The sequence below is a fragment of the Pseudomonas helvetica genome (assembly GCF_039908645.1).
In the GTDB taxonomy this organism is placed as follows: domain Bacteria; phylum Pseudomonadota; class Gammaproteobacteria; order Pseudomonadales; family Pseudomonadaceae; genus Aquipseudomonas; species Aquipseudomonas helvetica.
Window position 1 is genome coordinate 4335090 of record NZ_CP150917.1, and the last position, 55624, is coordinate 4390713.

58 protein-coding genes (2 of these 58 only partly in view) are annotated in these 55624 nt (G+C 59.2%); 11 read left to right on the plus strand and 47 right to left on the minus strand.

Going from position 1 to position 55624, the window contains the following annotated elements; genetic code table 11:
* The 3 genes from AABM55_RS20115 to AABM55_RS20125 form a co-directional block, all read right to left on the minus strand.
* Positions 1 to 136: the 5' portion of a transporter substrate-binding domain-containing protein gene (locus AABM55_RS20115; protein ID WP_347927506.1), read on the minus strand. Its footprint begins 689 nt before the window's first position; 136 of the gene's 825 nt are visible here — the first part of the coding sequence; the start codon lies at positions 134 to 136; the stop codon falls past the left edge of the window.
* Between the two features lie 81 nt (positions 137 to 217).
* Entirely contained in the window at positions 218 to 1147 is a 930-nt protein-coding gene (locus AABM55_RS20120; protein WP_347927508.1) for an FAD-binding protein, read from the minus strand.
* 2 nt (positions 1148 to 1149) lie between these two features.
* Complete coding sequence (locus AABM55_RS20125) at positions 1150 to 1899, minus strand: electron transfer flavoprotein subunit beta/FixA family protein (protein WP_347927510.1); 750 nt, start codon at positions 1897 to 1899, stop codon at positions 1150 to 1152.
* 547 nt (positions 1900 to 2446) lie between these two features.
* Here AABM55_RS20125 and AABM55_RS20130 point away from each other — a divergent pair.
* Positions 2447 to 4111 (plus strand): electron transfer flavoprotein-ubiquinone oxidoreductase, encoded by a 1665-nt coding sequence (locus AABM55_RS20130; RefSeq protein ID WP_347927512.1) that lies wholly within the window; start codon positions 2447 to 2449, stop codon positions 4109 to 4111.
* 90 nt (positions 4112 to 4201) lie between these two features.
* On the opposite strand, the gene AABM55_RS20135 is transcribed toward AABM55_RS20130, so the two are convergent.
* A complete protein-coding gene (locus tag AABM55_RS20135; protein WP_103317630.1) occupies positions 4202 to 5092 on the minus strand; it encodes an AraC family transcriptional regulator in 891 nt (296 codons plus the stop codon).
* A gap of 179 nt (positions 5093 to 5271) precedes the next feature.
* Here AABM55_RS20135 and AABM55_RS20140 point away from each other — a divergent pair, with 179 nt between their 5' ends.
* Entirely contained in the window at positions 5272 to 6324 is a 1053-nt protein-coding gene (locus AABM55_RS20140) for an NAD(P)-dependent alcohol dehydrogenase (RefSeq protein ID WP_347927514.1), read from the plus strand.
* Positions 6325 to 6427: 103 nt separating this feature from the next.
* On the opposite strand, the gene AABM55_RS20145 is transcribed toward AABM55_RS20140, so the two are convergent.
* From AABM55_RS20145 to AABM55_RS20175, 7 genes are all read right to left on the minus strand, one after another.
* Positions 6428 to 7309, minus strand: coding sequence for a hypothetical protein (locus AABM55_RS20145; RefSeq protein ID WP_347927516.1), 882 nt, complete (start codon positions 7307 to 7309; stop codon positions 6428 to 6430).
* A 63-nt stretch (positions 7310 to 7372) separates the two neighbouring features.
* Positions 7373 to 8167, minus strand: coding sequence for an IclR family transcriptional regulator (locus tag AABM55_RS20150; RefSeq protein WP_347927518.1), 795 nt, complete (start codon positions 8165 to 8167; stop codon positions 7373 to 7375).
* A 60-nt stretch (positions 8168 to 8227) separates the two neighbouring features.
* Positions 8228 to 8857 carry a 2-dehydro-3-deoxy-6-phosphogalactonate aldolase gene (locus AABM55_RS20155; protein WP_347927520.1) on the minus strand — a complete coding sequence of 210 codons (630 nt, stop codon included), beginning with the start codon at positions 8855 to 8857 and terminating at the stop codon, positions 8228 to 8230.
* A gap of 9 nt (positions 8858 to 8866) precedes the next feature.
* Complete coding sequence (locus AABM55_RS20160; protein ID WP_347927522.1) at positions 8867 to 9862, minus strand: 2-dehydro-3-deoxygalactonokinase; 996 nt, start codon at positions 9860 to 9862, stop codon at positions 8867 to 8869.
* A gap of 297 nt (positions 9863 to 10159) precedes the next feature.
* Positions 10160 to 10672, minus strand: a complete 513-nt coding sequence (locus tag AABM55_RS20165; protein WP_347927523.1) for a hypothetical protein — start codon at positions 10670 to 10672, stop codon at positions 10160 to 10162.
* Positions 10669 to 11367, minus strand: coding sequence for a hypothetical protein (locus tag AABM55_RS20170; protein ID WP_347927525.1), 699 nt, complete (start codon positions 11365 to 11367; stop codon positions 10669 to 10671). Before AABM55_RS20170 ends, AABM55_RS20165 begins: the two co-directional genes overlap by 4 nt.
* 170 nt (positions 11368 to 11537) lie before the next feature.
* Positions 11538 to 12020, minus strand: coding sequence for a GNAT family N-acetyltransferase (locus AABM55_RS20175; protein WP_347927527.1), 483 nt, complete (start codon positions 12018 to 12020; stop codon positions 11538 to 11540).
* 107 nt (positions 12021 to 12127) lie between these two features.
* On the opposite strand from AABM55_RS20175, the gene AABM55_RS20180 reads away from it, so the two are divergent.
* Together AABM55_RS20180 and AABM55_RS20185 are read left to right on the plus strand one after the other, a co-directional pair.
* The gene (locus AABM55_RS20180; RefSeq protein WP_347927529.1) at positions 12128 to 12775 is read left to right on the plus strand and encodes an HD domain-containing protein; all 648 of its coding nucleotides are present in this window, start codon (positions 12128 to 12130) and stop codon (positions 12773 to 12775) included.
* A 138-nt stretch (positions 12776 to 12913) separates the two neighbouring features.
* On the plus strand, positions 12914 to 13786 hold the full coding sequence (locus tag AABM55_RS20185; RefSeq protein ID WP_347927531.1) for a triacylglycerol lipase: 873 nt from the start codon (positions 12914 to 12916) through the stop codon (positions 13784 to 13786).
* Positions 13787 to 13831: 45 nt separating this feature from the next.
* Here the strand turns inward: AABM55_RS20185 and AABM55_RS20190 are convergent, their stop codons facing one another.
* The 4 genes from AABM55_RS20190 to AABM55_RS20205 form a co-directional block, all read right to left on the minus strand.
* Entirely contained in the window at positions 13832 to 14392 is a 561-nt protein-coding gene (locus AABM55_RS20190; protein WP_054593335.1) for a DUF1285 domain-containing protein, read from the minus strand.
* 17 nt (positions 14393 to 14409) lie between these two features.
* Positions 14410 to 15015: a DUF4823 domain-containing protein gene (locus tag AABM55_RS20195; protein ID WP_103317646.1), complete on the minus strand. Its 606-nt coding sequence runs from the start codon at positions 15013 to 15015 to the stop codon at positions 14410 to 14412.
* A gap of 248 nt (positions 15016 to 15263) precedes the next feature.
* Positions 15264 to 16232, minus strand: coding sequence for a radical SAM protein (locus AABM55_RS20200; protein ID WP_347927533.1), 969 nt, complete (start codon positions 16230 to 16232; stop codon positions 15264 to 15266).
* 140 nt (positions 16233 to 16372) lie between these two features.
* A complete protein-coding gene (locus AABM55_RS20205) occupies positions 16373 to 17011 on the minus strand; it encodes a TetR/AcrR family transcriptional regulator (RefSeq protein ID WP_019689364.1) in 639 nt (212 codons plus the stop codon).
* Positions 17012 to 17090: 79 nt separating this feature from the next.
* Here AABM55_RS20205 and AABM55_RS20210 point away from each other — a divergent pair, with 79 nt between their 5' ends.
* Positions 17091 to 18224 (plus strand): aminotransferase class V-fold PLP-dependent enzyme, encoded by a 1134-nt coding sequence (locus AABM55_RS20210; protein WP_347927535.1) that lies wholly within the window; start codon positions 17091 to 17093, stop codon positions 18222 to 18224.
* A 238-nt stretch (positions 18225 to 18462) separates the two neighbouring features.
* Here the strand turns inward: AABM55_RS20210 and AABM55_RS20215 are convergent, their stop codons facing one another.
* The 13 genes from AABM55_RS20215 to AABM55_RS20275 all read right to left on the minus strand — a co-directional run bounded on the left by AABM55_RS20215 (position 18463) and on the right by AABM55_RS20275 (position 28646).
* On the minus strand, positions 18463 to 19251 hold the full coding sequence (locus AABM55_RS20215) for a TatD family hydrolase (RefSeq protein WP_347927537.1): 789 nt from the start codon (positions 19249 to 19251) through the stop codon (positions 18463 to 18465).
* Positions 19252 to 19263: 12 nt separating this feature from the next.
* Positions 19264 to 19620 carry a PilZ domain-containing protein gene (locus tag AABM55_RS20220; RefSeq protein ID WP_347927539.1) on the minus strand — a complete coding sequence of 119 codons (357 nt, stop codon included), beginning with the start codon at positions 19618 to 19620 and terminating at the stop codon, positions 19264 to 19266.
* A 42-nt stretch (positions 19621 to 19662) separates the two neighbouring features.
* Complete coding sequence (locus AABM55_RS20225) at positions 19663 to 20649, minus strand: DNA polymerase III subunit delta' (RefSeq protein ID WP_054593341.1); 987 nt, start codon at positions 20647 to 20649, stop codon at positions 19663 to 19665.
* On the minus strand, positions 20642 to 21274 hold the full coding sequence (tmk, locus tag AABM55_RS20230; RefSeq protein ID WP_347927541.1) for a dTMP kinase: 633 nt from the start codon (positions 21272 to 21274) through the stop codon (positions 20642 to 20644). Before tmk ends, AABM55_RS20225 begins: the two co-directional genes overlap by 8 nt.
* Positions 21275 to 21293: 19 nt before the next feature.
* On the minus strand, positions 21294 to 22478 hold the full coding sequence (mltG, locus tag AABM55_RS20235; RefSeq protein ID WP_347927543.1) for an endolytic transglycosylase MltG: 1185 nt from the start codon (positions 22476 to 22478) through the stop codon (positions 21294 to 21296).
* 3 nt (positions 22479 to 22481) lie between these two features.
* Positions 22482 to 23297 carry an aminodeoxychorismate lyase gene (pabC, locus tag AABM55_RS20240; RefSeq protein ID WP_347930069.1) on the minus strand — a complete coding sequence of 272 codons (816 nt, stop codon included), beginning with the start codon at positions 23295 to 23297 and terminating at the stop codon, positions 22482 to 22484.
* Positions 23297 to 24541 carry a beta-ketoacyl-ACP synthase II gene (gene fabF / locus AABM55_RS20245; protein WP_054593345.1) on the minus strand — a complete coding sequence of 415 codons (1245 nt, stop codon included), beginning with the start codon at positions 24539 to 24541 and terminating at the stop codon, positions 23297 to 23299. The genes pabC and fabF overlap by 1 nt, the downstream gene beginning before the upstream one ends.
* 110 nt (positions 24542 to 24651) lie before the next feature.
* Positions 24652 to 24888 carry an acyl carrier protein gene (gene acpP, locus AABM55_RS20250; RefSeq protein WP_003175607.1) on the minus strand — a complete coding sequence of 79 codons (237 nt, stop codon included), beginning with the start codon at positions 24886 to 24888 and terminating at the stop codon, positions 24652 to 24654.
* A gap of 197 nt (positions 24889 to 25085) precedes the next feature.
* Positions 25086 to 25826, minus strand: coding sequence for a 3-oxoacyl-ACP reductase FabG (gene fabG, locus AABM55_RS20255; RefSeq protein WP_054593346.1), 741 nt, complete (start codon positions 25824 to 25826; stop codon positions 25086 to 25088).
* A 17-nt stretch (positions 25827 to 25843) separates the two neighbouring features.
* On the minus strand, positions 25844 to 26782 hold the full coding sequence (gene fabD / locus AABM55_RS20260) for an ACP S-malonyltransferase (protein WP_054593347.1): 939 nt from the start codon (positions 26780 to 26782) through the stop codon (positions 25844 to 25846).
* A gap of 126 nt (positions 26783 to 26908) precedes the next feature.
* On the minus strand, positions 26909 to 27919 hold the full coding sequence (plsX, locus tag AABM55_RS20265) for a phosphate acyltransferase PlsX (protein WP_081013687.1): 1011 nt from the start codon (positions 27917 to 27919) through the stop codon (positions 26909 to 26911).
* A 3-nt stretch (positions 27920 to 27922) separates the two neighbouring features.
* On the minus strand, positions 27923 to 28105 hold the full coding sequence (gene rpmF, locus AABM55_RS20270) for a 50S ribosomal protein L32 (RefSeq protein ID WP_003179396.1): 183 nt from the start codon (positions 28103 to 28105) through the stop codon (positions 27923 to 27925).
* Positions 28106 to 28118: 13 nt separating this feature from the next.
* Positions 28119 to 28646 (minus strand): YceD family protein, encoded by a 528-nt coding sequence (locus AABM55_RS20275; protein ID WP_008152342.1) that lies wholly within the window; start codon positions 28644 to 28646, stop codon positions 28119 to 28121.
* Between the two features lie 105 nt (positions 28647 to 28751).
* Between AABM55_RS20275 and AABM55_RS20280 the strand changes: the two genes are divergently transcribed.
* Positions 28752 to 29330 (plus strand): nucleoside triphosphate pyrophosphatase, encoded by a 579-nt coding sequence (locus AABM55_RS20280; protein WP_347927547.1) that lies wholly within the window; start codon positions 28752 to 28754, stop codon positions 29328 to 29330.
* Between the two features lie 60 nt (positions 29331 to 29390).
* Here AABM55_RS20280 and AABM55_RS20285 read toward each other — a convergent pair whose 3' ends face one another.
* Genes AABM55_RS20285 through rluC form a run of 3 tightly spaced genes read right to left on the minus strand, consistent with a single transcriptional unit; the run spans position 29391 to position 32013 of the window.
* Positions 29391 to 30380, minus strand: coding sequence for a S49 family peptidase (locus AABM55_RS20285; protein WP_347927549.1), 990 nt, complete (start codon positions 30378 to 30380; stop codon positions 29391 to 29393).
* Between the two features lie 21 nt (positions 30381 to 30401).
* Positions 30402 to 31064 carry an HAD-IA family hydrolase gene (locus AABM55_RS20290; protein WP_054593351.1) on the minus strand — a complete coding sequence of 221 codons (663 nt, stop codon included), beginning with the start codon at positions 31062 to 31064 and terminating at the stop codon, positions 30402 to 30404.
* A complete protein-coding gene (rluC, locus tag AABM55_RS20295; protein ID WP_054593352.1) occupies positions 31054 to 32013 on the minus strand; it encodes a 23S rRNA pseudouridine(955/2504/2580) synthase RluC in 960 nt (319 codons plus the stop codon). The genes AABM55_RS20290 and rluC overlap by 11 nt, the downstream gene beginning before the upstream one ends.
* A 740-nt stretch (positions 32014 to 32753) precedes the next feature.
* Between rluC and rne the strand changes: the two genes are divergently transcribed.
* Complete coding sequence (rne, locus tag AABM55_RS20300; RefSeq protein ID WP_347927551.1) at positions 32754 to 35930, plus strand: ribonuclease E; 3177 nt, start codon at positions 32754 to 32756, stop codon at positions 35928 to 35930.
* A gap of 198 nt (positions 35931 to 36128) precedes the next feature.
* On the opposite strand, the gene AABM55_RS20305 is transcribed toward rne, so the two are convergent.
* From AABM55_RS20305 to AABM55_RS20355, 11 genes are all read right to left on the minus strand, one after another.
* Positions 36129 to 36734: a nucleotidyltransferase family protein gene (locus tag AABM55_RS20305; RefSeq protein WP_347927553.1), complete on the minus strand. Its 606-nt coding sequence runs from the start codon at positions 36732 to 36734 to the stop codon at positions 36129 to 36131.
* Entirely contained in the window at positions 36734 to 39049 is a 2316-nt protein-coding gene (locus AABM55_RS20310) for a xanthine dehydrogenase family protein molybdopterin-binding subunit (protein ID WP_347927554.1), read from the minus strand. The genes AABM55_RS20305 and AABM55_RS20310 overlap by 1 nt, the downstream gene beginning before the upstream one ends.
* Entirely contained in the window at positions 39046 to 39516 is a 471-nt protein-coding gene (locus tag AABM55_RS20315; protein WP_347927556.1) for a (2Fe-2S)-binding protein, read from the minus strand. Before AABM55_RS20315 ends, AABM55_RS20310 begins: the two co-directional genes overlap by 4 nt.
* Positions 39517 to 39652: 136 nt before the next feature.
* On the minus strand, positions 39653 to 40672 hold the full coding sequence (gene murB / locus AABM55_RS20320; protein WP_347927558.1) for a UDP-N-acetylmuramate dehydrogenase: 1020 nt from the start codon (positions 40670 to 40672) through the stop codon (positions 39653 to 39655).
* Positions 40669 to 41133, minus strand: coding sequence for a low molecular weight protein-tyrosine-phosphatase (locus AABM55_RS20325; protein WP_347927559.1), 465 nt, complete (start codon positions 41131 to 41133; stop codon positions 40669 to 40671). The genes murB and AABM55_RS20325 overlap by 4 nt, the downstream gene beginning before the upstream one ends.
* Positions 41133 to 41897, minus strand: coding sequence for a 3-deoxy-manno-octulosonate cytidylyltransferase (kdsB, locus tag AABM55_RS20330; protein ID WP_103317684.1), 765 nt, complete (start codon positions 41895 to 41897; stop codon positions 41133 to 41135). The genes AABM55_RS20325 and kdsB overlap by 1 nt, the downstream gene beginning before the upstream one ends.
* Positions 41894 to 42079, minus strand: a complete 186-nt coding sequence (locus AABM55_RS20335; RefSeq protein ID WP_019689343.1) for a Trm112 family protein — start codon at positions 42077 to 42079, stop codon at positions 41894 to 41896. The genes kdsB and AABM55_RS20335 overlap by 4 nt, the downstream gene beginning before the upstream one ends.
* Before the next feature lie 24 nt (positions 42080 to 42103).
* The gene (gene lpxK / locus AABM55_RS20340) at positions 42104 to 43114 is read right to left on the minus strand and encodes a tetraacyldisaccharide 4'-kinase (protein ID WP_019689342.1); all 1011 of its coding nucleotides are present in this window, start codon (positions 43112 to 43114) and stop codon (positions 42104 to 42106) included.
* Positions 43114 to 43542 (minus strand): biopolymer transporter ExbD, encoded by a 429-nt coding sequence (locus tag AABM55_RS20345; RefSeq protein WP_019689341.1) that lies wholly within the window; start codon positions 43540 to 43542, stop codon positions 43114 to 43116. The genes lpxK and AABM55_RS20345 overlap by 1 nt, the downstream gene beginning before the upstream one ends.
* Positions 43539 to 44174 carry a MotA/TolQ/ExbB proton channel family protein gene (locus AABM55_RS20350; RefSeq protein ID WP_019689340.1) on the minus strand — a complete coding sequence of 212 codons (636 nt, stop codon included), beginning with the start codon at positions 44172 to 44174 and terminating at the stop codon, positions 43539 to 43541. The genes AABM55_RS20345 and AABM55_RS20350 overlap by 4 nt, the downstream gene beginning before the upstream one ends.
* 110 nt (positions 44175 to 44284) lie before the next feature.
* Positions 44285 to 46519 carry a DNA internalization-related competence protein ComEC/Rec2 gene (locus AABM55_RS20355; RefSeq protein ID WP_347927562.1) on the minus strand — a complete coding sequence of 745 codons (2235 nt, stop codon included), beginning with the start codon at positions 46517 to 46519 and terminating at the stop codon, positions 44285 to 44287.
* A 135-nt stretch (positions 46520 to 46654) separates the two neighbouring features.
* Here AABM55_RS20355 and AABM55_RS20360 point away from each other — a divergent pair, with 135 nt between their 5' ends.
* Both AABM55_RS20360 and AABM55_RS20365 read left to right on the plus strand, forming a co-directional pair.
* Positions 46655 to 47170: a DUF2062 domain-containing protein gene (locus tag AABM55_RS20360; RefSeq protein ID WP_347927564.1), complete on the plus strand. Its 516-nt coding sequence runs from the start codon at positions 46655 to 46657 to the stop codon at positions 47168 to 47170.
* 392 nt (positions 47171 to 47562) lie between these two features.
* Positions 47563 to 47937, plus strand: a complete 375-nt coding sequence (locus tag AABM55_RS20365; RefSeq protein ID WP_347927566.1) for a DUF6124 family protein — start codon at positions 47563 to 47565, stop codon at positions 47935 to 47937.
* A 312-nt stretch (positions 47938 to 48249) separates the two neighbouring features.
* On the opposite strand, the gene AABM55_RS20370 is transcribed toward AABM55_RS20365, so the two are convergent.
* The 4 genes from AABM55_RS20370 to AABM55_RS20385 form a co-directional block, all read right to left on the minus strand.
* Positions 48250 to 49029, minus strand: coding sequence for an ABC transporter permease (locus tag AABM55_RS20370; protein ID WP_019689336.1), 780 nt, complete (start codon positions 49027 to 49029; stop codon positions 48250 to 48252).
* Positions 49026 to 49958 (minus strand): ABC transporter ATP-binding protein, encoded by a 933-nt coding sequence (locus AABM55_RS20375; protein WP_054593365.1) that lies wholly within the window; start codon positions 49956 to 49958, stop codon positions 49026 to 49028. The genes AABM55_RS20370 and AABM55_RS20375 overlap by 4 nt, the downstream gene beginning before the upstream one ends.
* A gap of 133 nt (positions 49959 to 50091) precedes the next feature.
* The gene (locus AABM55_RS20380; RefSeq protein WP_054593366.1) at positions 50092 to 50715 is read right to left on the minus strand and encodes a glutathione S-transferase family protein; all 624 of its coding nucleotides are present in this window, start codon (positions 50713 to 50715) and stop codon (positions 50092 to 50094) included.
* 45 nt (positions 50716 to 50760) lie between these two features.
* Positions 50761 to 51420 carry a transglutaminase family protein gene (locus tag AABM55_RS20385; RefSeq protein ID WP_347927569.1) on the minus strand — a complete coding sequence of 220 codons (660 nt, stop codon included), beginning with the start codon at positions 51418 to 51420 and terminating at the stop codon, positions 50761 to 50763.
* A 249-nt stretch (positions 51421 to 51669) separates the two neighbouring features.
* Here AABM55_RS20385 and AABM55_RS20390 point away from each other — a divergent pair, with 249 nt between their 5' ends.
* Both AABM55_RS20390 and AABM55_RS20395 read left to right on the plus strand, forming a co-directional pair.
* Positions 51670 to 54117, plus strand: a complete 2448-nt coding sequence (locus tag AABM55_RS20390) for an acyl-CoA dehydrogenase (RefSeq protein WP_347927571.1) — start codon at positions 51670 to 51672, stop codon at positions 54115 to 54117.
* Positions 54118 to 54212: 95 nt separating this feature from the next.
* A complete protein-coding gene (locus tag AABM55_RS20395) occupies positions 54213 to 54611 on the plus strand; it encodes a PA2817 family protein (protein WP_054593369.1) in 399 nt (132 codons plus the stop codon).
* 98 nt (positions 54612 to 54709) lie between these two features.
* On the opposite strand, the gene AABM55_RS20400 is transcribed toward AABM55_RS20395, so the two are convergent.
* A protein-coding gene (locus tag AABM55_RS20400; protein ID WP_347927573.1) for a LysR family transcriptional regulator crosses the window boundary here: on the minus strand, positions 54710 to 55624 show its 3' portion. It continues 84 nt past the right edge of the window; the window shows 915 of its 999 coding nt (coding positions 85–999); its start codon lies off the right edge, out of view; the stop codon is at positions 54710 to 54712.

Here is a 55624-nt window from a genome sequence, read left to right on the forward strand (position 1 = left end):
CTTGCCACAGATACGGTGGTGCATCCGGACTGCCGGTCACCACCAGCCGCTCGCATTTGCCCGCAGCGACTGACAGCGAGGGCAAAGCCAGCAGGCTCAGCAGCACCCACAAGGCGCTCCAGCGACGCAAATCCATGGCGTATTTCCCCACACTCAAATCGCAGACAATAAAAAACCCGGCCAAAAGGCCGGGCTCTTTATAAGTCAAGCTGCTGGATTAGACCAGCTTCTCAAACTCGGGGATAGCTTCGAACAAGTCCGCCACCAGGCCGTAATCGGCCACCTGGAAGATCGGCGCTTCTTCGTCCTTGTTGATCGCAACGATCACTTTGGAGTCTTTCATGCCGGCCAGGTGCTGGATCGCGCCGGAGATACCGACGGCGATGTACAGCTGTGGCGCAACGATCTTGCCGGTCTGACCGACCTGCATGTCGTTGGGTACGAAACCTGCGTCGACCGCCGCGCGGGAAGCGCCAACAGCAGCGCCCAGCTTGTCGGCCAGGGCGTACAGGTGCTTGAAGTTGTCGCCGTTCTGCATGCCGCGACCGCCGGAAACGACGATCTTGGCAGCGGTCAGTTCCGGACGATCGGACTTGGCCAGTTCTTCGCCAACGAAGCTGGAAGTGCCAGCGTCGTGAGCAGCCGCAACTGCTTCAACGGCAGCCGAACCACTTTCGGCGGCAACCGGATCGAAACCGGTAGCACGCACGGTGATGACTTTTACCGCAGCGTTGGACTGAACGGTCGCGATTGCGTTGCCGGCATAGATTGGGCGCTTGAAGGTGTCAGCGCTTTCAACCGAGATGATCTCGGAGATCTGGTCAACGTCCAGCTGAGCGGCAACGCGCGGCAGGATGTTTTTACCGTTGGAGGTGGCAGCAGCCAGGATGTGGCTGTAGCCCTTGCCCAACTCTGCTGCCAGCGGTGCAACGTTTTCTGGCAGTTGGTGTGCGTAGGCAGCGTTATCGGCGACCAGCACTTTGGCCACGCCAGCGATTTTCGCGGCAGCTTCAGCTACAGCGCCAACGCCCTGACCGGCAACCAGAACGTGGATGTCACCACCGATTTTGGCGGCAGCCGCCACGGTGTTCAGCGTGGCTGGGGCCACTACTTTGTTGTCGTGTTCGGCGATTACCAAGATAGTCATGATCAGATTACCTTCGCTTCGTTTTTCAGTTTCTCGACCAGTTCAGCCACCGACTTGACCTTGATGCCTGCGCTGCGTGCAGCCGGCGCTTCGACTTTCAGGGTTTTGTTGGTAGAGGCGGTGGAAACGCCCAAAGCGTCAGGAGTCAGCACTTCAAGCGGCTTCTTCTTGGCTTTCATGATGTTTGGCAGGGACGCATAGCGCGGCTCGTTCAAACGCAGGTCGGTGGTGACGATGGCTGGCAGTTTCAGCGAAACGGTCTGCGCGCCGCCGTCGATTTCGCGAGTCACGGCAACTTTGTCGCCAGTGACTTCGACTTTCGAAGCGAAAGTGCCCTGACCGTATCCGCTCAGTGCTGCGAGCATCTGGCCAGTCTGGTTGTTGTCGCTGTCGATGGCTTGTTTGCCAAGGATCACCAACGAAGGCTGTTCCTTGTCGACAACAGCCTTGAGCAGCTTGGCAACAGCCAGGGAAGTCAGGTCTTCGGTGGATTCGACGAGGATGGCGCGGTCGGCACCCAGAGCCAGCGCGGTGCGCAGTTGCTCTTGAGCGGTGGACGGGCCGATGGAGACGACGACGATTTCAGTCGCAACACCTTTCTCTTTCAGGCGTACGGCTTCTTCCACTGCGATTTCGCAGAAAGGGTTCATCGACATCTTGACGTTAGCGAGATCGACGCCGGAGTTGTCCGCTTTGACGCGAACCTTGACGTTATAGTCGACCACTCGTTTGACAGCTACAAGAACCTTCATGGATTCCTCGTTACTCTCCGGTGAAAAGAAAGTCGCCTAGGCGAACCTGGCGGTTGATGCTCATCGGGCACAAGGGCACCTCTAAAAACGCCGGCATTTGTACTGGGTGACCCAGCTCACGAAGCGTAATGACCGTTCGTCAGTGGTGACTAACGAGTCATTCTTTGTCGCGACGTGTAAACTTCGCGACAAACCCGTGCTGCGCGTCACCTTGTACCGCCTTCGCCCTGTCTTTAGAGGTGCTCTTGAAACCAACAGTCAGCCTACGGCGAGCGCAAAACCGCCCGTATCTTGACCGGAACACCTATTCCGGTCAATACGCCAAAATGGCCAGTCATAAGCCGCGCTTCTTTGATTTCTCTGGGCTGGAGCAAATTCAAACAAACGTTTGTATTGGACGCTAAGAGTGGTGTAGATATAATGCGCCGCCTAGAGAGAAAGGTGGCTCATCGATTGTCCTCTCCCAGCGTTGTGCAGGGATTCATGGATGCGACACCAAACCTCCAATTAGAAAAAAAACTGTTGAGCCTTGAGTAGGAGATAACCTGTGGAACGCGAATACATGGAATTCGACGTGGTCATCGTCGGTGCCGGCCCCGCTGGTCTTTCCGCCGCCTGCCGATTGAAGCAGAAGGCCGCCGAAGCCGGTAAGGAAATTAGCGTCTGCGTGGTCGAAAAAGGCTCCGAAGTCGGCGCTCACATTCTGTCTGGCGCGGTGTTCGAACCTCGGGCGCTGAACGAACTGTTCCCGGACTGGAAAGAACTCGGCGCGCCGCTGAACACTCCGGTCACTCGCGATGACATCTTCGTTCTGAAGAACGCCGATGGCGCGATCAAGATTCCAGACCTCTTTGTGCCCAAGACCATGCACAACGAAGGCAACTACATCATCTCCCTGGGCAACCTGTGCCGCTGGCTGGCTCAGCAGGCCGAGAACCTGGGCGTAGAGATCTACCCGGGCTTCGCCGCTCAGGAAGCACTGTTCGACGAAAACGGCGTGGTTCGCGGGATCATCACCGGCGACCTTGGCGTTGACCGTGAAGGTAATCCGAAAGAAGGCCTGTACACCCCAGGCATGGAGCTGCGTGGCAAGTACACGCTGTTCGCCGAAGGCTGCCGTGGCCACATCGGCAAGCAACTGATCAAGCGCTTCAACCTCGACACCGATGCCGACGCCCAGCACTACGGCATTGGCCTGAAAGAAATCTGGGAAATCGATCCGGCCAAGCATCAGCCAGGCCTGGTGGTGCACACCGCCGGTTGGCCGCTGGACATCATGGGCACCGAAAACACCGGCGGCTCGTTCCTCTATCACCTGGAAAACAACCAGGTTGTAGTCGGCCTGATCGTTGACCTGTCCTACAGCAACACTTACCTGTCGCCGTTCGACGAGTTCCAGCGCCTCAAGCATCACCCGGTGCTCAAGCAGTACCTGGAAGGCGGCAAGCGCATCAGCTACGGTGCGCGCGCGATCTGCAAAGGTGGCCTGAACTCGCTGCCGAAGATGGTCTTCAAGGGCGGCGCGCTGATCGGTTGCGACCTCGGCACCCTGAACTTCGCCAAGATCAAAGGCAGTCACACCGCCATGAAGTCCGGCATGCTCGCCGCTGACGCCGTGGCCGACGCCCTGTTCGCAGGCTCCGAAGGCGCTGATGAACTGAACAGCTACGTTGAATCGTTCAAAGCCAGCTGGCTTTACGAAGAACTGTTCGCCAGCCGCAACTTCGGCCCGGCGATGCACAAATTCGGCCCCATCATTGGCGCTGGCTTCAACTGGCTCGACCAGAACATCTTCGGCGGCAAACTGCCGTTCACCTTGCACGACACCAAGCCGGACTACGCTTGCCTCAAGCTCGCGGCCGACAGCAAGAAGATCGACTACCCGAAACCGGACGGCAAACTCAGCTTCGACAAGCTCAGCTCGGTGTTCATCTCCGGTACCAACCATGAAGAAGAACAGCCTTGCCACCTGAAACTGGCCGACGCGAGCATCCCGATCAGCAAGAACCTGCCGCTGTACGATGAGCCTGCTCAGCGCTACTGCCCGGCTGGCGTGTATGAAGTGATCACCAAGGAAGACGGCGAGAAGCGCTTCCAGATCAACGCCCAGAACTGCGTGCACTGCAAGACCTGCGACATCAAGGACCCTGCGCAGAACATCACCTGGGTAACGCCGGAAGGTTCTGGCGGCCCGACTTACCCGAACATGTAAGTCAAATTGCCAAACATCAAGGCTCCCGAAATGGGGGCCTTTTTGTTGCCCGGAGAAAACGACACCGCCCTCTGTAACTGCGCCTGAAATCTAAGCCACCCGTTCATCCCCCGGATTACGCTCGAAGTAGCGCTTATACTCGCGACTGAACTGCGACGTGCTCTGATAACCCACCCGATGCGCAACCTGCGCCACCCCCAGCCCTTCCGACAGCAACAACTGCTGCGCCTTGAGCAATCGCAAGCGCTTCAAATACTGCACCGGCGACAACAAGGTGCTGCGCTTGAAATGCTCGTGAAAGGTCGACGTACTCATGTTCGCGCAACTGGCCAGCGTCTCGACGTTCAGCGGCTCGGTGAAGTGCGCATGCAAATGACTCAAGGACGCCGCAATCCGGGCAAATTGTCCCTGTTGCTCGACCAACGCCCGTAGCACATCAGCCTGCGGACCGCGTAACGCCACGAACAACAACTCACGCAACCGTGCCTGCCCCATGACCTGACACTCCAGCGGATCGTGCAGGCAGTGCAACAAGCGCTCGACACAGCCACGCATGCCGTCATCGAGTACCGCCGAGGTCATGGATTCGGGGGTTTGCGCAGGCGTATTGCGCCCATGCACCAACCCCATGGCCAACACCAGTTCGCCCAAAAGCGCGCGGTCGATGGCAATCGAAACCCCGAGCAATGGCGCATCAGCCATGGCAAAGGTTTCGCATTCGAACGGCACCGGCAGTGCCTGAATCAGGTAATGCCCGGCACCGTATTCCAGCGTACGCGCGCCCAGATAGGCGACTTTGCTGCCTTGGGCAATGATCATCAGGCTCGGCTCATAGATCTGCGGGCCACGCGCCACATCGCAACTGGCTCTGAGTACGTGCACGCCGGGCAAGCGTGTCGGCACGAAACCATCACGGGTCGCCAACGGCTGAATCAGCCCAACCAGCGCAGCATTGGCATCGAGATGACGGGTTAACAACATGGCAAAAACTTCGCGAAAAAAGGATGAAAGCATCATCGCAGGTCTGAGCGCCAATGCGACCGCTCCACCGAGGATGCCGGAGGAATAGGCATAAGACGCGGAGGAATCGTCATGGCCGGTGAAGCGGGCGGCGCGGAAAATCCCCCACCTCACCCGTCACTGCTTTTGCGAGGTTCACCATGTACACCGCCATCGGTTACGCCGCCCAGTCGGCCACCACTCCCCTCGCCCCGATGACCTTCGAACGTCGCAGCCCGCGTGCCGACGATGTAGCGATCGAGATTCTCTACTGCGGCGTCTGCCACTCCGACATCCACCAGGCCCGCAACGAATGGGGCATTGCTGTTTACCCGCTGATGCCAGGCCACGAAATTGTCGGCAAAGTCACCGCCATTGGCACCAATGTCACCGCCCATAAGGTGGGTGATCTGGTCGGCGTCGGCTGCATGGTCGACTCGTGCCGCCACTGCGAAGCCTGCCATGCCGACCTCGAGCAATATTGCCTCGAAGGTCCGACCCTGACCTACGCGACCCCGGACCGGGTCGACGGCAGCAACACCATGGGCGGTTACTCGGATAGCATCGTGGTCAGCGAGCACTTCGTCGTACGTATCCCCGAGAAACTCGACCCGGCCAGCGCCGCACCGATCCTCTGTGCGGGCATCACCACCTACTCGCCGCTCAAACACTATGGCGTGAAAGCCGGCGACAAAGTCGGGATTCTCGGCATGGGCGGCCTCGGTCACATGGGCATCAAGTTTGCCAAGGCCATGGGTGCTGAAGTGACGCTGTTCACCCGTTCGGCGAGCAAGGCTGAAGAAGGTCGCCGCCAAGGCGCGGACCACGTGATCGTCTCCACCGATGCCGAGCAGATGAAGGCTGCTGCAGGACAGTTCGACTTTTTGCTCGACACCATTCCGGTGCAGCACGATCTCAACCCGTACCTCGATATGCTGCGCTTCGACGGCGTGCACATCCTGGTCGGCCTGATCGAGCCGATTGACCCGCCCGTCCACGCCGCCAAACTGGTACTGGGTCGTCGGGTCCTGGCCGGCTCGTTGATCGGTGGTATCGCAGAAACCCAGGAAGTGCTGGATTTCTGCGCCGAGCACAACATCACCTGCGACATCGAAATGCTCGACATCCGCCAGATCAACGAGGCTTACAGCCGCATGATCGCCGGTGACGTGAAATACCGCTTCGTCATCGACATGGCAACGCTTAAAGCCTGAGTCAGGCCCTGTCGCTTAGCGGAGCAATCCACCGGGCTGTGGGCTCTTCGACCCAAGAGTCCCGCCCGTTTTTTTTCATTTGAGCCTGCCAATCCACCCTGGATCAGAGCCCCTTGTCAGGGACATAGAGCTTTATTGTTTCAGGCTCATCGGCCCCCACTTGATGGGTGTAGCCCAAGGAGTCGGTCACACCCGCCTCCTGACGCCCATCCATGCGCACAATAATGTAGGGAGCGTCCGGTTTCGCCAAGCCGGTTTCCTGGTTAACAACGCGGTACTTGTCTTTATAGGGCGCAAACGAACTCAACAGCCCACTGTAAGGCAAACTGCTGCATACACCGCCATGGACAATGGTCTCACCGCCATACCAAACCCATTCGTTGATACAAACAGGCTCAAACAACAACCAGGAAAACGGACGATCTTCTGGCGGCAGAATCACATAGGCGGGTGAAAGGATCTGTTTATCCACCTCGGCAATGATGCGCGACGTCGGGATATACATGATCGTTGAATAGTACGGCTTGAAAAACCACGCAACACTCACGGTTTTACAGGGAATGTACTCCTGGGATTTCAGCAACGGGAGCAGTACTTCCTTCCTGATTTCACGTTGAGCACGGTGATGATCGCTATCCTCGGTAAATCTGACCGAGGTCCAGAACTCGTAACGACGATCACCCTCAACAAGATGGGCATCCTCCAGAAAACCTTGCATCGACAAGGTCATAGTGTGATTGTTTGAAAAGTTCCTATCACCGTCCAGTGAGCACGTAATCCACGCATTGACACCATCGTTGATACCGTTGGACTTGTAGATGTTCGCCACGTCCCGATCGGACCTGAAACGTAACTCATACTGACCATAGCCTTGGTGTTTGATCGAGGTAAACTCAACCCGCGCATCCGGTACGTGTAACTGCATGCACGACGAACACAAAACAACCATCAACACCCATAGCATCCGTACCATTTTCATTCCCAAGATAACGCTCCATTCCCCAAAAACCTGCTCAACCCACCGCACGTCTGATCAGACGTTAGCGGCTTATAACCTGGCCCCTAGCTCTGCCGACAGCCGAGCCGTGACTCCTTTGATCAAGGGAATAAGCTCGGCCATTTTCTCCAGCGGCATGTACGGAACCGTGCTGGCGATGCTGATGCCCGCGACGATCCGCCGACTGGCGTCGCGAACCGGTGCCGCCACACAGCGGATCGACGGTTCGTTGTCTTCCAGGTCGAAGGCATAACCACCCGCCACATATTCCAGCATGCGCTGCTGAAACTGCTCCCAGGATTGCTCCGGGTGCTGCGGCCAGAACTGACTCTTCCCACCCGCCGGCAAGCTGATCTGATACAACCGCTGCCACTCTTGCTGCGAGTCATCGAGCATCAGCGCCTTGCCGATCCCGGTGCGCGCCAGTGGCATGCGATGACCGACTCGCGAGCGCATTTCCGGGCCATTGCGCCCCGGAATCTTGTGCAAGTACAACACCTCGTCGCCTTCACGGATCGCCAGATGGATGGTGTCGCCGGTCAACGCCGACAACTCGTCCAGATAGGGCCCGGCAAGGGTCACCAGCGGCAGCTCTTCGCGGGCCTGAAAACCCAACTCGATCAACTTGGGCCCGAGCAGGTAACCCACTTGCGGCACCACGCGCAGGTATCGCTCGTCCACCAGGCAACTGGCCAAGCGGTGCGTGGTGCTGCGGGTAGTGCCTATCAGCCGGGCGATTTCCTTGAGATCACGAGCACCGCCAGCCACGGCATGCACCACAGCCAACCCGCGCAGCAACGTTTGCGTGCCGGTTGGCGCGGCATTTTTCGAGAGCTCTTCCTGCATAGTCCAGCCTTACCGTTAAGCGAGTGAACGGGCGGCATTATGGTTGCCCCCGTGCCGTCACTACAACTCGAAGTGCAGCGCGTTCCAGGCTGTGACATACACCCCGGCCCGAATGGCCACTTCCGCAGGCGTGAGGCCCGGCTTGAACAACCCGGAACCCAGGCCAAAGCCTTTGACCCCTGCCTCGACAAACGCCTGCATGTTGTCAGGAGTAATCCCGCCCACTGGCACCAGCATGGTCCCGGCCGGTAATACTGCGAGCCAGGCCTTCACTACCGCCGGTCCCATCTGCTCGGCCGGGAACATCTTCAACACATCCGCGCCTTCTGCGAGTGCTGCGAACGCTTCGGTCGGTGTCGCCACACCCGGCGCCAGATACAAGCCGGCCGCCTTTGCCGCACGCAAGACCTCGGCATCGCTGTGCGGCATGACAATCACCTGTCCACCGGCGGCTTTCACCTGCGCGACCTGCTCCGGAGTCAGCACCGTACCCGCGCCGATCAGGCAATCGGCGGGTAAGGTGCTGCGCAGAATGCGGATGCTTTCATAGGGTTCAGGAGAATTGAGCGGCACTTCGATAACCCGAAAACCGGACTGGTACAGAACCTCGCCGATGGCCGCCGCCTCTTGTGGGCGCAGGCCCCGAAGGATCGCGATCAGTCCGTTTGTTGCCAGTGCTTGCTTGAGCATGTCAGACCTCTAGTCGGGTTGAACGGGAGCGGTTTTACCGATCAGCCCGGCTGCGACCGCCAGTTGCCACAAACCGCGTTCGGTGGCTTGTTCGGCCAAGGTCACATGAGGAAAACCGCAGATAGCGAGCGCACGCTGATAGCGGGTGCAGAGTTGGGCATTGCCGATCAGAACGATCGAAGGAAGCTTTGCGCTGTGGTGGCGATGCACCGTTGCCAGCGCCGCCAGTTCATGGCCGATCAACAGACCAGACAGATAGTCAGGCTGCTGCTCGGCGCTGAGTTCACCGGTCAAGCCGAGACTGCGAGAACTGAACAGCGTCGACAAAGGGCCGATCTCACCATCCGCCGACGACGCCACCTGCACGCCGCGATCAAAGGCTGCGCAGTCGAAGGCTGCGCCGCGCTGTTGCGTGCGCCCGAGAATGCTGTGTTCGCTCAGCACAGCGAACAGTTCGCCAGTCATGAACGTGTCGAAATGAGTGATGCAGCCTTCGACCACTTCGACCCATTTCGAATGGCTGCCCGGCAGGCCGATCAACAGATTGTCCCCCGCCCCCGCAGGCAGGTTTTGCAGCACGCCAAGCACCTGGGTCTCCTCGCCGCGCATCACATTCGGCAGCCGCGAACGCTGGATGACACCGGGCACGATATGCACATCGACGCCGCGCAAGCTGCGGACGGTTTGCAGGGAAGTGCCGAGGTTGGCGACATTCGCCGGAGTATCGCAGTAAGCCGCTTCACGCCAGCCCTGCGCACTGCCGACCATGCCGCAGGCAATCACCGGAAGACCGGGCTGTGCATCGAGCCAATCACCGCAGGCCTCGTCGAATGCCAGTTCAAAACCGTCGGCACACAACTGGCCGGCGATCACCCGCGGCGCTTTCGGCAACTGCATGATCCCTGACGCCAGTGACCGCTGATCGAGGACGCCAGCATTCGGGCCGAGCCTGTACGCACGAAGGGACGTCGTCCCCCAATCGAGCGCGATCAATTGCGCCAGCATCGCTTCACCTGTTTTGTTTTTGGCAGTGAGTGAGCTGGACTATAAACCTTGCGGAAGAAAAATCTCAATATGTAAATTTAATTCCCACATATTGAGATGCAGTAAAAACCATTCTTGATCTTTCGCTCCGAACCCGATGCTTTCTGAGCAAAATTTCACCGCAGCAGATTCACCCATACCAAGCCGATCGGTATCCCCCTCACCTGATCCATTGATGCTCAAATTCGAACCGTTCGTCCTGACGTAGGGACGGTGCGCCCCTTTCACTTGCCAGTCTGACTGAAAGAACCAACACCTTTATTTCTTGTTAATTGCTTTCAATAAGTCTGCCGTAGGAACATGCATAACTGTTGAGAAGTAGGTCTTGTAGCGGGTGGTATGGACTCGAAACACGCAAGAAATATAATCTCGCTTGAGCAACAACGGTTTCAAGGTATCTCCCTCGAGATAGCTCTCTCTGCCCTTACCCTCTTCAGAGTCAGTGAAAATCATATTTGCCCTGTAGCTGGCCTGCTCTTTATCTTTAACCAACTCAACTAATCCAAAGCCTGAGAGCTTAATGTGATGCGCCTGCGCAAAGTCGAGATCATCATCCAGCGAACAAACAAGCCCTTCGCCAATTCGAGACTTAAACAATTCAAGAACAGGTTCACTCGAATGAAAATAAATCTGATAAATACCCGTATTACGAAGTTCCTCGACGCTTAAGTACTCCAGCGTCGCGACAGACCTTCCATGATCAAGCGAGCAAGAAGAGCACGCCAGGATCAAGCCCCACAAGCTCAACTTCCGCACCGAAAAATGGCTCACCGACCAAGCACCCCCAACAGATCAGAGGTAGGTACAGGCATTGGATTCGAAAAATAGGTTTTATATTTAGTCGTATGAACCCTGAAACTGCAAACGATGAACTCCCGTGTTTTCAAGACCTCACCCAACGCTTCACCTGTGAGAAGATTTTCTTCCCCCTCCGACTCTCCAGTCTCTCGAAACATCACTCTTGAGACGTAATGCCCACCAACAGGGTCTTTCACATACTCCACCGCCCCTCTTCCTGAACGCTTGATGTAATGCCCAATGGAAAAATCAACATCATCCTCCAGCGCGCACACCAACCCCTCACCGATTGCAGACTCAAACAGCCCTAAAAGGTCTGTATCCGCTGTAAAGCCAATCTGATAAGCCACGCTGCCAGGAGCATGTTCAACACCCGAATAATTTAACGTCGCTATTGCTCTTCCATGATTAAAAGAACACGAAGCACACAATGAGACGAATATATAAAAAACAAACTTGCGCACCGTTATTTCTCCCTGAAATAGCTCAATATCGACCCTGCGCACCACTAACTCGGCATCCAGACGCGACACTAACGCGCGAATGGCTTTGCTGCCAGCGCAGCTGACGGTGCAAAGAATTTCTACAGACTGCTGAAGGATGACGTCAGTGGAACCAAGGTTTTTCACCAGTCCATACAGACGCATTGACGCCCAAAATCCGCTCATCACCGTTCGCTCGCTGATGCGGCGAAGGCCTCACGGGGGACGGGGAAAAAAACAGTGCCAAAGGCATTGCAGGTGTCGTCCGTGAGCGCGCAAAGGGCGAACAGAATGCCGGACTAAAACGGCCTCCACAACTTATTCGCGAAGACCTTCAAACAGGTCCTCGCGACAAATCATCTGCCCTCGGCAAACTCCCGCAACACCTCCCCATCCATGCGATAACGCACCCACTCTTCCTGCGGCTGGGCGCCGAGGGATTTGTAGAAGTCGATGGCCGGGGTGTTCCATTCCAGCACGCTCCATTCAAAGCGGCCGCAGTCGTTGGCGCAGGCGATTTTTGCGAGGTGGCGCAGCAGTTGTTTGCCGGCGCCGCCACCGCGTTGCTCGGGGGTAATGTAGAGGTCTTCGAGGTACAGGCAGTTGCTGCCGAGCCAGGTCGAGTAGCTGAAGAAAAACACCGCGAAGCCAATCGGCAAGCCGTCGCGCAGACAGATCAGACCATGGGCGGTAGCGCCTTCGCTGAACAGGCTGCGCTCGATGTCGGCGACACTGGCGATGACTTCATGCCGGGCGCGTTCGTAGTCAGCGAGCTCGGTGATGAACGCGAGTATTTGTGGCGCATCACTGGGGGTGGCCGGGCGGATTTCGATCGACATGGACGTGCCTTGTGAACAGTTGAAACCGCCATACTATGTCGGCAATCAGCGCTCGTCACATGTCACTTCAAAACTTAATCTACGGGCGTCGCCACAAAAGGATTGTTATGAGCCTCGTTGCCTTCGCGCCACTGCAAAACCTCGCCTCAACCTTGCTGCCCCATGCGCTGGAGCCGTCCGAGGATGGCGCCCATGATCTGTCGCACTTGCAACGGGTGTGGCGCAACGCTCAGCAGATTCAAACCGAGGAAGGTGGAGACCTTGAGGTACTGCTGGCAGCGGTGTTACTGCACGACTGCGTGGCGGTGGAAAAGAACTCGCCGCTACGTTCTCGAGCATCGCAACTGGCCGCGAAAAAAGCCTCGGCAATCCTCAGCCAGTTGAATTGGCCCAAGCACAAAAGCGCAGCAGTCGCTCACGCCATCGAGGCCCATAGCTTTTCGGCGAGCATCACGCCGACGACCCTGGAAGCGCAAATCCTCCAGGACGCCGACCGCCTCGACTCCCTTGGCATGCTCGGTGTTGCCCGCACGTTTTACATCGCCGGGCGCATGGGCAGCACGCTGTATGATCCGCAGGATCCCACGGCGATATCCCGCGAGTACGACGACAAACGCTTTTGCCTCGACCACTTCCAGACCAAGCTGTTGCACCTCGCCAATGGCTTCCAGACACCAACCGGCAAGCATTTGGCTCAGCTGCGCCATGAACGCCTGAAGCGTTTTATGGACGAATTCATCGAAGAAATCGGCTGACCGTCCAGCACCGCCTGGGGTCATTGCTCCGACCAGAGCAATTTGTACCATCGTGCTTTGTAAACTACGGTTAGCCGCGACAGATCAAGCAGTCAATAGCATCTGTTCCACTTGAATCCGCTATCGACAGGTATAAGCATGAACATGGATGCGTCTACGCAATACCCGATTGTTTTGGTTCACGGCCTTTTCGGTTTCGATACGATTGCCGGTTATCCCTACTTCTTCGATATCAAGGAAGCCCTGGAACACGCTGGCGCTCGGGTGTTTACGGTCAATATTCCAGCCGTCAACGGCAATGAAGAACGCGGTGAAAAACTGCTCGAACAGGTCAACCGCATTTTGCAGGAAACAGGCGCCGCCAAGGTCAATCTGATCGGCCATAGCCAAGGTCCCCTGGCCGCACGCTACGTAGCAGCGCTGCACCCGGAAAAGGTCGCGTCGGTCACCTCTGTCAGCTGCCCCAATCACGGCTCCGAGATTGCCGACCAATTGCATAAGGCGCTGACACCCGGAGAGTTGCCCGAAGCGTTCGTACTGGCCTTGTTCAGCGCAGTCGGCACGTTCATTTCGCTGATCAGTGGCCACCCGCAAAACCCTCAGGACCCTCAAGCAGCATTCGAATCGCTGACCAGCGCAGGGTTGGCTGAATTCAATCGCAAGTACCCGCAAGGGGTGCCGGAAGTCTGGGGCGGTGAAGGCAACGAAATTGAAAACGGCGTGTATTACTACTCCTGGAGCGGGATCCTGCAGAACTTCCAAACCCCGCAAGTACTCGATCCAACCCACATCAACTGCATTGTGCTGTCAAAGTTATTTTATAAAGAGAAACACGCCAATGACGGACTGGTCGGACGATACAGCTCACACCTGGGGAAAGTGATTCGCTCGGATTACCCCATGGACCATTTTGACGCCGTCAATCAAATGGCCGGGATCACCAGCTGGAACGTGAGCCCGGTCAGTCTCTATCTGGAACATGCTGCCAGGCTCAAGAGCAAAGGCTTGTAAGCCCATCGGCCATGGCCCGGTTTAAACACTGGGCCGTTTTCCAGGTTACGGCTCAAGGCCGATAGGGAAAAACTCGCCGCCACTCCAGACACCCAACCAGCGTTGCCCGTCGATTTCGCGGGTCACGGCCAGTTCGACCAGTTGATAAAACACGTTGCGATGGATCAGCGCTTCAAGGTTGGTGCGTACATGCACGTAAGGCGCAGGCTCCTGGGTCACCGGATCGATCACTACCCGCAACGGATGCTCGGCACCCGCCTCGGCCTGCTCATCAACATTGGTGGTGAAGCGCAACAACTGGGCTTCGCCCTCGCCTTCGACCTCCAGCGTCACAGCAATGAAAGGCGCGTCATCAACCTTGATCCCGACCTTCTCGACCGGAGTAATCAGGAAGTAATCATCGCCGTCGCGGCGAATGATGGTGGAGAACAGTTTGACCATCGGCTTGCGCCCGATCGGCGTGCCCAGGTAATACCAGGTGCCGTCGCGGGCGATGCGCATGTCGATATCGCCGCAGAAGTCGGGGTTCCACAAATGGACCGGTGGCAAGCCTTTGGACTTGGGGATTTGCCCCAACAGATCATTAGCTTTTTGCGGACCATTCATGCTGCTCTCCTGGTGAGTTACTGATCGCTCATGCCCAGCAGGCTACGAGCGTATTGCGCAAGCGGCTGAGCGATCAAGTCTTCTGGCTTGTTGTCGTGGAACGTCAGTAAACCGCCACGACTCTTGATTCGTGCAGTATCGATCAAATACTGGGTGCTGGTCTCGATCAGCATGATCTGAATCACTCCACTGTCGATCCCCAGGCGATCCACGGCACCCTGATCGAGCAATTCATCCGAGTTGCCGATACGGTCGTCGGCCTTGGCAAATCGGGTGTAGAGCAGGTAATGCGCGCCAGCTGCACGCGCCTCGCCCATGGCGGTGTCGAGACCTTCGGGGGCGCGGGCACGGCGAACCATCGGGAAATATTCGATGAAGCCGTTGAAGGCTTCTTCAGCGACCACGTTCGGCCGCGGATAGGCACTGCCCGGCGGCGCAAAAGCACCTTGGGCGATGTAGATAAACGAGTCCGGCTGGATGCGCAGATTATTCACGCGATGGCTGTCGCTGTGATCAAGCAGACCAGAGTCGCTCATGTGGTAGCGAACCCCTTCGCCCATGTCGCTGACATTCATGCAGCCGCCAAGCGCCAAAAAGGCCAGCAGCAAAACCAGGCTACGCATCCTATCCTCCAGAGGCCGGTGACGGAAAACCGGCGAATGTCGGCAGGATGCAGCTTCCGCGCCAGTCCTTGAGGACTTGAACATTTCCAGATTGAGAATGAGCACCTGTGGCGAGGGAGCTTGCTCCCGCTCGGCGGCGCAGCCGTCGTAAAACAGGTAAATGCGGTATGCCCGACAGGTCGCGGGGATATGTTTTCAGGGCCGCTTCGCGACCCGGCGGGAGCAAGCTCCCTCGCCACAGAGATTTATCAGCCGCCGATAATCTTCATGATTGTTGCGCCACCAGAGAATGCCACTTCCTGCTTGTCGCCCAGAGCTTTCACCAGCAGACGCTGGAGCGCCGGCAATGCTTGATGACGGGGTTTGTCCAGCAAGTCACCGACATAGTGGCGGTTACTCGACGACAGGCAGCCATGCAGCCAGCCAGTGGAGGACAGCCGCAAGCGTGAGCACGTGCGGCAGAACGGCACGCTTTCATTGGCGATCACGCCGAAATAGCCGCGCCCCGGAATTTCGTAACGCACGGCTGTGGCATCCACCGGCGCGTCGGCCTGCAGGTACTCGTAACGCTCGCCGATCAGGCCCAGCAACTGCTTGAGGCTGACAAACTGCTGCAGGAATGCGTTCGAATCGCTGGCCAGATGGCCCATGCGCATCAGCTCGATGAAGCGCAATTCATAACCGCGCTCCAGGCAATAATCGAGCAACGGCATCACTTGATCGAGGTTCTGCCCGCGCAACGGCACCATGTTGACCTTGATCTTGATGCCCGCTGCGCGAGCCTGGTCCATGCCGTTGAGCACCGTCGCCAGATCGCCACCGCGCGCAATGCTGCGGAATGCATCGGCGTCCAGGGTATCGAGGGAAACGTTGATCCGCCGAATGCCGGCGTCCACCAGCAAGGGCAGTTTCTTCGCCAGCAACTGACCGTTGGTGGTCAGGCTGATGTCGGCAAGGCCCATCTGCCCGACAGCCGTCATGAAGGTTTCCAGCTTCGGGCTCACCAGCGGCTCGCCACCGGTGATGCGCAAGCGCTCGATGCCCGCGGCTTCGATCAGATAGGCAACACCACGCGCCATGGCCTCGGCCGACAGTTCATCCTGCGCAGCCACCAGTCGCTTGCCATTGGGCACGCAATAGGTACAGGCGTAGTTGCAGGCGGAGGTCAGACTGACCCGCAAATTGCGGAACTGCCTGCCTTGTCGGTCAACGATCATGGATCACTCCGGCGAAAGTAGATTCGGAAGCGCTAAAACTTGACTCACAAATCAAGTTTTAGCAATACCTAAGCCTGAGTATATTCCTGGGGCACTGCGCCATACAGAGAAAACATGGCGCAATAAGGCATCTGAATGGTTCAGCTGCTCGGTGTGTCGGTATCGCGCTTGCGCTTGTTGCCCATGCGCACGCCGATGTCCATCAGGAACTGGAAGAAACCTTCCTGATCTTCCAGCACGTTGCTCCAGAACGGCGAGTGATACAGCGCGACAGCGCCGTGCACCAGCGCCCAGGAAGCGCAGTAGTGGAAGTACGGCGGCACGTCTTCAAGCTTGCCTTCGCTGATGCGGCCCTTGATCAACAAGGTCAGGCGTTCGAAGTTGGAGGCGCGAATCTTGTGCAACTCCTCGACCATCTCCGGCACCTGATTGCCCTTGACCACCTTCTCTTCCAGGCGATCGAACAACCGGTAACGTTGCGGATCGCGCATGCGGAATTCGAAATAGGCCCGGGACAGGGCTTCCTTATCCTTATCGACATCGGCAGAGTGCAGCAGCTCGTTCAGGTCACGCTCGTAATCGAGCATCAGGCGCAGATAGATCTCCGCCTTGGACTTGAAGTGCTTGTAGATGGTGCCTTTGCCGATACCCACGGCATCAGCGATCATCTCGACGGTGACACTGTCTTCACCTTGTTCGAGGAACAGCTTGAGCGCGGTGTCGAGAATTTCTTGCTCGCGGCGACGAAACTCACGGACCTTACGAGGTTCTTTATGCATAAGAAAAGGTCTGTAGGGGTCAAAATACGAAGCCGCGTATTATGCCTAACTTGCGCCAAATTGCACGGATCATCCGACCATGACTATGTTTCTTGATGAATTTGTACAGGCTCCAGGCCTGCGTTATTTGAATCATGCAGCCGTTGCACCCTGGCCAAATCGCGCCGCCACGGCGGTGACACGCTTCGCTCAAGAGAACGTTTTACTGGGCGCACGGGACTATTCGGACTGGATGGACCTGGAACAACGCCTGCGTGAACGGCTGATGCGCCTGCTTAATGCACCGTCGACGGATGATGTGGCGCTGGTCAAAAATACTTCTGAAGCATTGTCTTTTGTCGCCTTCGGACTGCCATGGCAAAGCGGCGACCAGATCGTCATCAGCGATGAGGAATTCCCTTCCAATCGCATTGTCTGGGAAGCATTGGCGGCACAGGGCGTGGAAGTGGTGCAGGCCAGTCTCACCGGCGATGACCCGGAAGGCGCCCTGTTGGCAGCCTGCGGACCGCGCACCCGGTTGATGTCGGTGAGCGCGGTGCAATTCGCCAGCGGTCTGCGCCTCGACTTGCAACGCCTGGGTGCCGGCTGCAAACAACAGAACGTGCTGTTTTGCATCGACGCCATCCAGCAGCTGGGCGCCCTGCCCTTCGACGTCCAGAGCTATCAATGCGACTTCGCCATGGCCGACGGCCACAAATGGCTGCTCGGACCAGAAGGCCTGGGGGTGTTTTATGTGCGCAGCGAATTGCGTGAACAGCTGAAACTGCACGAGTTCGGCTGGCACATGCTCGAACATATGGGCGATTACACTCGCACCGGATGGGAACCGGCCAAGAGTGCACGACGCTTTGAATGCGGCAGCCCGAACATGCTCGGGGCGATGGCGCTGGAAGCCAGCCTGTCGTTATTGGAAGAAGTCGGCATGGAGCACGTCGCCGCACTGATCGCCGAGCGCGTGAAATGGCTGCAGGACGGCCTGAGCGCAATTCCCGGCGTCGTACTGCATAGCCCGCTGAATCCAGCCCGGCGCGGGGGGATTCTTTCGTTCAGTATCGATGGCATCGATACTCAGACCGTTTATGAGGCCCTGAAAGCCGAACAGGTGGTCTGTATCCCACGCGGCCCAGGCATTCGCTTTTCACCGCACTTCTACACCGAAAAGCGCGTGATTGACGAAACTGTCGCCATTGTCGCGTCGATCGCCAAGCAGTGAGAACCCAAGCGAAGCGCCTGTATTCCAAATCTGTTTAAGAAACAGCAGGGGCAAACTGGACTCGGCGCAATAGTGATCAATACTTGAACTGTCGGCGTGGCATCTCCCCCAAGTGTTGCGCCGATGAAGGTACCAAAGGACCGCGTACCTTTGTTTTACTCCTAATGGTCTTAACCCGGATTCACCCCCCAGAACCCGGGTTTTTTTTGCCTGCGATTTGAGCCAGCGGCTCAACCTGTCAAATCGACTTGACGTGCGCCATCGGAAACAGCCGCTTGAAGTTCTCCGTAGTCTGCGCGGCAAAGCGTTCGTAGGATTCGCCGCGCAACATGGCCAGAAACTCCGCCACATCCCGCACGTACTGCGGAAGGTTCGGCTTGCCGCGATGAGGGATCGGCGCCAGGTACGGCGAATCGGTTTCCACCAGCAGGCGGTCCGCCGGTACTTGCCGGGCCACATCGCGCAAGGCATCGGCATTGCGGAACGTCACGATCCCCGACAACGAAATATAAAAACCCAGATCCAGCGCAGCCTTGGCCATGTCCCAATCTTCGGTGAAGCAATGCAACACCCCCGCCTGCGGCAATGCTGCCTCACGCAATAACGCCAGCGTATCGGCGCGGGCGCCACGGGTGTGGACAATCACCGGTTTGCCGGTCTGCTGGGCCGCTTGCAGGTGCAAACGGAAGGACTCCTGCTGCAACTCGGCCGCTTCCGGCTCGTAGTGGTAATCCAGACCGGTTTCACCGATTGCCACCACCCGCGGGTGATTGAGTTCCTGCAGCAGCCAGTCCAGCGCCGGCGCGGCGCCCGGCTGAACATCCAGTGGATGCACGCCCACCGAACAATCGACATCGTCGTAACGCTCGGCGAGGGCCTTGACGTCCTTGGCGTTGTCGACACTGACGCCGATACACAGAAAGTGCCCTACCCCGCGCTGACGAGCAGCGGCAAGTGCAGCATCCAGCGAGCCGTCGTGTGCGGCGAGGTCGAGACGGTCAAGGTGACAATGGGAATCTACGAGCATAAAAGACGGCAACTACATCGTATGAGTGGGACGGTCGGACTTCAGGGCTCCGGCCAGGTAGGTTTCGATTCGGCTTCGAGCGGTGTCATCGCCTTCATTGAACTGCACGCCGACACCGGCAGCGCGATTCCCCTGAGCCCCTTTGGGGGTAATCCAGGTCACGGTACCGGCCACCGGAATTTTTTCCGGTTCATCCATCAAGTGCAGCAGCATGAATACCTCGTCGCCCAACTTGTAGCTTTTGTTGGTCGGGATAAACAGACCGCCGTTCTTGATGAACGGCATGTAGGCCGCATAAAGCACGGATTTGTCCTTGATGGTCAGGGACAGGATGCCGTTACGCGGGCCCAGGCTGACAAGTTCATTCATGCTGACCTCCATGGCTGATGATCAGAGTCTAGGCGCAGACGCTCACTTCGGGCCAGGCAAGGACACCCATTGCACCAACAGCGCTTCCAGCAACAATGCCGGATTGAGATTGGCCTTGCTCATCACTTTCTGCCGCTGGGCGAGAATCCAGTCCTGAATATTCAAGACTTTTTCCTGGGCGGTTTTCTGCGCCAGGTACTGAATCACTTTGCGCATGTCCGCCAGGCCGAGCCCGGCTTCGTCCTGAGTCAGCTGATAACGCAGAATCAGGCTCGACCAGTCGCAGAACCAGTCGAACAGCTGCAACATCGGAATGGATTTCCACTCTTCGGCCAGCTGCGTTGGCGACTGTTGCTGCTTGAGCAACTTCTTCACGCCCTCGACGACCAGCGCACGCTGCTCACGCACACCCTGCCCTTGCAGCTTGACCGCCGCCAGCGGCGAACCCGCGGCCAGGGTCAACAGTTCGACACGCTCCTCTTCCGTGCAATCGGGCAAGGCCTTGGCCAGCCATTGCAGGCTCATGGCTTCGCTTGGCAACGGACAGGCCTGTTGCACGCAACGACTCTTGATGGTCGGCAGCAGACGGCTGGTCTGGTGGCTGACCAGCAGCAACACGGTATCGCCCGAGGGTTCTTCGAGGCTTTTCAACAAGGCGTTGGCGGCGTTGATGTTCATCGACTCGGTGGGCTCGATCAGCACGACTTTGCGCCCGCCCATCTGCGCGGTCTGGACCACGAAGCTGACCAGATCACGCACCTGATCGACCTTGATTGCCTTGTCGGCTTCTTCAGGTTCCAGGATGTAGTTATCGGGGTGGCTACCGGCCTTGAGCAGCAGGCAGGATTTGCACTCGCCGCAGGCGCCTTCCGCGGTTGGACGCTGGCAGAGCAAACTGGCCATCAGCCGCTCGGCCAGCGCACGCTTGCCGATCCCGGCCGGGCCATGCAGCAAATAGGCGTGGGCGTGCTGGGCGCGTCCGGCCAGTTGCTGCCAAAGGCTGTCTTGCCACGGATAGGCTTCAGCCACGGGCCCGCTCCAACAGACGCGGCAGCAAGGCATCCAGCGACTGCTGAACCTGTGCCAACGGCTGCGAGGCGTCCACCAGCAGGTAACGCGCCGGATCAGCCTCGGCGCGCTTCAAGAACGCGCTGCGCACCGCCTCGAAAAACACTCGCCCCTCAAGCTCGAACCGGTCCAGCCGACCGCGAGCGCTGGCACGCGCCATGCCGATTTCAATCGGCAAGTCGAACACCAGCGTCAGGTCCGGGCGCAGATCGCCTTGAACGAAGGTTTCCAGGGTCGTGATACGCTCAAGCGACAATCCGCGACCACCGCCCTGATAGGCGTAAGTCGAATCGGTAAAGCGGTCGCACAACACCACCGCGCCTCGCGCCAGCGCCGGACGAATGACCTCGGACAGATGCTGCGCGCGCGCCGCGAACACCAGCAACAGCTCGGTATCGGGATTCATGACCTCATCGACCGGAGCCAGCAGCACGTCGCGGATTCGCTCGGCCAGCGGTGTGCCACCAGGCTCGCGAGTCAACACGACTTCGATACCCTCGGCGCGCAGACGCTCGGCCAGGTATTCACGATTGGTGCTCTTGCCCGCGCCTTCCGGGCCTTCCAGGGTAATAAACAAGCCAGTCACGGGCAGTCCTTAGTCAGAGTCATTGCGGGCTTTGCGGCTCTTCGGCACTCGGTGCCGGAGCGGCAGCTGGAGCCGGTTGCGATGACGGCAGTTGCGGTGTCGCCTCCGGAGCCGTGTCGGGCGACGCTGAAGGAGTCACTGTCTGCGCATCAGGCGCTACGGCCCCGTTGGCCGGCGCCGGGCTGGAACGGTAATCGGCACGCCGTTTGATCTGGAACTCGCGCACAGCACTGTTGTGGGCATCCAGGTCGTCGGAGAAAACATGACTGCCGTCACCGCGCGCCACGAAATATAAACTGGTGCCGGACACCGGATTCAGCGCCGCGTGAATCGCTTCACGACCGACCATGGCAATCGGCGTCGGCGGCAACCCAGCGATCATATAAGTATTGTAGGGCGTCGGTTCTTTCAGGTGGGCGCGGGTCAATTTGCCGTTGTAACGATCACCCAGGCCATAGATCACGGTCGGATCGGTTTGCAGCAACATGCCGATCTGCATGCGCCGCACGAACACTCCGGCAATCTGCCCTCGCTCTTGCGGCACACCGGTTTCCTTCTCGACCAGCGAAGCCATGATCAGCGCCTGATAGGGTTCGGTATAGGGTGCGTCAGGGGAGCGCTTGTTCCACTCTTTTGCGAGGACGTCGTCGAGGCGCTCGTACGCTTTTTCCAGCAACTCGGCATCGGTCATGCCCCGCACAAAACGATAGGTGTCCGGGAAAAACCGGCCCTCCGGAAAGACTCCGGCGTGACCGAGCTTGTCCATCACATCGCTGTCGCTCAGCCCCGCAAGGGTTTGTTGGAGTTTGTCATTTTTTGCCAGCGCCGCACGGACCTGATGGAAGTTCCAGCCCTCGACCAGCGTCAGGCTGTACTGAACCACTTCACCGCGCTGCCAAAGACCGATCAAGCCCTGTGCATTCATCCCCGGGAGCATGCGGTATTCACCGCTGTGCAGCGGCTGCGCAGCAAGGTTCAAGCGCCAGTACAGGCGCAGCCAAAAGGCGTCCTGAAGCACGCCATCGGTTTCGAGGCGATTGAAGGTCCCGGACGGTGTCGCGCCGTTCGGTACATCCAGTAACTCTTCCTGAGTAATCTTGAGTGGCTGCTCCAGCGCCGAGTTGATCTTCCAGGCCGAAGCGCCCAGCAGTAGCCCTGCCAGAACCAGTCCGGTTTCCAGCAGCAGCAAGAATTTACGTCTCACGAATCAAGCATCCAGTAGCGCGCGGGCAATGCCTTGCAGTTTACGGGTGAGCGGCCCAACCGGCCAGCTCAGTGCAACATAAGCGCGTACCGGCCAGATGCCGTACACGCTGTTGCAGACGAAAACTTCATCAGCCTGTTGCAGTTGATCAAGACTGATGTCAGTGACATGCATGACAATCCCCAGCCTTTCGGCCTGGGACAAGAGTTCGGCGCGCATCACTCCGGCGACGCCACAACGACTCAGATCAGCCGTCAACAACGCGCCATCAAGCACCAGGAACAGATTACTGAAAACACCCTCGATCACCCGTCCCTGAAGATCCAGCATCAAGCCTTCGGCGTGCTCGCCGTCCTGCCATTCGGAACGGGCAATGACTTGTTCGAGACGATTGAGGTGCTTGAGGCCGGCCAGTAGCGGCTGCTCGGAAAGTCGGGTAGCGCAGGGAAACAGCCGAATACCTTGCTGCGCGTGCACGGCAGGATAAGCCGCAGGAGGATTGCCTAGAAGAATACGCCGCGGCGACACCGATGGATCGGCTGCGTAACCGCGCTGGCTATCGCCACGGGTCAGCATCAGCTTGAGCACACCTTCGCCAAGGGCGGCGGCGTAGGTCAGCAGCTCGCTGCGAATCAATGCATGATCCGCGTTAATCGCCAAGCGCGAGCAGCCATCGGCCAGACGACTCAAATGTCGATCCAGCAACAATGGCTGCCCACCCTTGACAGCGATGGTCTCGAACAGACCATCGCCATACGCCAGGCCGCGGTCTTTTAGCGACAGTGCGTCAGCCGGCTGACCGTCGACCCAGCTTTCCATCATTCAGCGAACCGACGGAACACCAGCGAGCCATTGGTACCGCCAAAACCGAACGAGTTGGAGAGCACCACATCGATCTTCGTATCACGCGCCGCGTGTGGCACGAAGTCGAGGTCGCAACCTTCATCCGGTTCATCGAGGTTGATGGTCGGTGGCGCCACCTGGCCGTTGATTGCCAGCACACTGAAAATCGCTTCAACCGCGCCCGCCGCACCCAGCAGGTGACCGGTCATGGACTTGGTCGAGCTGACCGCCAGCTTGTAGGCGTGATCGCCAAACACCGACTTGATCGCGCAGACTTCGGCGAGGTCGCCGGCCGAGGTCGACGTACCATGGGCGTTGATGTACTGGACCTGGTCGACGTTCAGCTTGGCGTCACGCAGCGCGTTGACGATGCAACGTGCGGCGCCTGCGCCATCGGCCGGCGGCGAGGTCATGTGATACGCATCGCCGCTCATGCCAAAGCCGATCAGCTCGGCGTAAATGGTCGCACCACGCGCCTTGGCGTGCTCCAGCTCTTCAAGCACCAACGCACCGGCACCGTCGGACAACACGAAGCCATCACGGCCCTTGTCCCATGGACGGCTGGCGCGGGTCGGCTCGTCATTGCGGGTCGACAATGCACGAGCAGCACCAAAGCCACCCATGCCGAGACCGCAAGCGGCCATCTCGGCACCACCGGCAATCATCACGTCGGCTTCGCCGTAGGCAATATTGCGCGCCGCCATACCGATGCAGTGCGTACCGGTGGTACAGGCTGTCGAAATGGCGTAGTTAGGCCCCTGCGTACCCAGATGGATGGACAGGAAACCGGAAATCATATTGATGATCGAGCCCGGCACGAAAAACGGAGAAATCCGCCGTGGCCCCGAATCATGCAGCGTGCGGCTGGTTTCTTCGATATTGGTCAGACCACCAATACCCGAGCCCATGGCCACGCCGATGCGTTCACGATTGGCGTCGGTGACTTCCAGGCCAGCGTTACGCACTGCCTGAAACCCTGCTGCCAGACCGTATTGAATGAACAGGTCGAGTTTGCGAGCTTCCTTGACCGACAGGTATTCCTCGACATTGAAGCCCTTTACCGAGCCGCCAAAATGGGTGGAATAGGCAGAAAGGTCGGTGTGTTCGATCAGACCAATGCCACTGCGGCCAGCCAGAATACCCTGCCAGCTGCTCGGCACATCCGTGCCCAGTGGCGACAACATACCCATACCGGTGACTACGACGCGTCTACGCGACACAGCACTCTCCTTTTTTCAAATGACGACTTTGCATCAGGCCTAAAGGAAAAAACCGCACGCCGTGATGGCAGTGCGGTTTTTCCATGACAGCTAACAACGGCTACAAACTATTACGCCTGATGGCTAGTAACGTAGTCGATGGCAGCTTGTACAGTAGTGATCTTCTCAGCTTCTTCGTCAGGAATTTCGGTCTCGAATTCCTCTTCCAGAGCCATCACCAGCTCAACGGTGTCAAGGGAGTCGGCACCCAGGTCTTCAACGAAGGAAGCAGTGTTCACAACTTCTTCTTCTTTAACGCCCAGTTGCTCAGCAACGATTTTCTTGACGCGCTCTTCGATGGTGCTCATACCTTGTTTTCACTCCTAATGGACAAATTCAGGCAGCTGGCCAGTGGGTAAGTGTATAGAAAGGCTTTTCAGTTTTTCAACTGAAAGCTTCACTCCTCAAACCCTGACGACCCTCTGCCTATAAATAGATTGCAGCTTTATAACGGATTTTAGACAGCTCGTATGACATTTTTTTGAAGCAATCCGTCACATTTGAATTACATGTACATCCCGCCGTTCACCGGGATTGTAGCCCCAGTAACGTAAGCCGCACCGTCCGACGCAAGAAAAGCGACCACGGACGCGATCTCTTGAGCTTGCCCCAGACGGCCCAGCGGAATTTGCGCCTGCAAGGCTTCACGCTGCGCTTCTGGCAGTTCGCGGGTCATATCGGTATCGATGAACCCAGGGGCCACCGAGTTGACCGTAATCGAGCGCGAACCTACTTCACGCGCCAGAGCGCGGCTGAAACCTTCCAGACCTGCCTTGGCGGCTGCATAGTTTACTTGGCCTGCGTTGCCCATGGCACCCACAACCGAACCAATACTGATAATTCGTCCCCAACGCGCCTTGGTCATGCCACGCAAAACACCCTTGGACAGGCGAAACAGACTGTTCAGGTTGGTGTCGATAACGTCATGCCACTCGTCATCTTTCATGCGCATCATCAGGTTATCGCGGGTGATACCGGCATTATTCACCAGAATCGCCGGCGCACCGAATTGCTCCTGAATGCTCGCCAGCACGGCCGCTACGGACTCGTCGCTGGTGACATTGAGCTCAAGGCCAGTGCCTTGAATGCCGTTTTCTTTCAGGGTTGCCGCGATGCGCTCAGCGCCCGAAGCAGAAGTCGCAGTACCCACCACGATAGCGCCCTGACGACCCAGTTCCAGTGCGATAGCCTGGCCAATACCACGGCTCGCGCCGGTAACCAGTGCAACTTTACCTTGCAGACTCATGCAGGCTTCTCCTAAGTTCAGGCCAACGCTGCACGAGCAGCAGCGAAAGCATCCGGGGTGTTCAGGTTAGAGGTCGACACGCCTTCGGCGCAGCGCTTGTTCAGGCCAGCCAGGACTTTGCCCGGACCGCATTCAACCAGTTGAGTAGCGCCTTTGGCGGCCAGCGCCTGGACCGACTCAACCCAGCGAACCGGCTTGTAAAGCTGCTCGAGCAGATCGCGCGTAAGCGTTTCCAGATCCGGCGCCACATCAGCGCTGACGTTCTGCACCAACGGGATTTGCGGAGCCTGCCAGTTGATCGCAGCGATCGACTCGGCAAAGCGCTCGGCAGCCGGGCGCATCAGCTCACAGTGCGACGGTACGCTGACCGGCAGCGGCATGGCGCGCTTGGCACCACGCGCCTTGCAGCCTTCAATGGCGCGTTCGACAGCCGCCTTGGCACCGGCGATTACCACCTGGCCTGGCGAGTTGAAGTTGACCGCGCTGACGACTTCGCCTTGCGCCGCTTCGGCACAGGCAGCCAGCACATCAGCGTCGTCCAGACCGAGAATGGCAGCCATACCGCCCTGCCCGGCCGGCACCGCTTCTTGCATCAACTGACCGCGACGCTCTACCAACTTCACGGCGTCACCCAGACTCAGGCTACCGGCCGCGACCAGCGCGCTGTACTCACCCAGGCTATGACCGGCAACGTAAGCCGGACGCGCGCCGCCCTCAGCCAGCCACAGACGCCACAAGGCAATCGAAGCGGTGAGAATCGCCGGTTGGGTTTTGTCGGTTTGATTGAGCTGCTCTTCCGGCCCTTGCTGGGTCAGTGCCCACAGGTCGTAACCCAGGGCATCGGAAGCTTCTTTGAAAGTTTCGAGGATCAACGGATGTTGCGCGCCCAACTCGGCCAGCATGCCGAGGGACTGCGAACCCTGTCCTGGAAAGACGAATGCGAGGGAAGCAGACATGTAACAAGCCCCTAATGATCTTGTCGTCGGAGAATTGACGTCCTGTACTGCTGGACGCAAGAAACTGACAGTTGGATGGCTAATTGAACTGAGCGGTCACATTTAAGCATTGTCGAGCGAAAATGCCTAAAGCAACAAATCCTCGAGGCGACCGTGAAGCCGCTGCGGGAGGTTCTCCTGAATCTCGATCAAGGCGCGCTGAATGGCACTCTGGAAGCCCTGTACACCGGCCGAACCGTGACTTTTAACGACGATCCCCTGCAAACCGAGGAAGCTTGCGCCATTATGTCGCGCAGGCGCCAGATCAGCCTGTAGACGCTTCATCAGCGGCAACGCCAGAGCCCCGACCATTCTCGATGCCAGGTTTTGCTTGAACAACGCCTCGATCCGCCCGGCGATCATGGTCGCCAGCCCTTCGCTGGATTTGAGCAGGATATTGCCGACAAAACCGTCGCAAACCACCACGTCAGCCTCGCCACGGTACAAGCCATCACCTTCGACGAAGCCGATGTAATTCAGCCCGCGAGCGTTTTGCAGCAGCGTCGCCGCCAGCTTGACCTGTTGATTGCCCTTGATGTCTTCCGTGCCGATGTTCAGCAATGCGACCTTCGGCCGAGCAATGCCCAAGGTTTCAGCCGCCACCGAGCCCATCACCGCGAACTGGAACAGGTGCTCGGCACTGCAATCGACATTCGCCCCCAGATCGAGCAACTGGCAATAACCGCGCTGCGTCGGGATCGCCGCCACCATGGCCGGTCTATCGATACCCGGCAAGGTCTTGAGCACATAACGCGACAACGCCATCAGCGCACCGGTATTGCCGGCACTGACACAGGCCTGAACCTTGCCATCACGCAACAACTCAAGCGCAACCCGCATCGAGGAGTCCGGCTTGCCACGCAGGGCCTGGGAAGGCTTTTCATCCATGCCAATCACATCGCTGGCCGGCACAATCGTCAGGCGCGCGCGATCCACAGCCGACTGGCTGGCGATCAATTCTTCTAAAAGGGAGGGTTGACCGACGAGGGTCAGGTGCAGCGAGGGCGTAGCAGACAGACAAGCAAGGCTGGCCTGAACAATGCTGCGGGGACCGAAGTCCCCGCCCATTGCGTCAATCGCGATGACTTGAGCGGACAAGGATTACTCGTCAGCGCCCTTGTCGATCACTTTACGGCCACGGTATACGCCTTCTGGCGATACGTGGTGACGCAGGTGAACTTCACCAGTGGTCTTTTCTACGGACAGGGTGCTTGCCTCGAGAGCATCGTGCGAACGACGCATGTCACGGGCGGAGCGGGATTTTTTGTTCTGCTGAACAGCCATAATTGATTAACTCCTAAACGTTTGGGTCACGCTTTAACTGCGCCAATACACTGAACGGGTTGGACCGCGTTACCTCGTCCTCGCTCGGTTCGGGCTCATCGAGACCCGCCGGCTGCTGGCATTCTTCCGGATGATGAGCAGGCACAATGGGCAAGGCGAGCAGAAGCTCCTCCTCGATCAGTGACTGCAGATCCAAAGGATCTTCGCCCAGTTCCAGCACGTCATAACCTTTCGGCAACGACTGGGTATTCGCACCCTCCTTCACCACAGCATAACTGCATTCGCTGTGAATCGGCAGGGTGACCAGCTCAAGACAACGCTGGCAAACCATTTTGACTTCGGTGTCGATAAAACTGTGGATAACCACAGATTTACGTTCATCTCGTTCAAAAACGAATTTAGCCTGCACCGTACCGACAGTGTCGGAAAGCGGGTCGCAGAGTCTCTCCAAATCGGCCAGCAGCATTTCACCTTGAAGGGTGGTGCCACGATCAGCCAATTTGCGCGGGTCAACGTGAGGTGGAATCGGGTCATTCAACATAGGCGCAGCATTATAGGGATGCCCCCAGCCATGTCAAAGGAAATTCAGTCCTGTCCGTCACTTGGAAGCCCCGCTAGAATTTGCGACTGACTTTTGGAGAGCCGTATGCTGCCTTTATTACTTGCTTCAAGCTCGGTCTATCGCCGCGAATTGCTGACCCGCTTGCAACTGCCATTTACCTGCAGCTCACCGGATATCGACGAAAGCCATCAACCGGAAGAACCAGCCATCGAACTGGTAAAACGCCTGGCCCGCGAAAAAGCCCAGGCGCTGGCCGGCAGTCATCCCGCCCATTTGATTATCGGCTCGGACCAAGTCGCCGTGCTCGACGGACGGATTATTGGCAAACCCCACACGTTCGAGAAGGCTCGCGATCAATTATTGGCCGCCAGCGGCGCCAGCGTGACCTTCCTGACCGGCCTGGCGGTGCTCAACAGCCAGACCGGCCATTGCCAGCTCGACTGCATCCCCTTCACCGTACACATGCGCACACTGGATCAGGCACACATTGAACGCTACCTGCGCGCCGAACAGCCCTACGACTGCGCTGGCAGCTTCAAGGCCGAAGGATTGGGTGTGAGCCTGTTTCAAAGCACCGAAGGCCCCGACGCCACGAGCCTGGTCGGCCTGCCGCTGATTCGCCTGGTGGACATGCTGCTGGCTGAAGGCGTGCAGATTCCCTGAGGCTACGACCTTTCAAAAAAAACCGGCCTCGCAGGCCGGTTTTTTTATATTGCGCGACGATCAGCGCAATGCCGGCCCATGAAAGCCCATCCACATCGCCAACTGCTCAGCCACGCTGGCGCCGAGTTTTTTCGAGAAGCGGTCGAACGCCGACTCTTGAATCGTGAAGTCGACCAGCTCTTTCTCGCCGATTACGTCACGCGCCACCGAACTGGCACTGCCCAAACCATCGATCAAGCCCAATGGCAGCGCCTGCTCGCCCGACCAGACCAGTCCGGAGAACAACTCCGGATGCTCTTTGTCTTTCAAGCGGTCGCCGCGGCCCTTTTTGACACTGGCGATAAACTGCTGGTGAGTGGTATCCAGCACACCCTGCCAGAACTTGATCTCATCCGGCTTTTCCGGCTGGAACGGATCGAGGAACGACTTATGCTCGCCGGACGTATAGGTCCGACGCTCGACACCAAGTTTTTCCATGGTCCCGACAAACCCGTAACCGGCCGCCGTCACGCCAATCGAACCCACCAGGCTCGCCTTGTCGGCGTAGATCTGGTCCGCCGCACTGGCGATGTAGTACGCCCCCGAAGCCCCCAGATCGGAAATCACTGCATACACCTTGATCGCCGGATGCAGGGCACGCAGACGACCAATCTCATCGTAGACATAACCCGACTGCACCGGACTGCCGCCCGGACTGTTGATTCGCAGCACGATGCCCTTGACCTTCGGATCTTCGAACGCGGCGCGCAAACCGCCGACAATGTTGTCGGCACTGGCCGATTCCTTGTCGGCAATCATCCCGGTTATTTCGATCAACGCCGTGTAGCTCGACCCGCGAGTCGCGCTTTTTTCGATATCCATCAGCGGAGTAAAGAGGATCAACGCGATGAGCAGATAAACAAAGGTCAGCAGCTTGAAAAAAATCCCCCAACGCCGCGAGCGACGCTGCTCCTGCACTCCCGCAAGCAGGGTTTTCTCAAGCAGCTTCCAGCTCTTGTCTTCGCCATCTTCGGCACTGGCCTTGGCTGGCGCCTTCCATTCGTCGGTCATTCCATCCACCCCAACAAAAACTTAATTGGCCCGCTGACCCAGCCAGGCGTGCAATTGCGAAAAATGATCAATGGCCAGGCGCGGTTCGAACACGCGCAAGGCTTCCATCGATTGAGCACCATAGCTGACGGCAACCGAATCCATCCCGGCGTTGCGCGCCATCTGCAGATCGAACGACGAATCCCCCACCATCAACGCCTGCTCAGGGCGGACGTCGCAATGGGCGAGAATCTGTTCGAGCATCAGCGGATGCGGCTTGCTGGCGGTTTCATCGGCGGCGCGAGTGATATCGAAATAATCCTCCCAACCGTGGGACTTCAGCACACGATCCAGCCCGCGACGCGCTTTGCCGGTAGCCACCGCCAGGTGATAACCCTCGGCACGAAACGCCTCAAGCGACTCGACAACACCGTCAAACAACGGCGAAGGCACGGCCTCCGAGGCGATGTAGTGATCCGCATAGTGCTGACGGAATGCCACCAGCTCGTCATCGCCAATTTCCGGATACAGCGTGCGAATTGCTTCGGGCAGCCCCAGGCCGATGATGCCTTTGACAGCAAGATCATCACGTAACTGAAAACCGGATCGCTGCGACGCCACATGCATCGCCTCGACAATCCGACCAATGGAGTCGGCCAACGTGCCGTCCCAATCGAAAATCAGCAACTTGTAATCAGGGTGCACTCAGGCGCTCCACGGTCTTGGCCCACATTTCATCCACCGGCGCCTGAAGCTTGAGCTCACCACCATCAGGCAGCGACACAGTCAGCATATAGGCATGGAGAAACAGGCGCTTGCCGCCCAGATCGCGAATCTCTTTGCTGAAGTCGTCATCGCCGTACTTGGTGTCGCCAGCGATGCAGTGCCCGGCGTGCAAGGTGTGGACGCGAATCTGGTGAGTCCGGCCGGTGATCGGTTTGGCTTCGATCAGGGTGGCAAAGTCGCCAAAGCGACGCAGGACCTTGAACACGGTCACGGACTCCTTGCCCTCCTCCTCGTCGACCTCGACCATGCGTTCGCCGGAGCGCAGATTGCTCTTGCCCAGCGGCGCACGGACTTGCTTGATCGAGGCAGCCCAGTTACCGCGGACCAGCGCCATATAGCGCTTATCGACACCATCGCCGCGCAATGCCGTGTGCAAGTGACGCAGCATGCTGCGTTTTTTGGCGATCATCAGCAGGCCGGAGGTGTCACGATCGAGACGGTGAACCAGCTCAAGCTCCTTGCAATCCGGACGCAACTGACGAAAGGCTTCGATCACGCCGTAATTCAAGCCGCTGCCGCCGTGAACAGCGATGCCGCAAGGCTTGTTGATCACGATCAGCGCCTTGTCTTCGAAGACAATCGAGGCTTCGAGTCGCTGCAACAACCCTTGCGCCAATGGCACAGGCTCGTCGCGCTCCGGCACACGCACCGGCGGCACGCGCACGATGTCGCCCGCCTGCAGCTTGTATTCGGGCTTGATCCGACCTTTGTTCACACGCACTTCGCCTTTACGCAAAATGCGGTAAATCAAGGTCTTGGGCACGCCTTTGAGCCGAGCAAGAAGGAAGTTATCAATACGTTGGCCGGCATATTCCGGCGAGACCTCCAGCAGTTGTACGCTTGGGGTCGAGGGGGCAGTAGTCGTCATGCCGCGAATGATAACAATTTTTTATGGAATTGAAGCACTTAATCATTGCTGCTATAGTCGCGAACGCCGCCAAAAGCGGCCTGGACAGAGGACAAACGGCAAATTGCCGGCCCTGACCAACGCAATTCATCAGGACGCGAGGCCGTCCTACGGGGCTTTCGCAACGATTGGAAGGTTTGTGATTGTAACAAGCGCAGGTGACATGAGGCCTGAAGCGAGCGCAGCAACAGAGTAACCACTCGTCTGATGCGCCGATATTTACGGCCAGTTCACAAAGTGCAGTCAGTCCCGAACCAGCCCTTGAGCGAGTGCTTCGGAAACAACGCCTGTTACAAGCTGAGTACCAGCAAAACAGCTGACACCCAGTCTTGTGTAGCCATGAGCGTGAACTCCCCATTGGAGAACACGGTAAATGCCAACCCGCTGCGGATTCTGCGCGCGGCAGCACCCGAATTATCAGGGATACGTGTAGGGTGGAGATGCACAACCGTCGGACTGTGTAGCACTAGGCTTATATTTAGACGCTTCATCTCGTCCACAGTCGCCGGTTGATTCCTCCTCCTGACTGAGTGCTTAAGTAGCCACAGCAAGCAGGACGCGTACGTCGCGACTCCGGCCCAATTGGTCGAACCTCGCTAGACACTGGAGTGGCCAACCACTCCTGACGCACCTGACACCGACCGTGAGAAGTCGTGTGTGCCGAACGCCGTTTCCGGCAGCCCGGAAACCGACGGTACTACATGAAAAGAATGCTGATTAACGCAACTCAACCCGAAGAGTTGCGTGTTGCACTGGTAGATGGCCAGCGCCTCTACGACCTGGACATCGAGTCCGGTGCACGCGAGCAGAAGAAGGCCAACATCTATAAAGGCCGGATTACTCGCATCGAACCAAGCCTTGAGGCTGCCTTTGTCGATTTCGGCTCTGAGCGCCACGGCTTCCTGCCCCTCAAAGAAATCTCCCGCGAATACTTCAAGAAAGCCCCTGAAGGCCGCGTCAACATCAAGGACGTCCTGAGCGAAGGCCAGGAAGTCATCGTTCAGGTCGAAAAAGAAGAACGTGGCAACAAGGGCGCCGCCCTCACCACCTTCATCAGCCTGGCCGGTCGTTACCTGGTATTGATGCCGAACAACCCGCGTGCCGGCGGTATCTCCCGTCGCATCGAAGGTGAAGAGCGCAACGAACTGCGTGAAGCCCTGAACGGCCTGGTTGCCCCGGCTGACATGGGGCTGATCGTGCGCACTGCCGGCCTTGGCCGCAGCAGCGAAGAAATGCAGTGGGACCTCGATTACCTGCTGCAACTGTGGACCGCCATCAAAGAAGCCTCGCTGGATCGTTCCGCGCCATTCCTGATCTATCAGGAAAGCAACGTGATCATCCGTGCGATCCGCGACTATCTGCGCCAGGACATCGGCGAAGTGCTGATCGACAGCGTTGAAGCCCAGGACGAAGCCCTGACCTTCATCCGCCAGGTGATGCCGCAGTACGCCAGCAAGATCAAGCTGTACGAAGACAGCGTTCCGCTGTTCAACCGTTTCCAGATCGAAAGCCAGATCGAGACCGCTTTCCAGCGCGTCGTTGAACTGCCTTCCGGCGGCTCCATCGTTATCGATCCGACCGAAGCCCTGGTGTCCATCGACATCAACTCGGCGCGCGCCACCAAAGGCAGTGATATCGAAGAAACCGCCCTGCAGACCAACCTTGAAGCTGCCGAAGAAATCGCCCGTCAGTTGCGCCTGCGCGACATCGGCGGCCTGATCGTCATCGACTTCATCGACATGACCCCTGCCAAGAACCAGCGCGCCGTGGAAGAGAAAGTCCGCGAATGCCTGGAAGCCGACCGCGCTCGCGTGCAAGTCGGTCGCATCTCGCGCTTCGGCCTGCTGGAAATGTCCCGTCAGCGCCTGCGCCCATCGCTGGGCGAAAGCAGCGGCATCGTCTGCCCTCGCTGCAACGGCACCGGCATCATCCGTGACGTTGAATCGCTGTCGCTGGCGATCCTGCGCCTGATCGAAGAAGAAGCCCTGAAAGACCGCACTGCCGAAGTTCGCGCACAAGTGCCGATCCCGGTCGCTGCGTTCCTGCTGAACGAAAAACGCAACTCGATCACCAAGATCGAACTGCGCACCCGTGCCCGCATCGTCATCCTGCCGAACGATCACCTCGAAACGCCGCACTTCGAAGTTCAGCGTCTGCGCGATGACAGCCCGGAAGCCCACATCAACCAGTCCAGCTACGAAATCGCTGCTGCCGCTGCTGAAGTGGAAGAAGTTCAACCGGCCGCCGCCACCCGCACCCTGGTTCGCCAGGAAGCCGCCGTGAAAACCGCTCCAGCCCGCGCCAACGCTCCGGTTCCGACCGAAGTCGTTGCCGCTCCGGTCGCAGCGCCAGAGCCAAGCCTGTTCAAAGGCCTGGTGAAATCGCTGGTGAGCCTGTTCGCCACCAAGGAAGAGCCTGCTGCTCCGGTTGTGGTTGAAAAACCAGCCGCCGAGCGTCCGGCACGCAACGAAGAGCGTCGTAACGGTCGTCAGCAGAGCCGCAACCGTAACGGTCGCCGCGATGAAGAACGCAAGCCACGCGAAGAGCGCGCCCCTCGTGAAGAACGCGCACCGCGCGAGCCTCGTGAAGAGCGTCAACCACGCGAAGCCCGCGAAGAGACTCCAGCAGTCGCTCGCGAAGAACGCGCACCGCGTCCACCGCGTGAAGAGCGCGCACCACGCGCCCCTCGTGAAGACCGCAAACCACGTGGCGAGCGTGAAGAGCGCCCGGTTCGTGAACTGCGTGAACCTCTGGATGCCGCGCCAGCCGCTGCCGCCGCTGTAACGGCTGTTGCTGAAGAGCGTCCGGCTCGTCAGCCACGTGAAGAGCGCGCTCCACGCCCACCGCGTGAAGAACGTCAACCACGTGCCGAACAAGCCGCTGCCGCCGTTGCTGAAGAAGAGCTGCCAACCAGCGAAGAGCAACTGCAGGAAGATGGCCAGGACAACGCCGAAGGCGATCGTCCACGCCGCCGTTCCCGTGGTCAGCGTCGTCGCAGCAACCGTCGCGAGCGTCAACGCGATGCCAACGGCAACGTGATCGAAGGCTCGGAAGAGTCCGAAACCAGCGAAGAGCCAACAAGCGCCGAACTGGCTGCCGGCCTGGCCGTTACCGCCGCTGTTGCCAGCACTGTGATCAGCGCTCCTGCTGAAGCTCAGGCTCATCAGCAAGCTGAACGCGCGACTACTGCCGTGACTGAAGAAGCTGTTCAGAAAGTGGCTCAGGTTGAAGCGCCAGTCGTGGAAGCCACCACCCCGGTCGAAGTGCCAGTCGCTCCTGCCGTTGAAGTAGCTCCAGTTCGTGAAGCACAGCCTGAAGTTCACGCGGCTGTTGAACCAGCCGTAGTTGTCGAACAGCCAGTAGTCGTTGCAGAGCCTGTGGTTGAAGCCCCGGTCGCTGAAAAAGCGCCTGAGGTTCGCGAAGAGCAAACTGCGTTCAACTGGGTTGCAGAAACCGCAGCTGTCGAAGCTCCAGCGCCAGTCGCTGAAGCCCCGGCTGTTGTTGCCGAGCCTGCTCCAGTGGTTGAAGCTCCGGTTGTCGCCGAAGTGGCTGCACCGGTTGTCGAAGCCGCCCCGGTCAGCGCCCTGACGCCAAGCGGCCGCGCGCCAAACGACCCACGTGAAGTGCGTCGCCGCAAGCGTGAAGCCGAGCGCCTGCAGAAGGAAGCCGAACTGGCTGCCGCTGCTGCACCGGTTGCTGCTGTCGAGCCTGCTCCGGTTGTTGCTGAAGTCGTCGAGGCAGCCCCTGCCCCGGCCGCCGAAGTGACTGCCGAGCCTGCTGCCCCAACCATCGACGAAAACCTGCGTTCCGTCGAAGAAGTGGTAGAGCACAAACCTGAGGCCCTGGAAAAAGAACACGAGCCTAAACCGCTCGCCTGATTCCATCAGCCACTAAAAAGCCCCGCCTGGTAACCCAGGCGGGGCTTTTTTATGCCTGCGGTGAAGCAGGCCTACCGCGTTATCGTTCATCGAGGGCAAGCCTTGCTCCTACAGTTTTATGTCGACCTGTGATGATGCGAAGGACACATGACTTGTAGGAGCAAGGCTTACCCTCGATGGCAATCTGTCAGGCGACACCTACTGAAAGATCAACGCCTCAGGCACATCCACATCCCACAACACGCCCGGATCCTCCACCGTCACCTCAACCACTTTCACCGAGGCAAACAGCGGCTTGGCCCCACGGTCGCCGGACAACGCCATCAACGCGGCACCCAACGAACGCCCAAATCCTACCGGATGCCCAAACTCGCCACCCTGCACCGGCACACTGATCGTATCGAGTGCAATCCCCTCGACAATCCGCTCAATACTCGACGGCAAGATAAACGGCATATCGCCCAACACCACCAGCCAGCCATCCAGCGCCGGGCACGCAGCGACCGCCGCCGCAATGCTGTCGCCCATGCCCGCCGACGCCAGCAACAGCACCTGGCAACCATAAGCCCGGGCCAGCCGTGCAACCTCTGGACGATCCGGCGTCGTCACCAACAACCGGGTGTCCACGCCCTTCGGCAGATTGCGCAGCACCTGCTCGATCACCGGTCGCACAATGCCGTCGCGCCCTTCGCACATCGCCAGCAACTTGTCCTGGTCGGCACCCGCCACTTGTCGATAACGACTGCCCTGCCCCGCCGCAAGAATGATCGCGCCCAGCTTCATACCCTGTTCAACGCTGCGCATCAGGCTTTGGTCTGCTGCCAGCCTTGCAACTGGTAGCGAACTGGCAAGCTGCGAATACGCTTGCCGGTGGCGGCGAAGATCGCATTGCACAGCGCCGGAGCGATGGGCGGCACGCCCGGTTCACCGACACCGCCCAGCGGCACATTGCCGGGTGGCGTGACCAAATGCACCGCCACCTCTTTCGGCGCCAGGGACATGCGCGCCACTTCGTACATATGGAAGTTGTCCTGCTGGACCTTGCCGTCCTTGAAGCTGATTTCGCCCAGCACCGCGTTACCCAGGCCCATCACGCAGGCGCCTTCGAACTGCGAGCGAATCCGTTCCGGGTTGATCTGCGGACCACAATCGACCGCGATGTCGGCCTTGTGCACGATCAGCGTACCGTCATCCTTGACTTCAACCTCGATGACCGCCGCCACATAGGTGACGAAGCTGTAATGCACCGCCAGGCCCAAACCACGACCCTTGGGCAATTTGCGCCCCCAGCCGGCACCCCTGGCCGCCGCTTCCAGAACGCCACGCAGGCGCGCCGTATCGATCGGATAACGCTCAGGGGATTCGCCGTAGTTCCACTCTTCGCTCAGGGTTCGCGGATCGATCTGACGGTCCGGCCCCAAGAGCTTGATCTGGTACTTCAGCGGGTCTTGTCCGGCCTTGTGTGCCAACTCATCGACAAAGCTCTGAATCGCGAAACCGTGAGGAATGTTCGACACCGAGCGATACCAACCAACCCGGGTATGCGCCACCGCGTCAGGGTTTTCCAGGCGCACATTGGGAATCGCGTAGGCCATGTTGGTAAAGCCCATGCCCAACTCGAAGGCCGCCTCGTGATTCATGCCTGGCGCGAACAACGCGGTGATGCTGGGCGCCACGGTGCGGTGCAACCAGCCGGACGGCATACCGTCCTTGTTCAGGCTGGCCTTGAGGTATTCCGCCGAGACGGTATGGAAGTACGAACAGTGGATGTCGTCTTCACGGGTCCATTGCACCCGCACAGCCTTGCCGGGAAACTCCTTGGCCAGGATTGCCGCTTCAAGAATGAAGTCCGGCTTGGACTTGCGACCGAAACCACCGCCCAACAAGGTGACATTGACTGTGACCTTGTCGAATGGGATACCCAAACGCTCGGCGATGCGCTCGCGGGTCACTTGCGGCGCCTGACTTGGCGCCCAGGCTTCGCAATGGCCGTCCTTGAAACGTGCAACGGCAACCATCGGCTCCATTGGCGACTGTGCCAGATGCGGCAAGTAGTAGGCCGCTTCCAGACTGCTGTCGGCGCTGTTCATGGCCTCGTCGATATTGCCGGTGCTGCGCACCACTTTGCCCGGTTTCAGGGCTGCGGCTTCCAGCTCCTTGCGATAGGCAATCGAGTCGTAACCGGCATTGGCACCGTCATCCCACTCGATCTTCAACGCCTCACGACCCTTGATCGCCGCCCAGGTATTGCTGGCAATCACCGCCACCCCGCCCAACGGCTGGAATTCCGAGGGCAATGGGCGGCTTTCAATCTGGATGACCTTGACCACGCCCGGGACCTTCAGCGCCGCACTGGCATCGAAGGACTTGACCTTGCCGCCATAAACCGCCGGCCGCGCCACGGTGGCGAAGAGCATGCCGTCAAAGTGCACGTCGGCACCGTAGACCGCACGACCATTGACGATGTCCGCACCATCGATAGCCTTAGTCCCTTCCTTACCGATATAACGGAATTCCGACGACTGCTTGAGCCGCAGGCTTTCACGAGCCGGCACTGACAGCGCACCCGCAGCGGCGGCGAGCGCACCGTAGCCGAGTTCACGCCCGGTGGGCTGGTGGATAACTTTGTGCAATTGCGCGCGGCATTCGCCAACCGGGACTTTCCACTGATCGGCTGCGGCTTGTTCCAGCATGGTTCGCGCAGCAGCACCGCAACGGCGCATCGGCTCATACCAATGGCGCATGCTGCGCGAACCGTCGGTGTCCTGGTTGCCGAAGCGCACCTCATCGCCCGGCGCTTGCCGGACTTTGACCATTGCCCAATCGGCGTCCAGTTCATCGGCGACCACCATGCTCAAGCTGGTGCGCACGCCCTGGCCCATTTCCGAGCGGTTGCAGACCACCGTCACGCTGCCGTCGGCGGCAATGCTCACGTAGACCTTGGGATCATCGATCCAGCCGTTGGGCATACCGGCGGCACCGAATTTCTTCTCTTCGGCGAACGCGTCCTGCCAGCCCCAACTGGCAGCGAGCACCAGCGCACCGGTCGCACTCACGCCTTTGAGAAAACCGCGACGACTGAGGTTGCTCAGGGCGAAATCATTCGGTAGCTGGCTCATGCCTTGCGCTCCTGCAGATGAGTGGAGGCCTGGCGGATCGCGGTCTTGATGCGGTTGTACGTGCCGCAGCGGCAGATATTGCCGACCATCGCCTGTTCGATCTGTTCATCGCTGGGATTGGGGTTGGTCTTGAGCAACGCCGTGGCCGACATGATCTGCCCGCCCTGGCAAAATCCGCACTGGGCGACTGCCGTGTCGAGCCAGGCTTGCTGGACGACCTGGCCAACCGGATCGCTGTGCAAGTTGTCGATGGTGCTGACGTCCTGCCCGATCACCGAACCGATAGGCGTGATGCAACTGCGCGCCGGGGCGCCGTCGATATGAATCGTGCAGGCGCCACACAGGCCCATGCCGCAACCGAATTTGGTGCCGTTGTAACCGGCCACATCGCGGATTGCCCAGAGCAGCGGCATGTCCTCGGTGACGTCGAGTTGATGATCTTGACCATTGAGCTTCAGGGTAATCATGGGCACGCCCGCATATAGGTAGAGTTATGGAGCAAATGATTGCATCGTTAGCAGGCTAAGTTAACTCAGCATTAACAAAAAAGCCCTGCAACCAAGGAAGGTGTGCAGGGCTCTGGATTCAGCGATCAAGCGTAGCTCAATACTGATTCGGCTCCATCTCCAGCTCGACATTGAAGCGCTCGGCGATGTCTCTCTGGATCCGCTGTGCCAGGTTAAGCAACTCAAGCCCGGTGGCCGTGCCGTAGTTGACCAGCACCAGCGACTGCAAGCGATGCACGCCGGCGTCGCCGTCACGAAAGCCTTTCCAGCCCGCCTGCTCGATCAACCAGCCAGCCGCCAGTTTCACCCGGCCATCCGCTTGTGGATAACCAACCAGGCCCGGATGCTCGAGGCGAATTTGTGCCGCCAGCGCTGCCGATACCAACGGGTTCTTGAAGAAGCTGCCGGCATTGCCGAGCACCGCCGGGTCAGGGAGTTTCTCATTGCGAATGCTGCAAATCGCCTGGCTGACATCGGTCGCAGTGGGATGATCGATGCCTTGCTCGGTCAGGCGCTGACGAACCGGGCCGTATTCCAGATGCAGATGCTCGACGCGGTTCAGGGCAAAACGCACCCGCAGGATCAGCCAGCGACCGACTTGCTGCTTGAACAGGCTGTCACGGTAGGCAAAGTTGCACTCGGCCAGCGTGAAATCGCGCAGCTCGCCGGTCTGGCGGTCCAGCGCGGTCAGACCGGCGAACACATCCTTGATCTCGACCCCATAGGCCCCGATGTTCTGCATCGGCGCGGCACCGACGGTGCCGGGGATCAGGCTGAGGTTCTCAAGGCCCGACAGGCCCTGCGCCAGTGTCCATTGCACAAACGGGTGCCAGCTTTCACCGGCCTCGGCTTCGATCACCACCTGACTGCCGTCGTCGCTCAACACCCGAATACCACGGGTGGCCATGCGCAGCACCAGCGCGGCAATGTCTGCGGTCAACAACAGGTTGCTGCCACCGCCAATCACCAGCAGCGGCACAGCGTGCGCCGCCGAATACGCCAGCGCCTCGCGCACATCGGCATCACTGTGGGCTTCGGCGAACCATTGCGCGCGCACGTCCACGCCAAAGCTGTTATACGGCTTCAGCGAAACCTGCGATTGCAGGTGCAAAGTCATAAGCGTCCCTTCAATTCAATCACCAGCAAATCGCTGGCGCGCTCGATCAGGTCCAGCACCTGCTCGAAGCCTTGATCGCCGTCGTAATAAGGATCCGGTACCTCATCCACGCTCGACTCATAGCGGCGCAGGAACAAATCCAGCTCCGCCCTGCCCTTGGCCGGTTGCAACGCCTTGAGGTTGCGCAGGTTGCTGTGGTCCATGGCGAGGATCAGGTCATAGCTGGAAAAGTCGGCGCGCGTGACCTGTTGAGCACGTTGCGCAGACAAGTCATAACCACGGCGCAACGCGGCGGCCTGGCTGCGCTTGTCCGGCGCCTTGCCGACGTGCCAGTCGCCGGTGCCCGCAGAAGCCACTTCGACCTGATCGGCCAGACCCGCTTCACGCAGTTTGTGTCGCAGCACACCTTCAGCCGTGGGTGAACGGCAGATGTTGCCCAGGCAGACGAACAGAACCCGCATCAGGCCTCCAGCAGGCGACGAACGCGCTCGAGGTCTTCAGCCGTGTCGACACCCGGTGGCGGCGCAATCAGTGCATCGGCAACGTGAATCCGCACACCGTGCCAGAGCGCTCGCAGCTGCTCCAGACTCTCGGTGTTTTCCAGCCAGCATGGGCCCCAGCTGACGAAGTCATGCAGGAAACCGGCGCGATAGGCATAGATCCCGATGTGCCGACGGTAAGGAACGCCAGCCGGCAATTGCTCGCGGCTCTTGGCGAAGTCGTCACGCGCCCACGGCAAGGTCGCGCGGCTGAACGTCAGCGCCAGGCCATTCAGATCGCTGACGACCTTGACCACGTTGGGGTTGAACAGGGTTTCAACGTCTTCGATCGGCTCGGCCAGAGTCGCCATGCGCGCTTCGGTATGGGCCGCCAGGTTGGCCGCAACCTGATCGATCACACTCGGTGGAATCAACGGCTCGTCGCCCTGCACGTTGACCACGATAGCGTCCGGCGCCAGGCCCAGTTGGGCAGCGACTTCAGCCAGACGATCGGTGCCGGAGTTGTGGTCCTCGCGAGTCATCACCACTTCAGCGCCAAAGGCCTTGCAGGCCTCGACAATGCGCGCATCGTCCGTGGCAACCACCACCCGTTGCGCACTGCTTTTGCTCGCCTGTTCCCAGACGTGCTGGATCATCGGCTTGCCGGCAATCATTTGCAGAGGCTTGCCCGGCAGACGGGTGGAAGCAAAACGCGACGGAATCACAACGGTGAAGGCAGTGCTCATTTATCCAGACGCTCTTCTGCCGTCAGGGTGCGCGCTTCGCTTTCGAGCATCACCGGAATGCCATCACGAATCGGATAGGCCAGACCGGCGCCTTTGCTGATCAGCTCGGTTTTATCGGCGCTGAGCTTGAGCGGACCTTTGCAGATCGGGCAAGCGAGGATGTCGAGCAATTTGGTGTCCATGAGCATTCCCTGGATAAAAGCGTTTTAAGGCAAAAGCCGTGCGGGCAACAGCCGCATCAACTGCGTGTCGAACCAGGCCACGAAGGCCGGCGATGGCGCAGCATCGACCGTCAGATACCACCAGTCAGCGGCCGCGAAGGTTCGGCATTTCACCGCATCCTTCTCGGTCATCACCAACGGTAGCGACGGTGTGAAATTCAAGGCCGCCGCGCTGTATTCGGCGTGGTCGGCAAAAGCATGTGGAACAGGCTGCCAGTGTAGCGTTTCAAGGGTATTGAAGAAACGTTGCGGATTACCGATTCCGGCCACCGCGTGCAAGGCCTGGCCAGCAGGGAAATGCTCAAGCGAGCGCCGTTCGCCCGTCAGCAGGTTGACCAGCGCGGTCGGTCGCAGCTGGAAGGCAAAGCCGTCGTCGCGATCTGCCGTGGCACCGTTGTAGAGCAGCGCATCGACGCTTTGCAGGCGTTCGACCGGCTCACGCAGAGGGCCAGCCGGCAGGCAGCGCTTATTGCCCAGTCCGCGTGCGGCATCGATCAGCACCAGCTCAAGATCGCGTGCCAGACGGTAATGTTGCATGCCATCGTCAGACAGAATCAGATCCAGCGGCTCAGCGGCCAGCAGTGCCTGCACGGCGCGACTGCGATCTGGGTCAATCATCAATGGCACGCCGGTGCGCTGGACGATCAACAACGGTTCGTCGCCTGCGATGGCCGCGCTCTGCCCGGCGTCGACCCGCCAGGGCAATTGCGGCGGTTTGGCGCCATAACCGCGACTGACCACACCAACCCGCAAGCCGCTGCGCTGGCAGTGTTCGATCATCCACAGGATCAACGGCGTCTTGCCGGTACCGCCCACCGTAATGTTGCCAACCACGATCAGCGGCACCGGTGGCTGGTAGATCTCGCCCTGGCCGGCCAGAAACCGTTCGCGCTTGGCCGTGACCACGCGCCGGTACAGCCACTCCAGTGGCTGCAACAGTTTCAGCGCCGGATGACCGGCGTACCAGGCGGCGAGCAAGCGATCGGACATGGCCATCAGGGTGCCGGCGCCGCCTCAACGGTGGTCATGCGCAAGTGGGTGAAACCCAGCTTGCCCGCGGCATCCATCGCCGTGACGACGGCCTGATGCTGGGTTTTGCCATCGGCGCTGATCGACAGCGGCGAATTGGTGTCGCCATTCGACTCCTTCTTCAAGGCGTCGATCAGGCTGGCCAGATCGTTCTTCGGCAACAATTGGTTGTTGACCGAAAACACGCCGTCGGCGCTGATGGCGATGTCCAGTTGCTTGGCCTGCTGGTCTTCGGCAGGTGACCCGCTGACAGCTTCCGGCAGGTCGACGCGCAGCTGGGTTTCCCGGGTAAAAGTGGTGGTCACGACGAAGAACAGCAGCAGGACAAACACCACGTCGATCAGCGACACGAGGTTGATGTCCACGTTCTCCCGTTGCTTACGGCGGAATTTCACGCTTTGCCCTCAGCCAGATCGACGTCACGGTCGCCCTGCACCACTTCAACCAGCTTGATGGCTTCCTGCTCCATGCCCACGACGAGTTCATCGATGCGCCGTTGCAGGAACCGGTGGAAGAACACCGACGGGATACCGACGATCAGGCCTGAAGCCGTGGTGATCAAGGCTTTGGAAATACCGCCGGCCAGCACCGCTGCGTTGGTGGTCATGCCGGTGCTCATGAACGAACTGAAGATATCGATCATGCCCAACACCGTGCCGAGCAGGCCGAGCAACGGCGCCATGGCGGCGATGGTGCCCAGCGCGTTGATGTAGCGTTCCAGCTCGTGGATCACCCGGGCGGCGGCCTCTTCGATGCACTCTTTCATGATCTCGCGACCATGCTTGGAGTTGGCCAGGCCCGCGGCGAGGATCTCGCCCAACGGTGAGTTGGCGCGCAGTTCCTTGAGTTTTTCCTTGTTGAGTTGCTTGTCCTTGATCCAGACCCAGACCTGCCCGAGCAAATGCTCCGGGGTCACACGGCTGGCCCGCAAGGTCCAGAGACGCTCGGCAACGATCGCCATTGCCGCGATGGAACTCAGAATGATCGGCAGCATCATCCAGCCGCCGGATTTGACCAATTCCCACACAGTGACAGTCCCCTCGAAAAAGTCCGCCACTTTAACATACAGACTCGACAGAGAGACCCGACACGCCACAGACCGTGTGTCGCATGGCGCGCCGCGCTGATGACCGGTGGTTATTGGCTGACCAACGGCGGTGCACGCCAGAAACGTGGTTGCTGGCGCAGTGACTCGGGCGCCTCGAACGCCCCCAGACGCAAACGCAAGGCGCCCTGCTCGGCGCTGTCATAAACCTGCATACCCAGCTTGCGATAACGCGCCAGCACTTGCGGATGCGGATGACCGAACGAATTGTCGTGCCCACGAGAAATCAACACAGCCTTGGGTGCCAACGCGGTGAGAAAGGCCATCGACGATGAGCTGCGACTGCCGTGATGCGGCGCTTGTAGCCAGTCGGTCGCGACCGCCAGCGGACTTTCCAGCAACGCCTGCTCGGCCCAGGCGTCGATGTCGCCAGTCAACAACAGACGCTCGCCGTTGGCTTCGATCTGCAGGACGCAGGACTTCTGGTTGCTCTCACTCGCCCCGGACCATTGCCAGAGCGTAAAACCCACACCGTCCCACTCCCAGCGCTGACCGCTCTCGCAGGCCTGCGCGTACAACTCGGCCGGCAGGGCTTCGGGATCACCGCTGAGCACCTGCGCCACCGGCAATCCGCGTGCGACCGAGCGCGCGCCACCGGCGTGATCGGCATCGGCATGACTGATCAACATCACCTCCAGCTTGCGCACACCGAGCTTGCGCAACGACGGCAACACCACCCGCTCGCCCAGATCGAAATCACCGAAACGCGGACCAGCATCGTAGAGCAACGTGTGATGACGCGTGCGGACCACAATGGCCAAGCCCTGGCCGACGTCCAGTTGCCAGATTTCAGCCATGCCGTCAGGTACGGATCTGAGTGGCGGGAGCACCATCAACAGCAGCATCGGCCAGCCCAACAACCGCATGGGCAGGCCTTTGGGTAACAACAGCAGAAAAGCGCCCGAAGCACTTATCCCCCAGACCCAAAGGGGAATCACCGGGGCAACCCATGCCGGTATCCGCCCGGCCACCAATGCCAGACCGTTGAACAGCACGTCAAGCAAGCCGCCGGCCAGCCACAACAGCCCCTCGCCGATATAAGGCAGCGGCAACAGCAACGTCCCGAGCAAAGCCGGGGGCAACACCACCAGGCTGATCCACGGCACGGCCAGCAGATTGGTCAACGGGCCACTGAGACTGATGGGCAAACCGAGTATCAGCAGCAACGGACACAAGCCAATCGCGATCAGCCATTGCGCCCGCGTCCAGGTTTGCCACCAGCGCCAGGCGCCCAAACGGCCGCCGAAGGTAAAAATCAGCACCGCCACCGCTGCAAATGACAACCAGAACCCCGCCTGCAAACTGGCCAACGGCTCAAGCAACAACACCGTATTCAACGCCAGCAGCAAAGGCCACCAGGCCCCCAGATGACGAAACCGCAGGCGCCATAACAGCACCAGACCGATCATCACGCAGGCCCGGCGCACCGGCACCTCGAAACCGGCGAGCAACCCGTAACCGAGCGCCGCCGCGAATGCCATGCCGCAGGCCCACGGCAGCCAAGGCAATCTCTGCGGCCACAATCCATAACGCGCCAATCCGGCAATCAGCAGATAAACCATTCCGGCCAGCAAACCGATGTGCTGCCCGGAGATCACCAGCAAATGCACGGTGCCGGTGTCTTGCAACGCGCGCCAGTCTTCGCTGCTCAACCCAGAGCCGTCGCCCAGCACCAGCGCCGCCAACGCCCCCTCTCGCCCTTGTGCATCGACCGCCAGCAAACGCTGGCGAACAGCATCACGCCAAGCCCCTTGTGCAGGCCGGAGCAACTGCCCGTCCTTGACGCTTCCCGTCGCGCCGATGCGTTGTGCCAACAGCCAAGCGTCGTAATCAAAGCCCTGCGGATTGAGCAGGCCTGTGGGGCGCTTCAATTTCACCGCCAGTCGCCAGCGCTCGCCGCTGTTGACCGTCGGACCGTCGTACCAGGCCAATCGCATTAAACCCGGCAAGCGTGTGCGCCGCGATTCGCTATCGGCCAACTCGAAACGCACCACGCCTTGCGCGTTCTGCGGCAAGCCGACGACTCGTCCTTCGACCCAGCGGGTTTGCCCGTCGAGGTCCGGCGCCAAACGATCCGCCAAGGCCCAGTGCGCACTGGCACACGCCCAGCTGAAACCGAACAGAAAAAACGCCAGTGGGTACGTGCGAAATGGCAACAGCATCAATGCCAGTACGGGCAGCAACAGCAGTAACCAGACCGGTGGCAACACCGGTAAAAAACGCAAGGCCAACAGACCCAACGCGAGCGCCAACATCCCTGTGCGCATTAGCCTGTCCTTGAGAGTCCCCTCTCTTGGATTAGCCGAGTTACCACAGTCCGCATTTATTAATTGTCACAAAGTCTGAACGGGCGCTCCGTAGAATCCGGGCATACTTGCCGCTTGAACCGACCGAGAAGCCTTATGCCCCGGCGCTTATTCAAACGTTACATGCCAGACCCGACCAGCATCCGGGAACACAAATCCTTACGCTTTCTCGGCACGCTGCTGCACGACCCGAACCTCTGGCACCTCAATCGGCATTCGGTTGCGCGCGCCATGGCCATTGGCGTGTTCGCCGCATTTCTACCGATTCCGTTGCAAATGCTGGTGGCGGCAATGCTCGCCATTTGGCTGCGCGGCAATATTCCGATCGCCGTGAGTCTGGTCTGGCTGACCAACCCGATCACCATGCCCGTGGTGTTTTACTGCACCTATCAGACCGGCGCCTGGCTGATGGATGTCCCCGCCCGCAGCCTGCCGGATGAGCTGACCTGGGAATGGATCAGCGGTGAGCTGTCGACTCTTTGGCAACCGTTTCTACTGGGCTCGGTGGTGACTGGCCTGGTGCTCGGCGCGTTGGCCTACTGCCTGACCATGACCTACTGGCGCTGGTGGGTCGGTCGGCAATGGACGCGGCGCAGGCAGAGTCGGATGTAGAACGCAATAACGGCACCTTTGAGGTGCCGTTATTGATTCCGTTACGCGCGTTTATATTTGCCGACTCAGCCCCCGTCGGAGGCTACAGCACCTTGCGTAGCGACCTACACCTACGCCAGAATCCGCCGGCTTGTGCGCTTTGGTCCTCGCTTCTATTGTTCTCCTGTCGCTGCCCATCAGCGATCGGGTTTAGCAGCTCGGAGGTTTCACGTAGGTGCACTGCACTTCAGAAATTCAGGTATTCCATCCCTGAACTCTATGGTGGCTGTGCGCAGGGCACCCTCGGGTGCGCCGGTTTTTCGTGATTCCTCCCGGTCTGCTAACCTGCGTACAGCCGCCACCCTTTCGTTTAGCAGCGAATCGGTGGTAGCTCCAAAGAGGAAATTACAACAATGTTCAAACCAACTCCAAATCCGCCCGAAACCGATCCGGTTTCTCCCTACGCCTCCCTCGATTCAAAAGAACTCCACTCCGCCGCGCACCGTGCGCTCGATCATTACCTGGTGCTACCCGAGACCAAGCAGTTGTTAGCCGACCGACGCCCCGGCTGCATTTTTGTCATCGCCCCCGACATCGACAGCGAAACCCTGCTGGCCCACGCCTGCGAGACCCTCGCCTCGGTCAATGTCATGGCCAGCGATCTGGCGTTTGAACTTGAAGGCCCCAAACGCAATACCGCACTGGCGATTCAACAGATGATTTCTCTGGCCGAGTTGGCGGTGAATCGGGCGCTGGATCACCTCGATCCACCGGACTCACCGCAGTAGCACGCCAACACGCTGATCGTTCCCGCGTGGGAACGATCATCAATAAACAAAGGCCTCCACTTGGGAGCAACGCTGGAGGCCTGAGAAGTATCTGTGGCGAGGGAGCTTGCTCCCGCTGGACTGCGCAGCAGGCCCAATTCAGGGCCGCTTCGCGCCCCAGCGGGAGCAAGCTCCCTCGCCACAACTGCGGATGTGCCTGAAACATCGGCTTAAGTGAACAGCATTATCCACTTGGGAGGCCGTTTTTTGTGTAGTACCCATCTTTTGCAGTGCTGGCAAGCTCGCTCCCACAAGGATCGAGTTTGCCGCAGGTTAGGTGCGCATCCCGCGTCCGCTGACCAGCAACCGCGCGCAACCGATGTACAGCACCACGGTTGCCACCAGCATGAAGGTAATGGCGATGCTGATCTTGATGTCCGAAACGCCGAGGATGCCGTAACGGAAAGCGTTGACCATGTGCAGCACCGGGTTGGCCAGCGACACGGTCTGCCAGAACGGTGGCAGCAGGCTGATCGAATAAAACACCCCGCCCAGGTAGGTCAACGGCGTCAGCACGAACGTCGGGATAATCGAAATATCGTCGAAGTTGCGTGCAAAAACCGCGTTGATGAAACCCAGTAGCGAAAAGATCGTTGCCGTCAGCAGCACCACCAGCAGGGTAATCCCCAAATGGTGCACTTGCAGGTGAGTGAAGAACAGCGAAAGCAGCGTCACGATCACCCCCACCGCCAGGCCACGCAGCACTCCGCCCACGGTGTAGCCGATCAGGATGGTGTGCGGCGAAACCGGTGAAACCATCAGTTCTTCGATGGAGCGTTGGAATTTGCTGCCGAAAAAGCTTGAGACCACGTTGCCGTAGGCGTTGGTGATCACCGACATCATGATCAAGCCCGGCACGATGTATTCCATATAGGTGAAGCCACCCATATCACCGATTTGCCGGCCAATCAGATTACCGAAGATCACAAAGTACAGAACCATGGTGATGGCTGGCGGCAGCAGGGTCTGCGGCCAGATCCGGGTAAAACGCCGGACCTCTCGATAAACAATGGTATTGAGCGCAACGAGGTTGGGTTTCAGTTCGGAACTCATACGGCCACCTTCGCCAGATTTTTCTCCACCAGAGACACGAACAACTCCTCAAGGCGATTGGTTTTGTTGCGCAGGCTCAGCACTTCGATGTTCTGCATGGCCAACTGACCGAACAACGCGGTAATACCGACGGCCTTGTCGACCTGGACTTCCAGGGTGTGGCTGTCGACCAGGCGAGTCGGATAGCCGATCAACTGCGGCGCCACCGTCATGTCGTTCTTCAGGTCCAGCAGGAACGTCTCGACATGCAGCTGGCTGAGCAGGTTACGCATGCTGGTGTTTTCGACGATGGTGCCGTGGTCGATGATGCCGATGTTGCGGCACAGCTGCTCAGCCTCTTCCAGGTAATGCGTGGTGAGGATGATGGTGATGCCTTTCTGGTTCAGCTCGGTGAGGAAAGTCCACATCGAGCGACGCAGTTCGATGTCCACGCCGGCAGTCGGTTCGTCGAGGATCAGCAGGCGCGGTTCATGCACCAGCGCACGCGCAATCATCAGTCGACGCTTCATGCCGCCCGACAGTGAGCGTGACGGCACATCGCGCTTGTCCCACAGGCCGAGCTGAGTCAGGTATTGCTCAGCGCGTTCCTTGGCGATTTTGGGCGGGATACCGTAGTAACCGGCCTGGGTCACGACGATGTCGAAGGTCTTTTCAAACTGGTTAAAGTTGAATTCCTGCGGCACCACGCCGATGCAGCGCTTGAGCCCCGCCGGGTCGCGGTCCAGGTCGTGGCCAAAGATATTCACCGTTCCGCTGGTCTTGTTCACCAGGGTCGAGAGAATGCCGATGGTCGTGGATTTGCCGGCGCCGTTGGGGCCGAGCAAGGCGAAAAAGTCACCTTCGGCGACATCCAGATCGATACCACTCAAGGCCTGGAAACCGTTGCCGTAGGTTTTGGTTAGCTGCCGGATGGACAGAGCAGAACTCATATCGGATTTACGCACCAAGAAGGAAAGTCAGGAATAAATAAGAGCGGGCGGCGACCCATGCAACCGCGGCGCATGAACGCAATGGTGCTTGGCGACGCCGCACAAGTACAGTCAAGTGTGTTGATAGTCAGTATTAAGTCAACGCGGTCATGACAGCTTTTTGATAAGCCGGACGTTGCTTCAGTCGCGCATACCAGGCTTGCAGATGAGGCATTGGCGCTCGCTCGATGGGCATCTCGAACCAGGCATAGATAAAGCTGCCCAACGGAATATCGCCCGCGCCGATCTCGTCGCCGGACAAATACGGCTTCTGCGCCAATGCCTGGTCGACCATCGACAGCAATTGCTCACAGGTTTTCTGCGCCGCGTTGATCGCCACCCAATCCTGCTGATCGGCCGGGGTGCGCAATACGCCCCAGAACACCTGGCGGAAAGGTTCGGCAAACGACGAAGTGGTCCAGTCCATCCACTTTTCCGCGCTCGCCCGGGCCTGCACATCGGCCGGGAACCAGTTCGAACCCGCTGCGTGACGGGCAGCCAGGTAACGCACGATGGCGTTGGATTCCCACAGCACAAAACCGTCGTCTTCAATCACCGGAATGCGGCCATTGGGGTTCATCGCGCGATATTCCGGTGTGTCGACCACACCAAAAGCCCCGCCCGCATCCTGCGTTTCGTAGGTCAGCCCGAGCTCTTCGGCGCACCACAGTGCCTTTCTGACATTCGACGAATTTTTCCGACCCCAGATCTTCAGCATGACCGCTCCTCGATGGATGAATGCCGAGGCAGTCTACGCCCCGGATCAGCCGCGACTCAAATCGCTCTGCATGTCGCCCAACAGGGCTGGCGACTGCTCACCGAACAAATGCGGGTAGAGTTTTTCCAGGTACTCGAAGAAGAACGCTTCGGGCACGTCGGCGAACTGGCCATGGTCGACCAGGTACTCCATCGACTGCAGCCCCTGGCGATTGAACGGGTGGAAGACGCTGTCATTGATCCCGTCGAACTCCAGCGCCGGTACATCGAACAGCTCACAGAGCTTCTGGTTGAACGCCGGTGTGGCCTTGACCCAACGCCCCTGCAAATACAACTCGGTGTAACCGTGCATGGCGAACACGTCACTCTTGAGCAACTCGATCAAGCGCGGGGTCGACAGGTGATTGCGCACATCCGCAAGACCGATCCGCGCGGCGATCCCGCAGTGCCGCGCGCAACCGGCCAGCAAGGTGGCTTTGGGTACGCAGTAGCTCTCACCGGTGGCCAGCGCATAACTGCCACGCAAGGTCGCGGGATCACGGCTGAAGGTGTAGGGGTTGTAGCGCACCGCTTCACGCACGGCGTAATACAGGCTCACCGCCTGCTCGACCGGATCACGGCTGTTGCCGCGGTGCCGTTCAGCGAACTCCACCACCGCTGGGTGGTCACTATCGATGAAGCGGCCGGGGCTCAGGTACTCGTGCATGAGAACAATCTCCTGGAGAAGCCCTGAGTCTATCGGCAGACCCAGCACAGAGATAACGACGTTTCGGCCAAATACGAGAGCTTGTCGCACGCTCAGCGGAGCTTTTTTACAGCGTCCGCCAGCGCTATCACTCACGAAATTCACCGCTGTTTCCCACGATTTCAAACACATCGCTCTGACCACCCTGTTTTGCAGATGCCGTCTAAGCTCTGAAGGTGGTTTTGACCCTGGCTTCACGGAGGATTGAATATGCTGTTGTTGTGGATACTGGTTCTGGTGGTCGGGATTGCCTGGCTGGCTCACCGCCGCATCGCGCCCCTGCCCGCCCTGGGTATCGTGGCGGTCTATCTGCTGGCGATGGGAATCTTCAGCCACGCTCGAGGCTGGCTGCTGCTGATTTTCTGGATCGTGCTGGCCGTCGTCGCGGCGCCACTGCTGCTGCCCGACCTGCGGCGCAAATATTTCAGTGCCCCATTGTTCAACTGGTTCCAGAAAACCCTACCGCCAATGTCGCAAACCGAACGCGACGCCATCGATGCCGGCACCGTCTGGTGGGATGGCGAGCTGTTCAGCGGGCGTCCGGACTGGAACAAACTGCTGTCCTATCCCAAAGCGCAGTTGAGCGAAGAAGAACAGGCGTTCATCGATGGCCCGACCGAGGAGCTCTGCGCCATGGTCAGCGACTGGCAGATCGGCCAGGCGATGGACCTGCCGGCCGAGGCTTGGGCGCACATCAAGCAGAATGGTTTTTTTGCCCTGATCATCCCGAAGGAGTTCGGCGGCAAGGGATTTTCCGCCTACGCCCACTCGCAAGTGGCGATGAAACTGGCCACCCGCAGCGGCGACCTGGCATCGACCGTGATGGTGCCCAACTCCCTCGGCCCGGCCGAACTGTTGCTGCATTACGGCACCGATGAACAACGCAACCATTACCTGCCCCGTCTGGCGCGTGGCGACGACATCCCGTGTTTCGCGTTGACCGGCCCGCTGGCCGGCTCCGATGCGGGCGCTATGCCTGACACCGGGGTGATCTGCAAAGGTGAATGGGAAGGCCAGGAAGTCCTGGGGCTGCGGCTGAACTGGGAAAAACGCTACATCACCCTCGGCCCGGTCGCCACCCTGCTCGGCCTGGCGTTCAAGGCTTATGACCCGGATCATCTGCTGGGTGACGAGGAAGACCTTGGCATCAGCCTCGCGTTGATCCCGACCGACACCGCCGGTGTGGACATCGGTCGACGCCACCTGCCCCTCGGCGCCGCGTTCATGAACGGCCCGAACTCCGGCAAGGACGTATTCGTGCCGTTGGACTTCCTCATCGGCGGCCAGGAGATGCTCGGCAAAGGCTGGATGATGCTGATGAATTGCCTGTCGGTCGGGCGTTCTATTTCGCTGCCGGCAGTCGGCACCGGGGCGGCCAAGTTCACCAGTCTGGTGACCGGCCAATACGCTCAGGTTCGCGAGCAATTCAACGTGCCGCTGTCGGCCTTCGAAGGGATTCAGGAAGCGCTGGCACGTATCGGCGGCAACGCCTGGATGATGGACGCCGCGCGGATGCTCACCGCCAACGCGGTGGATCTCGGCGAGAAACCTTCGGTGCTCTCGGCGATTCTCAAGTATCACCTCACCGAACGCGGTCGCGAATGCATCAGCCACGCCATGGACGTACATGGCGGCAAGGCGATCATCATGGGCCCCAACAACTACCTCGGGCGCAGCTGGCAAGGCGCGCCGATCTTCATCACGGTGGAAGGCGCGAACATCCTTTCGCGCAACCTGATGATCTTTGGTCAAGGCGCGATCCGTTGCCATCCGTTCGTGCTCAAGGAAATGGCCCTCGCCGGCCGTGAAGACAAGGACCAGGCACTGAAGGAGTTCGACGGCCTGCTGCTCAAGCACATCGGTTTCGCCGTGAGCAACGCCGCCAGCACGTTGGTACTGAACCTCGGCTTCGGGCATTTCGAACAGGTACCTGGAGACAAACTCAGCCAGGGCTACTTCCGCGCCCTCAACCGTCAGGCCGCGGCATTTGCCCTGCTCGCTGACCTGAGCATGATGCTGCTGGGCGGTGAACTGAAACGTCGCGAGCGTCTGTCGGCCCGACTCGGCGATGTGCTGAGCAACTTGTACCTGGCCTCCGCCGCCCTCAAGCGTTACCACGACCTCGATTCCCCCGAACACATGGCGCCGCTGTTTACCTGGGCCATGGAAGAGAGTCTCGGCCAGTCGGAACGGGCGCTGGATGAACTGCTGAGCAACTTCCCGAGCAAGGTCCTGGGTTGCCTGATGCGAGTCATCGTGTTCCCGTTCGGTCGCCGTCACAAAGGGCCGTCGGACACACTCGGCGCCGAAGTGGCAGCGGTCATTGGCCGTGCCAAAGGCGATCCGACGCTCGAAGAGTTGCTGGGGGGATGTTACCGGCCACAATCAGTCGATGACCCGGTTGGTGCCCTGCAACATGCCTGCAACTTGCTGAGCGCCGCCCAACCGCTGCAGAAAAAAATGCACTTTGCGCTCAAGAGCGGGCAGTTCAAACCGGGTGCCGGGGAGCACGTCATCGACGCCGCCCTGGAGGCCGGCGTGCTGCAAGCCGCAGAAGCACATACCCTGCATGAGGCCGAAACCGCGCGGCGCAAAGTGATCGACGTCGATGACTTTTCCAAGGAGCAACTTGAACTGGCGCAGGGCAAGACCCGCTAACGCGGTGGCTCATCCGGCGGGTCAATGATGAAAAGCGGGCGCTGGAGCTATATACTCCGGCGCCCGTTTTGCTTTTGATCTAGAGGACTCCCGTTATGCTCGACCAAATTCTCGTCCAGCTCGACCTCCTGCGCAGTATCCTGGTCGCTGTCGGTGAAGCCGAGCAGGTTCCAGACGAAAGTCATGCCTTGTTCCTGGAACGCTTCGACGAACTGCGTGCGTCGCTGCCAATCGATCCGATCGAAAGCCAATACCTGGGCCAGGACATTATTTGTCAGGTCATCACCCGTTATCCGCAAATTGCCCACCTGGTCCCCCGCGACCTGTTGTGGTATTTCGCCGGCGACTGCCTGCATTACATGCCCGACGATGAAATCGCCCTGTATCAGGCACTGGAAGAACGTCGTTACGAAGCCGAACAGAACGACGAACCGTTCGACTGGAATCAGGAAAAACAACTGCTGGCCCTGTCGAACCAGGACAGCAAGCACTGATCCCGGATCAGAAATACAAAAGGCCCGCATGGTTAAACATGCGGGCCTTTTTTTGTGGCATTGCCGAATGACTCGGTGGCTTGCTCGCGAAAGGGCCTTCAGACTAATCCATCGCTCTCCGGCAACTCATACGCCGCCGCGACCTTGCCCGGACCACTCAATTTTCCCGGTTTGCCCAGCGTCGGCTCTTTCTCCAGACACTCCACCAGGTAATCGATAAACACTCGAAGTTTGGGCGGCAAATAGCGCGTCGGTGAATGTAGCAACCAGGCGCCGCCATGATAGGACGCCAGAAAGGTCCAGTCCGGCAGGACTTGCACAATCAACCCTTGTTCAAGCGCATGACGCGCCGTGAAGTACGGCAAGCTGCCAATGCCGATATGCTGCAGAACTGCCTCCAGCCGCACGCCAGTGTGATTAGCGGCGTACCGGCCACGGACACCGACGGTCACTGCTTTGGTACCTTTCTTGAACTTCCAGCGTGCATCGCTCGGTGTTTCGCCCAGATAGATACAGCTGTGATTGAGCAAGTCATGGGGATGAGTCGGGGTTCCGTGTTCCGCCAGGTATTGCGGGGTCGCGCAGAGTAAATGATCGATGGTCAATAATTGCCGGCCGACCAGGCCGGCCGGTGGGCGATCCGTAATGCGGATCGCCAGGTCAACATGATCGTCGATCAAATCGATCTGACGATCCTCAAGCAGCAGCTCTACATCGACTTTGGGATAACGACGCAGAAATTCCGGCATATGCGGATGGATCACGAATCGCCCCACCGCCTTCGGTACGCTGACCCGCACCAGCCCTTCAGCTTCATGGGTGAACTGGCCACTGATCTCCATCACTGACCGAGCGGCGCTGACCATTTCCTGACAGCGCTTGAACACCTCTTCGCCACCGTCGCTCAAACGCAACTTGCGTGTGGTCCGCTGCAACAACCGCGTGGCCAGCGCCTTCTCCAGGCGCGAGATGCTGCGACTCACTGCCGAAGGCGACGAGCCCAGCTGTCGAGC

What these genes read in the sequence shown, in the direction of transcription:
- AABM55_RS20280 (WP_347927547.1), top strand. Translation starts at nt 28,752, where the DNA reads ATGCTGCCTTTATTACTTGCTTCAAGCTCGGTCTATCGCCGCGAATTG.
- acpP (WP_003175607.1), bottom strand. Translation starts at nt 24,888, where the DNA reads ATGAGCACCATCGAAGAGCGCGTCAAGAAAATCGTTGCTGAGCAACTG.
- AABM55_RS20305 (WP_347927553.1), bottom strand. Translation starts at nt 36,734, where the DNA reads ATGCGCAGCGTTGAACAGGGTATGAAGCTGGGCGCGATCATTCTTGCG.
- AABM55_RS20335 (WP_019689343.1), bottom strand. Translation starts at nt 42,079, where the DNA reads ATGGACACCAAATTGCTCGACATCCTCGCTTGCCCGATCTGCAAAGGT.
- AABM55_RS20175 (WP_347927527.1), bottom strand. Translation starts at nt 12,020, where the DNA reads ATGTCGATCGAAATCCGCCCGGCCACCCCCAGTGATGCGCCACAAATA.
- AABM55_RS20390 (WP_347927571.1), top strand. Translation starts at nt 51,670, where the DNA reads ATGCTGTTGTTGTGGATACTGGTTCTGGTGGTCGGGATTGCCTGGCTG.
- AABM55_RS20210 (WP_347927535.1), top strand. Translation starts at nt 17,091, where the DNA reads ATGACTATGTTTCTTGATGAATTTGTACAGGCTCCAGGCCTGCGTTAT.
- AABM55_RS20365 (WP_347927566.1), top strand. Translation starts at nt 47,563, where the DNA reads ATGTTCAAACCAACTCCAAATCCGCCCGAAACCGATCCGGTTTCTCCC.
- AABM55_RS20360 (WP_347927564.1), top strand. Translation starts at nt 46,655, where the DNA reads ATGCCCCGGCGCTTATTCAAACGTTACATGCCAGACCCGACCAGCATC.
- AABM55_RS20325 (WP_347927559.1), bottom strand. Translation starts at nt 41,133, where the DNA reads ATGCGGGTTCTGTTCGTCTGCCTGGGCAACATCTGCCGTTCACCCACG.
- fabG (WP_054593346.1), bottom strand. Translation starts at nt 25,826, where the DNA reads ATGAGTCTGCAAGGTAAAGTTGCACTGGTTACCGGCGCGAGCCGTGGT.
- AABM55_RS20135 (WP_103317630.1), bottom strand. Translation starts at nt 5,092, where the DNA reads ATGTTGTTAACCCGTCATCTCGATGCCAATGCTGCGCTGGTTGGGCTG.
- AABM55_RS20215 (WP_347927537.1), bottom strand. Translation starts at nt 19,251, where the DNA reads ATGCTCGTAGATTCCCATTGTCACCTTGACCGTCTCGACCTCGCCGCA.
- AABM55_RS20375 (WP_054593365.1), bottom strand. Translation starts at nt 49,958, where the DNA reads ATGAGTTCTGCTCTGTCCATCCGGCAGCTAACCAAAACCTACGGCAAC.
- AABM55_RS20160 (WP_347927522.1), bottom strand. Translation starts at nt 9,862, where the DNA reads ATGCTGGCGCAATTGATCGCGCTCGATTGGGGGACGACGTCCCTTCGT.
- AABM55_RS20185 (WP_347927531.1), top strand. Translation starts at nt 12,914, where the DNA reads ATGAACATGGATGCGTCTACGCAATACCCGATTGTTTTGGTTCACGGC.
- AABM55_RS20355 (WP_347927562.1), bottom strand. Translation starts at nt 46,519, where the DNA reads ATGCGCACAGGGATGTTGGCGCTCGCGTTGGGTCTGTTGGCCTTGCGT.
- AABM55_RS20205 (WP_019689364.1), bottom strand. Translation starts at nt 17,011, where the DNA reads ATGCATAAAGAACCTCGTAAGGTCCGTGAGTTTCGTCGCCGCGAGCAA.
- AABM55_RS20180 (WP_347927529.1), top strand. Translation starts at nt 12,128, where the DNA reads ATGAGCCTCGTTGCCTTCGCGCCACTGCAAAACCTCGCCTCAACCTTG.
- AABM55_RS20150 (WP_347927518.1), bottom strand. Translation starts at nt 8,167, where the DNA reads ATGCAGGAAGAGCTCTCGAAAAATGCCGCGCCAACCGGCACGCAAACG.
- AABM55_RS20200 (WP_347927533.1), bottom strand. Translation starts at nt 16,232, where the DNA reads ATGATCGTTGACCGACAAGGCAGGCAGTTCCGCAATTTGCGGGTCAGT.
- AABM55_RS20125 (WP_347927510.1), bottom strand. Translation starts at nt 1,899, where the DNA reads ATGAAGGTTCTTGTAGCTGTCAAACGAGTGGTCGACTATAACGTCAAG.
- AABM55_RS20190 (WP_054593335.1), bottom strand. Translation starts at nt 14,392, where the DNA reads ATGAATGGTCCGCAAAAAGCTAATGATCTGTTGGGGCAAATCCCCAAG.
- AABM55_RS20310 (WP_347927554.1), bottom strand. Translation starts at nt 39,049, where the DNA reads ATGAGCCAGCTACCGAATGATTTCGCCCTGAGCAACCTCAGTCGTCGC.
- kdsB (WP_103317684.1), bottom strand. Translation starts at nt 41,897, where the DNA reads ATGAGCACTGCCTTCACCGTTGTGATTCCGTCGCGTTTTGCTTCCACC.
- AABM55_RS20380 (WP_054593366.1), bottom strand. Translation starts at nt 50,715, where the DNA reads ATGCTGAAGATCTGGGGTCGGAAAAATTCGTCGAATGTCAGAAAGGCA.
- AABM55_RS20120 (WP_347927508.1), bottom strand. Translation starts at nt 1,147, where the DNA reads ATGACTATCTTGGTAATCGCCGAACACGACAACAAAGTAGTGGCCCCA.
- AABM55_RS20395 (WP_054593369.1), top strand. Translation starts at nt 54,213, where the DNA reads ATGCTCGACCAAATTCTCGTCCAGCTCGACCTCCTGCGCAGTATCCTG.
- rluC (WP_054593352.1), bottom strand. Translation starts at nt 32,013, where the DNA reads ATGACGACTACTGCCCCCTCGACCCCAAGCGTACAACTGCTGGAGGTC.
- pabC (WP_347930069.1), bottom strand. Translation starts at nt 23,297, where the DNA reads ATGGAAAGCTGGGTCGACGGTCAGCCGGCTGACGCACTGTCGCTAAAA.
- AABM55_RS20315 (WP_347927556.1), bottom strand. Translation starts at nt 39,516, where the DNA reads ATGATTACCCTGAAGCTCAATGGTCAAGATCATCAACTCGACGTCACC.
- murB (WP_347927558.1), bottom strand. Translation starts at nt 40,672, where the DNA reads ATGACTTTGCACCTGCAATCGCAGGTTTCGCTGAAGCCGTATAACAGC.
- AABM55_RS20275 (WP_008152342.1), bottom strand. Translation starts at nt 28,646, where the DNA reads ATGTTGAATGACCCGATTCCACCTCACGTTGACCCGCGCAAATTGGCT.
- rne (WP_347927551.1), top strand. Translation starts at nt 32,754, where the DNA reads ATGAAAAGAATGCTGATTAACGCAACTCAACCCGAAGAGTTGCGTGTT.
- fabD (WP_054593347.1), bottom strand. Translation starts at nt 26,782, where the DNA reads ATGTCTGCTTCCCTCGCATTCGTCTTTCCAGGACAGGGTTCGCAGTCC.
- AABM55_RS20170 (WP_347927525.1), bottom strand. Translation starts at nt 11,367, where the DNA reads ATGAGCGGATTTTGGGCGTCAATGCGTCTGTATGGACTGGTGAAAAAC.
- AABM55_RS20220 (WP_347927539.1), bottom strand. Translation starts at nt 19,620, where the DNA reads ATGAATGAACTTGTCAGCCTGGGCCCGCGTAACGGCATCCTGTCCCTG.
- AABM55_RS20285 (WP_347927549.1), bottom strand. Translation starts at nt 30,380, where the DNA reads ATGACCGACGAATGGAAGGCGCCAGCCAAGGCCAGTGCCGAAGATGGC.
- AABM55_RS20155 (WP_347927520.1), bottom strand. Translation starts at nt 8,857, where the DNA reads ATGCTCAAGCAAGCACTGGCAACAAACGGACTGATCGCGATCCTTCGG.
- AABM55_RS20385 (WP_347927569.1), bottom strand. Translation starts at nt 51,420, where the DNA reads ATGCACGAGTACCTGAGCCCCGGCCGCTTCATCGATAGTGACCACCCA.
- rpmF (WP_003179396.1), bottom strand. Translation starts at nt 28,105, where the DNA reads ATGGCTGTTCAGCAGAACAAAAAATCCCGCTCCGCCCGTGACATGCGT.
- AABM55_RS20195 (WP_103317646.1), bottom strand. Translation starts at nt 15,015, where the DNA reads ATGCGTAGCCTGGTTTTGCTGCTGGCCTTTTTGGCGCTTGGCGGCTGC.
- AABM55_RS20140 (WP_347927514.1), top strand. Translation starts at nt 5,272, where the DNA reads ATGTACACCGCCATCGGTTACGCCGCCCAGTCGGCCACCACTCCCCTC.
- lpxK (WP_019689342.1), bottom strand. Translation starts at nt 43,114, where the DNA reads ATGGCCATGTCCGATCGCTTGCTCGCCGCCTGGTACGCCGGTCATCCG.
- AABM55_RS20370 (WP_019689336.1), bottom strand. Translation starts at nt 49,029, where the DNA reads ATGAGTTCCGAACTGAAACCCAACCTCGTTGCGCTCAATACCATTGTT.